The sequence below is a fragment of the Chryseobacterium luteum genome (assembly GCF_000737785.1).
Lineage (GTDB): Bacteria > Bacteroidota > Bacteroidia > Flavobacteriales > Weeksellaceae > Chryseobacterium > Chryseobacterium luteum.
In genome coordinates this window covers 519,045-576,715 of the sequence record NZ_JPRO01000001.1, presented here as the reverse complement: position 1 = coordinate 576,715, position 57,671 = coordinate 519,045, and the positions used below count along the sequence as shown (strand labels likewise).

The 57,671-nt window shown below is 37.9% G+C and carries 54 protein-coding genes and 2 tRNA genes (1 of these 56 only partly in view); 23 read left to right on the top strand and 33 right to left on the bottom strand.

Annotated elements, in window-relative coordinates; all coding sequences use genetic code 11:
- The 3 genes from IX38_RS02690 to IX38_RS02680 all read right to left on the bottom strand — a co-directional run.
- Positions 1 to 784: the 5' portion of an APC family permease gene (locus IX38_RS02690; protein ID WP_034701727.1), read on the bottom strand. The gene continues 518 nt to the left of window position 1, outside the view; the window shows 784 of its 1,302 coding nt (coding positions 1-784); the start codon lies at positions 782 to 784; its stop codon lies off the left edge, out of view.
- A gap of 179 nt (positions 785 to 963) precedes the next feature.
- Positions 964 to 3,801, bottom strand: coding sequence for an alpha-amylase family glycosyl hydrolase (locus IX38_RS02685; RefSeq protein ID WP_034701278.1), 2,838 nt, complete (start codon positions 3,799 to 3,801; stop codon positions 964 to 966).
- Between the two features lie 182 nt (positions 3,802 to 3,983).
- Positions 3,984 to 6,062 (bottom strand): T9SS type A sorting domain-containing protein, encoded by a 2,079-nt coding sequence (locus IX38_RS02680; RefSeq protein ID WP_034701277.1) that lies wholly within the window; start codon positions 6,060 to 6,062, stop codon positions 3,984 to 3,986.
- A 148-nt stretch (positions 6,063 to 6,210) separates the two neighbouring features.
- On the opposite strand from IX38_RS02680, the gene IX38_RS02675 reads away from it, so the two are divergent.
- Positions 6,211 to 7,080 carry a helix-turn-helix transcriptional regulator gene (locus IX38_RS02675; protein ID WP_034701276.1) on the top strand — a complete coding sequence of 290 codons (870 nt, stop codon included), beginning with the start codon at positions 6,211 to 6,213 and terminating at the stop codon, positions 7,078 to 7,080.
- A 95-nt stretch (positions 7,081 to 7,175) separates the two neighbouring features.
- On the opposite strand, the gene IX38_RS02670 is transcribed toward IX38_RS02675, so the two are convergent.
- Together IX38_RS02670 and IX38_RS02665 are read right to left on the bottom strand one after the other, a co-directional pair.
- The gene (locus IX38_RS02670) at positions 7,176 to 7,460 is read right to left on the bottom strand and encodes a hypothetical protein (protein ID WP_185097668.1); all 285 of its coding nucleotides are present in this window, start codon (positions 7,458 to 7,460) and stop codon (positions 7,176 to 7,178) included.
- 92 nt (positions 7,461 to 7,552) lie between these two features.
- On the bottom strand, positions 7,553 to 9,160 hold the full coding sequence (locus tag IX38_RS02665; protein WP_034701275.1) for a fumarate hydratase: 1,608 nt from the start codon (positions 9,158 to 9,160) through the stop codon (positions 7,553 to 7,555).
- Positions 9,161 to 9,295: 135 nt separating this feature from the next.
- On the opposite strand from IX38_RS02665, the gene fumC reads away from it, so the two are divergent.
- From fumC to IX38_RS02640, 5 genes are all read left to right on the top strand, one after another.
- A complete protein-coding gene (fumC, locus tag IX38_RS02660) occupies positions 9,296 to 10,696 on the top strand; it encodes a class II fumarate hydratase (protein ID WP_034701722.1) in 1,401 nt (466 codons plus the stop codon).
- 136 nt (positions 10,697 to 10,832) lie between these two features.
- Complete coding sequence (locus IX38_RS02655) at positions 10,833 to 11,039, top strand: bacteriocin-like protein (protein WP_034701274.1); 207 nt, start codon at positions 10,833 to 10,835, stop codon at positions 11,037 to 11,039.
- A gap of 179 nt (positions 11,040 to 11,218) precedes the next feature.
- Positions 11,219 to 11,410: a hypothetical protein gene (locus tag IX38_RS02650; protein ID WP_034701273.1), complete on the top strand. Its 192-nt coding sequence runs from the start codon at positions 11,219 to 11,221 to the stop codon at positions 11,408 to 11,410.
- A 146-nt stretch (positions 11,411 to 11,556) separates the two neighbouring features.
- Entirely contained in the window at positions 11,557 to 13,302 is a 1,746-nt protein-coding gene (locus tag IX38_RS21830; protein WP_051884411.1) for an ADP-ribosyltransferase domain-containing protein, read from the top strand.
- A gap of 2 nt (positions 13,303 to 13,304) precedes the next feature.
- Positions 13,305 to 13,556: a hypothetical protein gene (locus IX38_RS02640; protein ID WP_034701272.1), complete on the top strand. Its 252-nt coding sequence runs from the start codon at positions 13,305 to 13,307 to the stop codon at positions 13,554 to 13,556.
- Between the two features lie 30 nt (positions 13,557 to 13,586).
- On the opposite strand, the gene IX38_RS02635 is transcribed toward IX38_RS02640, so the two are convergent.
- The 9 genes from IX38_RS02635 to IX38_RS02595 form a co-directional block, all read right to left on the bottom strand.
- On the bottom strand, positions 13,587 to 14,522 hold the full coding sequence (locus IX38_RS02635) for a Dyp-type peroxidase (RefSeq protein ID WP_034701271.1): 936 nt from the start codon (positions 14,520 to 14,522) through the stop codon (positions 13,587 to 13,589).
- Positions 14,523 to 14,536: 14 nt separating this feature from the next.
- Positions 14,537 to 15,256: an ABC transporter ATP-binding protein gene (locus IX38_RS02630; RefSeq protein ID WP_034701270.1), complete on the bottom strand. Its 720-nt coding sequence runs from the start codon at positions 15,254 to 15,256 to the stop codon at positions 14,537 to 14,539.
- 3 nt (positions 15,257 to 15,259) lie between these two features.
- Positions 15,260 to 16,726, bottom strand: coding sequence for a DUF5687 family protein (locus tag IX38_RS02625; protein ID WP_034701269.1), 1,467 nt, complete (start codon positions 16,724 to 16,726; stop codon positions 15,260 to 15,262).
- A gap of 52 nt (positions 16,727 to 16,778) precedes the next feature.
- The gene (locus tag IX38_RS02620; protein ID WP_034701268.1) at positions 16,779 to 18,428 is read right to left on the bottom strand and encodes a DNA repair protein RecN; all 1,650 of its coding nucleotides are present in this window, start codon (positions 18,426 to 18,428) and stop codon (positions 16,779 to 16,781) included.
- A 78-nt stretch (positions 18,429 to 18,506) separates the two neighbouring features.
- Positions 18,507 to 19,409 carry a type IX secretion system protein PorD gene (gene porD, locus IX38_RS02615; protein ID WP_034701267.1) on the bottom strand — a complete coding sequence of 301 codons (903 nt, stop codon included), beginning with the start codon at positions 19,407 to 19,409 and terminating at the stop codon, positions 18,507 to 18,509.
- Positions 19,410 to 19,446: 37 nt separating this feature from the next.
- Positions 19,447 to 20,652, bottom strand: a complete 1,206-nt coding sequence (coaBC, locus tag IX38_RS02610) for a bifunctional phosphopantothenoylcysteine decarboxylase/phosphopantothenate--cysteine ligase CoaBC (RefSeq protein WP_034701266.1) — start codon at positions 20,650 to 20,652, stop codon at positions 19,447 to 19,449.
- A gap of 122 nt (positions 20,653 to 20,774) precedes the next feature.
- Positions 20,775 to 21,098, bottom strand: coding sequence for a DNA-directed RNA polymerase subunit omega (locus tag IX38_RS02605; RefSeq protein WP_027372958.1), 324 nt, complete (start codon positions 21,096 to 21,098; stop codon positions 20,775 to 20,777).
- Between the two features lie 42 nt (positions 21,099 to 21,140).
- Positions 21,141 to 22,136 (bottom strand): outer membrane protein assembly factor BamD, encoded by a 996-nt coding sequence (locus IX38_RS02600; RefSeq protein WP_034701265.1) that lies wholly within the window; start codon positions 22,134 to 22,136, stop codon positions 21,141 to 21,143.
- A 103-nt stretch (positions 22,137 to 22,239) separates the two neighbouring features.
- Positions 22,240 to 22,869 carry a TetR/AcrR family transcriptional regulator gene (locus IX38_RS02595; RefSeq protein ID WP_034701264.1) on the bottom strand — a complete coding sequence of 210 codons (630 nt, stop codon included), beginning with the start codon at positions 22,867 to 22,869 and terminating at the stop codon, positions 22,240 to 22,242.
- Positions 22,870 to 22,964: 95 nt separating this feature from the next.
- Here IX38_RS02595 and IX38_RS02590 point away from each other — a divergent pair, with 95 nt between their 5' ends.
- The 4 genes from IX38_RS02590 (at position 22,965) to IX38_RS02575 (ending at position 25,563) form a co-directional block, all read left to right on the top strand.
- Positions 22,965 to 23,591 carry a TatD family hydrolase gene (locus IX38_RS02590; protein WP_034701263.1) on the top strand — a complete coding sequence of 209 codons (627 nt, stop codon included), beginning with the start codon at positions 22,965 to 22,967 and terminating at the stop codon, positions 23,589 to 23,591.
- Positions 23,584 to 24,309 (top strand): tRNA threonylcarbamoyladenosine dehydratase, encoded by a 726-nt coding sequence (locus IX38_RS02585; RefSeq protein ID WP_034701262.1) that lies wholly within the window; start codon positions 23,584 to 23,586, stop codon positions 24,307 to 24,309. Before IX38_RS02590 ends, IX38_RS02585 begins: the two co-directional genes overlap by 8 nt.
- Positions 24,309 to 24,683 carry a ribonuclease P protein component gene (rnpA, locus tag IX38_RS02580; RefSeq protein ID WP_034701261.1) on the top strand — a complete coding sequence of 125 codons (375 nt, stop codon included), beginning with the start codon at positions 24,309 to 24,311 and terminating at the stop codon, positions 24,681 to 24,683. Before IX38_RS02585 ends, rnpA begins: the two co-directional genes overlap by 1 nt.
- Positions 24,684 to 24,954: 271 nt before the next feature.
- Positions 24,955 to 25,563: a DUF4126 domain-containing protein gene (locus tag IX38_RS02575; RefSeq protein WP_034701260.1), complete on the top strand. Its 609-nt coding sequence runs from the start codon at positions 24,955 to 24,957 to the stop codon at positions 25,561 to 25,563.
- A 55-nt stretch (positions 25,564 to 25,618) separates the two neighbouring features.
- Here IX38_RS02575 and IX38_RS02570 read toward each other — a convergent pair whose 3' ends face one another.
- The 16 genes from IX38_RS02570 to IX38_RS02495 all read right to left on the bottom strand — a co-directional run bounded on the left by IX38_RS02570 (position 25,619) and on the right by IX38_RS02495 (position 41,749).
- Positions 25,619 to 27,613 (bottom strand): midas domain-containing protein, encoded by a 1,995-nt coding sequence (locus IX38_RS02570; RefSeq protein ID WP_034701259.1) that lies wholly within the window; start codon positions 27,611 to 27,613, stop codon positions 25,619 to 25,621.
- 1 nt (position 27,614) lies between these two features.
- Positions 27,615 to 28,136, bottom strand: coding sequence for an LPS assembly lipoprotein LptE (lptE, locus tag IX38_RS02565; protein WP_034701716.1), 522 nt, complete (start codon positions 28,134 to 28,136; stop codon positions 27,615 to 27,617).
- 164 nt (positions 28,137 to 28,300) lie between these two features.
- On the bottom strand, positions 28,301 to 29,587 hold the full coding sequence (locus tag IX38_RS02560; protein ID WP_034701258.1) for a sigma-54 interaction domain-containing protein: 1,287 nt from the start codon (positions 29,585 to 29,587) through the stop codon (positions 28,301 to 28,303).
- Between the two features lie 30 nt (positions 29,588 to 29,617).
- Complete coding sequence (locus IX38_RS02555) at positions 29,618 to 30,415, bottom strand: tetratricopeptide repeat protein (RefSeq protein ID WP_034701257.1); 798 nt, start codon at positions 30,413 to 30,415, stop codon at positions 29,618 to 29,620.
- Complete coding sequence (locus IX38_RS02550; RefSeq protein WP_131368631.1) at positions 30,387 to 30,833, bottom strand: hypothetical protein; 447 nt, start codon at positions 30,831 to 30,833, stop codon at positions 30,387 to 30,389. Before IX38_RS02550 ends, IX38_RS02555 begins: the two co-directional genes overlap by 29 nt.
- Positions 30,834 to 30,909: 76 nt before the next feature.
- On the bottom strand, positions 30,910 to 32,346 hold the full coding sequence (gene miaB, locus IX38_RS02545) for a tRNA (N6-isopentenyl adenosine(37)-C2)-methylthiotransferase MiaB (RefSeq protein WP_034701712.1): 1,437 nt from the start codon (positions 32,344 to 32,346) through the stop codon (positions 30,910 to 30,912).
- A 118-nt stretch (positions 32,347 to 32,464) separates the two neighbouring features.
- A complete protein-coding gene (locus IX38_RS02540; protein WP_228377899.1) occupies positions 32,465 to 33,187 on the bottom strand; it encodes an energy transducer TonB in 723 nt (240 codons plus the stop codon).
- Positions 33,180 to 33,590 (bottom strand): energy transducer TonB, encoded by a 411-nt coding sequence (locus IX38_RS02535; protein ID WP_051884407.1) that lies wholly within the window; start codon positions 33,588 to 33,590, stop codon positions 33,180 to 33,182. Before IX38_RS02535 ends, IX38_RS02540 begins: the two co-directional genes overlap by 8 nt.
- Positions 33,591 to 33,599: 9 nt before the next feature.
- Positions 33,600 to 34,085, bottom strand: a complete 486-nt coding sequence (locus IX38_RS02530) for an energy transducer TonB (protein WP_034701254.1) — start codon at positions 34,083 to 34,085, stop codon at positions 33,600 to 33,602.
- A 127-nt stretch (positions 34,086 to 34,212) separates the two neighbouring features.
- Complete coding sequence (locus IX38_RS02525) at positions 34,213 to 35,946, bottom strand: thiamine pyrophosphate-dependent enzyme (RefSeq protein WP_034701253.1); 1,734 nt, start codon at positions 35,944 to 35,946, stop codon at positions 34,213 to 34,215.
- Positions 35,947 to 36,385: 439 nt separating this feature from the next.
- Entirely contained in the window at positions 36,386 to 37,585 is a 1,200-nt protein-coding gene (gene lysA, locus IX38_RS02520; protein WP_185097667.1) for a diaminopimelate decarboxylase, read from the bottom strand.
- Positions 37,586 to 37,870: 285 nt separating this feature from the next.
- Positions 37,871 to 38,218 (bottom strand): hypothetical protein, encoded by a 348-nt coding sequence (locus IX38_RS02515; RefSeq protein ID WP_131368630.1) that lies wholly within the window; start codon positions 38,216 to 38,218, stop codon positions 37,871 to 37,873.
- Positions 38,219 to 38,352: 134 nt separating this feature from the next.
- A complete protein-coding gene (locus IX38_RS02510; RefSeq protein WP_034701251.1) occupies positions 38,353 to 38,544 on the bottom strand; it encodes a hypothetical protein in 192 nt (63 codons plus the stop codon).
- A gap of 72 nt (positions 38,545 to 38,616) precedes the next feature.
- Positions 38,617 to 39,840 carry a 3'-5' exonuclease gene (locus IX38_RS02505; protein ID WP_034701250.1) on the bottom strand — a complete coding sequence of 408 codons (1,224 nt, stop codon included), beginning with the start codon at positions 39,838 to 39,840 and terminating at the stop codon, positions 38,617 to 38,619.
- A gap of 13 nt (positions 39,841 to 39,853) precedes the next feature.
- Positions 39,854 to 40,204, bottom strand: a complete 351-nt coding sequence (locus IX38_RS02500) for a hypothetical protein (protein ID WP_034701249.1) — start codon at positions 40,202 to 40,204, stop codon at positions 39,854 to 39,856.
- 18 nt (positions 40,205 to 40,222) lie between these two features.
- Complete coding sequence (locus IX38_RS02495; protein ID WP_034701248.1) at positions 40,223 to 41,749, bottom strand: helicase HerA-like domain-containing protein; 1,527 nt, start codon at positions 41,747 to 41,749, stop codon at positions 40,223 to 40,225.
- Positions 41,750 to 42,127: 378 nt separating this feature from the next.
- Here IX38_RS02495 and IX38_RS02490 point away from each other — a divergent pair, with 378 nt between their 5' ends.
- The 3 genes from IX38_RS02490 (at position 42,128) to IX38_RS02480 (ending at position 44,271) form a co-directional block, all read left to right on the top strand.
- Positions 42,128 to 43,537, top strand: coding sequence for an MBL fold metallo-hydrolase (locus tag IX38_RS02490; RefSeq protein WP_034701247.1), 1,410 nt, complete (start codon positions 42,128 to 42,130; stop codon positions 43,535 to 43,537).
- Between the two features lies 1 nt (position 43,538).
- Positions 43,539 to 43,910, top strand: coding sequence for a rhodanese-like domain-containing protein (locus tag IX38_RS02485; RefSeq protein WP_051884402.1), 372 nt, complete (start codon positions 43,539 to 43,541; stop codon positions 43,908 to 43,910).
- A 61-nt stretch (positions 43,911 to 43,971) separates the two neighbouring features.
- On the top strand, positions 43,972 to 44,271 hold the full coding sequence (locus IX38_RS02480) for a thioredoxin family protein (RefSeq protein ID WP_034701246.1): 300 nt from the start codon (positions 43,972 to 43,974) through the stop codon (positions 44,269 to 44,271).
- 66 nt (positions 44,272 to 44,337) lie between these two features.
- On the opposite strand, the gene IX38_RS02475 is transcribed toward IX38_RS02480, so the two are convergent.
- Positions 44,338 to 45,090 carry a nitrilase-related carbon-nitrogen hydrolase gene (locus tag IX38_RS02475; RefSeq protein WP_034701245.1) on the bottom strand — a complete coding sequence of 251 codons (753 nt, stop codon included), beginning with the start codon at positions 45,088 to 45,090 and terminating at the stop codon, positions 44,338 to 44,340.
- 104 nt (positions 45,091 to 45,194) lie between these two features.
- Here IX38_RS02475 and IX38_RS02470 point away from each other — a divergent pair, with 104 nt between their 5' ends.
- From IX38_RS02470 to IX38_RS02460, 3 genes are all read left to right on the top strand, one after another.
- Complete coding sequence (locus tag IX38_RS02470) at positions 45,195 to 45,635, top strand: DUF6646 family protein (RefSeq protein WP_034701244.1); 441 nt, start codon at positions 45,195 to 45,197, stop codon at positions 45,633 to 45,635.
- 103 nt (positions 45,636 to 45,738) lie between these two features.
- Positions 45,739 to 47,220, top strand: a complete 1,482-nt coding sequence (gene rseP, locus IX38_RS02465) for an RIP metalloprotease RseP (protein WP_034701243.1) — start codon at positions 45,739 to 45,741, stop codon at positions 47,218 to 47,220.
- An 80-nt stretch (positions 47,221 to 47,300) separates the two neighbouring features.
- A tRNA-Asn gene (locus IX38_RS02460) sits at positions 47,301 to 47,374 on the top strand.
- Positions 47,375 to 47,498: 124 nt separating this feature from the next.
- Here IX38_RS02460 and IX38_RS02455 read toward each other — a convergent pair.
- Both IX38_RS02455 and IX38_RS02450 read right to left on the bottom strand, forming a co-directional pair.
- Positions 47,499 to 48,443 carry an ISAon1 family transposase gene (locus tag IX38_RS02455; protein WP_051884401.1) on the bottom strand — a complete coding sequence of 315 codons (945 nt, stop codon included), beginning with the start codon at positions 48,441 to 48,443 and terminating at the stop codon, positions 47,499 to 47,501.
- Between the two features lie 28 nt (positions 48,444 to 48,471).
- Complete coding sequence (locus IX38_RS02450; RefSeq protein ID WP_034701241.1) at positions 48,472 to 48,825, bottom strand: ISAon1 family transposase N-terminal region protein; 354 nt, start codon at positions 48,823 to 48,825, stop codon at positions 48,472 to 48,474.
- 670 nt (positions 48,826 to 49,495) lie between these two features.
- Between IX38_RS02450 and IX38_RS21825 the strand changes: the two genes are divergently transcribed.
- The 7 genes from IX38_RS21825 (at position 49,496) to IX38_RS02410 (ending at position 57,377) form a co-directional block, all read left to right on the top strand.
- Positions 49,496 to 51,070, top strand: a complete 1,575-nt coding sequence (locus tag IX38_RS21825; RefSeq protein WP_051884399.1) for a murein L,D-transpeptidase catalytic domain-containing protein — start codon at positions 49,496 to 49,498, stop codon at positions 51,068 to 51,070.
- A 484-nt stretch (positions 51,071 to 51,554) separates the two neighbouring features.
- Positions 51,555 to 51,628 (top strand) — tRNA-Asn (locus IX38_RS02435).
- A gap of 540 nt (positions 51,629 to 52,168) precedes the next feature.
- Entirely contained in the window at positions 52,169 to 53,338 is a 1,170-nt protein-coding gene (locus IX38_RS02430; RefSeq protein WP_034701240.1) for a lanthionine synthetase LanC family protein, read from the top strand.
- Positions 53,339 to 53,342: 4 nt separating this feature from the next.
- Positions 53,343 to 55,493, top strand: a complete 2,151-nt coding sequence (locus IX38_RS02425) for a lantibiotic dehydratase family protein (RefSeq protein WP_034701239.1) — start codon at positions 53,343 to 53,345, stop codon at positions 55,491 to 55,493.
- A 4-nt stretch (positions 55,494 to 55,497) separates the two neighbouring features.
- Positions 55,498 to 56,376, top strand: a complete 879-nt coding sequence (locus IX38_RS02420; protein WP_034701238.1) for a thiopeptide-type bacteriocin biosynthesis protein — start codon at positions 55,498 to 55,500, stop codon at positions 56,374 to 56,376.
- A gap of 86 nt (positions 56,377 to 56,462) precedes the next feature.
- On the top strand, positions 56,463 to 56,708 hold the full coding sequence (locus tag IX38_RS02415; RefSeq protein ID WP_034701237.1) for a hypothetical protein: 246 nt from the start codon (positions 56,463 to 56,465) through the stop codon (positions 56,706 to 56,708).
- A gap of 75 nt (positions 56,709 to 56,783) precedes the next feature.
- Positions 56,784 to 57,377, top strand: a complete 594-nt coding sequence (locus tag IX38_RS02410) for a hypothetical protein (protein WP_034701236.1) — start codon at positions 56,784 to 56,786, stop codon at positions 57,375 to 57,377.
- Positions 57,378 to 57,671: the final 294 nt, after the last annotated feature.

The window sequence follows — 57,671 nt, the reverse complement described above, 5'->3', positions numbered from 1 at the left end:
TTACATCTTCTTTTCCGGCCAGCTGGCTTACAGGCGCATGTTTCAGCATGATAAAATTGACGAGCAGGTAACTCACCGTCACAAAAACAGTTCCCACAATTAAAGCTCTGGGAAAATTTTTCTGAACATCCTTTATTTCTCCCGCAATATAAGAGGCGGAATTCCAGCCGGTATAGGAGTAGGTAACAAAAACCAGGGAAGTTGCAAAAGCCGGAAGCATGATCTCATCTTGCCAGCTGTCAGTAAATTTCAGGCTGTTTCCCGCATCGGATGCTGAAAGGACAATTCCAAGGATCACAAGAACAATGATAAAAGCAATCTTGATAAAAGTGAAAAAATTATGGAATCTGCTTGATGTTTTAAGGCTGAATGATAAAGCTGCCGCTACAAGAAAAATGAATCCTATGGCAAAGCCGCTTCCGAAGATATAATTAAACGCTGAGAGGTATTTGGACATCGCAAGTGCGGCCAAAGCTACGGGTGCAGAAAATCCAATGATCAGAGAGATCCAGCTTACCAGATACCCAAACACAGGATGATAGGTTTCTTTAAGATAAATATAGTCTCCACCGTTTCCTTTAAAATAAGATCCCAGCTCAGCATAACAAAATGCCCCGGACAAAGCAAGAATTCCGCCGATAATCCATAAGAGGAAAATACTGTAGGTATTGGTAATATCAGACAGCTGAAAACCTAAAGTTGTAAATATCCCTGTCCCGATCATATTGGAGACAACGACAGCGGCAGCGGTTTTCCAGCCGATCTGGTGTGTAGCAGTACTCATTTGGCAGTTAAAAATTAAAATTAAATCTTCCGAAGAAGTCATTTCCCGGTGTTCACATATGAACAGGTTTATATAAATCTACTGGAATATTTTTAATTTTCAAAAAAACGGGTTTATATTTCACTTGGACTGACCAGCCAATAAAAAAGAGGGACAATGTGTTATCGTCCCTCTTTTTCCTATTGAATAATCATTTTCTGAATGGCAGTGCCTGTTTCAGACCACAGGTGAACCAAATAAGTTCCCGGTGGATAGTTTACCTTCAATTCATAAGTTCCGTTTTCAGTATTTAATTGAATTGAATCCACTTTTTTACCGCTCATATCAAAAATAACGATCTCCCCGTTTTTAGCTTTGTGGTATATTAATTTTGCCACACCGTTTTTCACAGGGTTATCTGCAATCTGCAGAGACAGTTTGTGAGCCGCATTCACATCAGATGTCGACAGCGCACCGGCATAATTTCCGAAAATCCTGAACTCTCCCGGCTGCAGGGTAACAGGAGCCGTTGTAGAAGCTATAGTCAAAACAGAGTTATCCATCAGGTTCTGCCACTGTCCTGTATAAGGGAAGTAAGGAACCACATTCTGAGCCGTAGTAGTATAGTTGGTCAGAACCACAATATTCTTCACTCCGGCTATTGAACTGTCGTATACATAAATCCTCGTGATCAATCCTTCAGGGTCATTGGTAAGGTTGTTGGATTCTACAGTATATGTTTTTGATTTGAAAACCGGATAGGTATTTCTGATATTGATAATTTTAGCCCAGGCATCATATACTGATTTTCTGTTGGCGTTGGTATCATAACCTAAAGCAAAGGCAACAGGTTTTTCATCTGTCCGGCATCCGTTGCTGATTGTACCGTCTGCACATCGGTTGATACTGAATTCATAGCCCAGCTCACCAAACTGCCAGATCATTTTCGGACCGGGAATGGTGAAGAATGTTGCTCCGAAGGTTTTCATTCTTTCCAGGGCCGTATTCAGATTGGTCACGTTGTATGCTCCGTTCACTGCACCATACGCAAGGTTTTTAAACATTAATCTTTCTTCGTCATGACTTTCACCGTACCCTACAGCATGCATATTGGTAAAACCGTGAAGGCTGTGATTCATCCTGTCATAGTTACTATTTTCCTTATAACCCATTGTATTCTGGTTGTAAGGTTCGGTCTGTTTGTTCCAAAGCATTACACCTTTTCCTTCAGCAATTCTATAGTTGGCCCACTGCTGTTCTTCAGCATCTGTTCCCAAATGTTCGAATATCATGTAGGAATTCGGATCGATTGCCCATTGCTTGTCCGCATAATTTTTCATAATATCCACCCTGTCCTGCTGGTAAGCATTGGTACAGGCTTCATCGTTTTCAGAACAGCTTTGAGTAAATCCTTTTGTCAGATCCCAACGGAATCCATCAATATGATATTCTGTCAGCCATTGCTGGAGACTTCTTTCAACGTAATATTGCGTTGAAGGACTTGTATGGTTGAAGTCATTAAATACATTGTATGAATGTTTAGGAACCTGATTGAAATAAGGGTTATTGGCAGCAATATCACCATACCCGTCTCCATCAGGATCAATATTCCAAAGTCTGGCCAATGGAGAACGTCCTGTTGCATGGTTAAATGCGACATCTAAAATAACAGCTATCCCGTTCTGGTGGCACAGGTCAACAAATTCTTTGAATTTTTCAGGAGTTCCGTAAGCTTTATCCAATGCATAATGGAAAGAAGTATTGTATCCCCATGAAAGATTGCCTTCAAACTCCATAATAGGAAGAAGCTCTACAGCATTGATATTCAGGTTCTTTAAATAAGATATCTTATTAATTAATGACTGCCAGTTTTTTTCCTGTGTAAAATCTCTCAGTAATAATTCATACACCACCAGATTTTCCTTAGCAGGTCTTTGAAAGTTGGTCACCTGCCAGCTGTAAGGCGTCTGCCCGGTTTTAAATATAGATACTTCAAAGTTCTGCCCTACAGGAAACGCAGGTAAATTCGGATAAGTGGAGTTTGAAATCCACTGATCATCATAGGAAGATAAAATTTGTGGAGAGAATGGATCGGCCACAATTTTCATGTCATTCGTTCTGTACTGGAATGTATACAATTGTTGTGGAGTCAGCCCACTCAGTTCAATCCAGTAAAGATCCGGATTGGCAGTATCTCTTTTCATTAAATAGGTGTCATTCACCGCCCAGCTATTAAAGCTTCCGATGACATGTACAAAATTTTTATGAGGGGCATACAGGGCAAGACCCACTTTGGTCTGATCCGTAGGATTATAATTGATCCCCTGTCTGATCCAACCCGGAATTGCTTCAGAAACTACATTTCTTGGAACCTGCAGCATGAATGTGGCATTCTTGGAATTTGAACTGGCATCCGTTGCAATCAGCTCCATATTGGCATCCTGGGTTACGGTATAGCTATAGCTGTATGACTGTGCAGGAGTTGAAGTAGAGTTGACAACGGTTCCGTTTGCTTTTAACTGAAAGATTGTGGCAACATTGGTTGTGGCTGTAATATTGACTGAATTTCCCACAGGAACTGTAGTCAGACTATTCGCAGCCGGATTGGTTAAGTTTAAATTTAAGATACCTACATTGACAAATATATCCGGTGAGGTCTGGTGAGCGCCCGTTTTATCTTTTAATAGAAAACCGAACCTTCCGATCCCCGTTCTCCCGTAAAAAGCAGTCGGGGTAAAAGTTACGGAATAGGTATCTGTTCCTGAATTATAATTCAGCTTATTCAGCTCATTGGAGCTATTCCAGCTTCCGTTGGTAGGACAGTCCTGGCTGTTCTGATAATTGGTATCGAAGGACCACGACCAGATATAGACCGCATTATTTGAAACGCCCCAAGCCGTTTCATCAATCTGATCTCCGGGAACAGTTAAAGTAACAGCATCTGTTTCATTGAATGGATTTGGAGAAACCGTATAGTTGATCTGTGCAAAAACAAAGGTCGCAACAAACAGATAGACAAGGGAATAAAATTTTTTCATTTCTTATTTTTTATCGAATATAGGATTTATTTTTCTTTTAAGTATTCATTTTTTGCTGAAGAGACATTACAAAAAAAGGCCCATGAAAAAAATTCATGAGCCTTTACAATAAAAGTAATTGTAATGAACTATGTTTTAAAATACAGCAAAAGCCTTACTTTATTAATCAAACGGATCAGGACCTAGTTTTTAATAATCTTTTTAGAAAAACTCTGCCCGTTCTTTAACTTTATTTCTACAACATAAACTCCATTCGGAAGTCCGTTCATATTGATTTGGCTGTTGCTGAACTGTACATTATTAAGCTTTTGTCCAACCATATTGATAATACTTACACTTTCAATTAGAGAATCTGTCTTGATATTGAGAATTCCATTCGTAGGATTGGGATAAATTCCCATGGTATCAGTATTTCGGATGATATCGGATGTTCCTAATGCGGGAGCTGTCTTTATACACCTTACAGCAGAACCCTGTCCTCTCATTGCTCCTGAAGAAGGATTGGCAATCGTAGAGCCTATATATAAAAATTTTCCTCCTGAGTTTGATGTGTCTGAGCTCCAGAAATACCCTCTCTGACCTGCAAATGTAAGATCTCCGTTTGAAGAGCTTCTATAGCCCGATGCAGGAAGCTTTAAGCGGCTGTTGTAAGCCGTTCCGGGATTAGCGATATTTTCTGAATTAACAATATCTGTCCACTCTGCCTGAGAAGGCATCTTCCATCCTGGTCCAACTGCCCTGCAAGGATCTGCCCCAATGGTATTGGATACATTGGCCGGGTTGGATGCCGTCCATTTATCCGTAGCAGCAAAAGTGCCCCACCATGAAGGAGATCCTATGATAAAAGCATTGATACCTGCCAATCCATCCGGTGAATTCGGTGCCGTTGGTGCTGCCGTAGCTGAATTTCTGAGCTGATGGCCGTCATCCCATCTTCCCCACTGAAAAAGATCTCCGTATGAAGCCTCATCCCCCGTTGCAGAGGCAACCTGAGAACTTCCAAGGTTCTGCTGCAGCCAGATATTTCCGTCGCCACCTCTTACCGTTGCATAGGTAACCTGCTGTCCCCGGTAGGTAAAAGTTACACAACCTGTATCTCCGGCATTACTTCCTGGATCTGTATTGCTGCAGCCCGGCGGAACTCCGTCCATTGGAATTCTTTTCACCCTGGTAACATCTTCTGAATAGGCAAGCACCAAGTAATTATTCGCTCCGTCAATTGCCAGATCATTGTATTTTGCTTCTCCGGCAGAAATAAAATCTCCCCCAAAAGTCACCCAATCCTGTATAGCCGTATCAAATTTATAAACCGTATTTCTTAATAAGTCATCATTTTCAAAACGGCTGGCCACCACGTAAGGCTGCCCGGACTCGGTAACCGCTATAGCCACATGCTGTACCTTCCCGTCGGAAAAATTAGCGGAACCAAGCTGCACCCACGCATTTCCTTCAAATTTCTTTACATTTAATTTCTTTCCGTTCGCCGAACTGGAAGCATAAGCCACGTAAAGAGTATTGCTCCCATCAATAGCTATATCTGATGTATACTGTTCTGACGAAGAAGCGGCATCCACGATACTTCCTCCAACCAAAGTCCAGGTATCTGTAGCGGCTGCCGAAACATCGTTCTGATATACCCTTACTCCGGCAGATACACTGCAGGTATATACTTTTTGATTAGATCCTATGACCATTTCTGCAAATGTAGCTCCGTTAGAAAATCCTGTATTTCCAACCTGTTCCCATGCTCCGTTTACATAACGCTGTACAGTTCCTGAATTCTGACTTCCAAATGTAAACAGAACATTGGATGGAGAAACCGCAGAAGCATGATAGTTGGCTGAAGATCCTGTAGCATTGGGAAGCTGCATCCACGAAGCTCCGTTGAACTGTTGTACTGCAATACCTGATCCCGGATAACCGATCTGATGGGTATAAAAAATATTCCCTGAATAGTCAAGAGACAAGGAACTAAAGGTTGCTGTCCCTTCCGTAATTCCGGCAGAACCTCCTACATAGGACCATGAAGTTCCATCGAATTTCTGTACAGAACCTTTGGTAACAGAAGTATCATAATAAGAAAGATAATAATTTCCTGCCTGATCTACTGCCAGATTATTATAACTGCTTCCTGCCGCTGAAACTCCCGGCACACCTCCTACATCTTCCCATTGCTGGGCATATAGATAACTTCCCCCCACGGTAAGCAACGCCAAACCTACCCTTATCTTACGGATTGCGAAATGTAAATTTTGAAACATATTTAATATTATTTTTAATTATTCTAAATTTAATTTAATTTTGCGCAAAATTACCTTACATCTTTAACCCCGGGTTATCATTTCCCAACTTTTTGTTATCCGCTGTAAGGGTTTATTTCAAATTGTATCATCTGTAAAATCATTTCATATGAAGAATCTATCCAAAAACGGATTACTGTTCAGCTCCGAACACATTAAAATCATGATGCAGACCGAGGAGCAGCCAGAAAAGTTTTCAAGATTACATATGATTGAGAGCAGGGCGAGTTTCAGCCTCCTTTTTCTGCTGAGTCCTAATATCAGGCTTGAATCCAATGACTGTGAAACAAAATTCCTGTTCAGAAAAAACCAGTATATCCTTCATTATTCTTCTAGTGAAAGCACAGCAGAGCTCTGGGCAGAAAATCAGGAAGCCATAAAATACCTCCAGATACAGATCAATTACCAGTACATTTTTAATCTTATCGACCCGGAATCCAGCAGGGAAAATGCGGAAATTTTAGAAAATATGATCCGGAACAATTATATTTTCCTTCATAAGAAAACGCCGCCTTACATGACTGTAGAAATGCAGATGATTGTAAAAGAACTGATCAGCTATTCAAAAAAAGGGATGGTGCAAAGATTATTTGTTGAGGCCAAGATCATTAAACTTCTCATTCTTATCTTTGAGCAGTTCAATGAAAAAAACAAGGCACAGCAAGAGCCGGGAATTTCTTTTGCAGTCAAAAAATTCATTGATGAAAATTATCATAAGAATATCCGGGCGGAAGATATAGGAAAGCTTACGGGTATTAACCAGAATAAGATCAGAAAGGAATTTAAGTCCCAGTATAATATGACGGTGATCAATTATATTTCGGAGCTGAGAATGCTTAAAGCCAGGAAAATGATCATCGACAGAGATATTATGATTAAGGAAATCGCTATTGACTGTGGCTATGAATATGTCCAGAATTTCACCCGGGCATTCAAGAAAAAATTCGGAGTTTCTCCCGAAAAACTGAGAAACGGATAATAAAAAAACCGCCTAATAAATTAAGCGGTTTATATATGTTGTTTTGCTTTGATATTACTTTTTCAGAATTAAGGTGAAAAAGCAATGACAATCAATTAATGATGATGTCCGTGATCATGGATGAAAGGTCCGTTCCCCTTAGGGTTGCTGAAGATTACTTCTACGCCTTCCTGCTCATTAAGCTCTTTTCTTCTGATATCTTCCGGGTCGAAAGGTTTTACTTTTCCGAAATATTCTTTCAGACCTTCAGTTAACCACATTGGGATTACCAAACCGAAGAACATGAAGATACACCAGAATCCCACTAAGAACATAACTATGAAGAATACGGTCCATAGGAACTGGTAAAACGGCCAAAATGCTGATAAAATCGTTATCATTTCTTAAAGATTTTAGGCAAAAATAGGACTTTTTTGTGTTGTACACAAAACATACAGGCCCTATTTTATAATTTATTTTGATTTTAAACTAATTAATGGGCAAGATCTGCAAAGAAATCATTGCCTTTATTGTCTGTAATGATGAATGCCGGGAAGTCTTTTACTTCAATTTTTCTTACGGCTTCCATCCCCAATTCAGGGAAATCTACGATATCTACAGATACAATATTGTCTTTGGCAAGGATGGCCGCCGGTCCTCCGATGGATCCAAGATAAAAGCCTCCGTATTGACCACATGCGGTTGTAACCTCTTTGCTTCTGTTTCCTTTGGCCAGCATGATCATACTTCCGCCGTGGCTCTGGAACTCATCAACGTATACGTCCATTCTTCCGGCAGTTGTAGGCCCGAAACTCCCTGAAGCCATTCCCTCCGGAGTTTTTGCAGGTCCGGCATAATAGATCGGGTGATTTTTGAAATATTCCGGCATAGGTTTTCCGCTGTCGAGGATCTCTTTGATCTTCGCGTGGGCAATATCCCTGGCTACGATCAGTGTTCCGTTCAATTTCAATCGGGTCCTGATCGGGTATTTTGATAACTCAGCCAATATTTCAGGCATTGGCTTATTCAAATTGATTTCAACGGCCTCTTCTAAGTGTGGAGGGGTATCCGGTAAAAATCTTTTGGGATCCTGTTCCAGCTGTTCAAGGAAGATCCCTTCTTTTGTAATTTTCCCTTTGATATTTCTGTCTGCAGAACATGAAACTCCCATTCCAACCGGACAAGAGGCAGCGTGACGCGGAAGTCTGATCACTCTTACATCGTGGGTAAGGTATTTTCCTCCGAACTGAGCACCAATTGCACTTTCCTGGCAGATTTTCTGAACTTTAGCCTCCCATTCAAGGTCTCTGAAAGCCTGTCCTGCTTCATTTCCTTCTGTCGGAAGGTGATCATAGTATTTTGCAGATGCCTTTTTCACAGCAGCCAGATTCGCTTCAGCAGAAGTTCCTCCGATGACAAGTGCCAGGTGATAAGGCGGGCATGCAGCTGTTCCAAGATCTGAAATTCTTTCTTTAACGAATTCTTCAAGGGACTTTTCATTCAGCAATGATTTGGTCTTTTGGTACAGGAATGTTTTATTGGCAGAACCCCCTCCTTTGGTTAAAAACAAAAATTCATAATAGTCTCCTTTTTTAGCATAAATATCAATCTGTGCCGGAAGATTTGATCCTGAATTTTTTTCTTCAAACATCGTTAAAGGAACCACTTGAGAATATCTGAGGTTTCTTTTCTGGTAGGTATTGTAAATTCCTTTACTAAGGTATTCTCCATCCTCAACTCCTGTATAAACATTTTCTCCTTTTTTACCCATTACAATTGCCGTCCCTGTGTCCTGACATGAAGGAAGCGCTCCTTCAACAGCAACTGCTGCATTCTGCAAAAGGTTATAAGCCACGAATCTGTCGTTATCAGTCGCTTCCGGATCGTCGATGATTTTTCTGAGACTTTCAAGGTGTGAGGAACGGAGCATGAAAGAAACATCAGCCATAGCCTCCTCAGCCAGGAGCTCAAGACCTTTTGGGTCAATCGTTAAAATTTCTCTTTCTCCCAGTTTTTCAACCTTTACGTAATCTGATGTAAGTTTTTTATACACCGTATCATCTTTCTGTATCGGATACGGATCCTGATATCTAAAATCCATTCAATTTTTGTTTGTGCAAAAATACGTCATCCTAAAAAAACATGAGTAAAATCAGTCATCCGTATTGATATTTATAATGATTATAAATTGCGGGATTCTGCGTTTATGATTAACTTTATAAAAATTTCAATCACAATGAATTACAGAATCGAAAAGGATACTATGGGAGAAGTTCAGGTGCCTGCAGATAAGTTTTGGGGTGCACAGACTGAACGTTCAAGAAATAATTTTAAGATCGGGCCTGAAGGTTCTATGCCTCACGAAATCATTGAAGCTTTTGCCTATTTAAAGAAAGCGGCGGCTTATACCAATGCTGACCTTGGAGTTCTTTCTGCAGAGAAAAGAGATATGATTGCCAGGGTATGTGACGAAATTCTTGAAGGAAAGCTGAATGACCAGTTTCCGCTGGTGATCTGGCAGACAGGTTCGGGAACTCAATCGAATATGAATATCAATGAGGTAGTTTCAAACAAAGCTCATGTCAATAATGGAGGAACTTTAGGCGAAAAATCCGGGGTTCACCCGAATGATGATGTAAACAAATCACAGTCTTCAAATGATACTTACCCTACCGCCATGCATATTGCCGCTTATAAAAAAGTGGTGGAAGCAACAATTCCGGCTGTTGAAAAGCTAAAGAATACCCTTGCAGCAAAAGCGGAAGCTTTTAAAGATATTGTGAAAATAGGGAGGACCCACCTTATGGATGCCACTCCCCTTACTCTGGGACAGGAATTTTCAGGCTATAAAGCTCAGCTTGAGTATGGATTAAAAGCTTTAAAAAATACACTGCCTCATCTTTCCGAACTTGCTTTAGGAGGCACTGCGGTGGGTACAGGGCTTAACACTCCGAATGGCTATGATGTAAAAGTAGCTGAATATATCTCGAAATTTACAGGTCATCCATTCATCACAGCTGAAAATAAATTTGAAGCTTTAGCAGCGCACGATGCGATCGTAGAATCTCACGGTGCTTTAAAACAGCTGGCTGTTTCTTTATTTAAAATTGCCCAGGATATCAGGTTACTGGCTTCCGGACCTCGTTCGGGAATCGGGGAAATCAATATTCCGGAAAATGAACCGGGGTCTTCTATTATGCCAGGGAAGGTAAATCCTACACAAAACGAGGCACTGACCATGGTTTGCGCTCAGGTCCTTGGAAATGACACCACAATTTCTTTTGCAGGAACACAGGGGAATTACGAGCTTAACGTTTTTAAACCAGTAATGGCCTACAATTTCCTCCAATCTGCCCAGCTGATAGCTGATGCATGTATTTCATTCAATGATCACTGTGCGGAAGGTATTGAACCGAACCATGAGAGAATTAAAGAACTGGTAGACAAATCATTAATGCTTGTAACCGCTTTAAATACTCATATTGGTTATGAAAATGCTGCAAAAATTGCAAAAACAGCCCATAAAAACGGAACCACTTTAAAAGAGGAAGCTGTTAATCTCGGTTTTTTAACCGCTGAACAGTTTGACGAATGGGTGAAGCCTGAAGATATGGTGGGAAGCCTGAAATCTATTTAATAAATACAAGTCAAATATTACAAAAGTCTCAGAAATTCTGAGGCTTTTATTTTAGATAAAAAACTGGTATTCAAAATTTAAAAATCTATTTCATAATTTCATATATTAGTGAGATAAATATTTAAAACTAATCTTTATGAAAAATTTAAAAAAATTCAGCAGAGAAAATCTGAAAGAAGTCTTTGGAGGCGCAGCTATTCCACGTTGCCCTGCTAACTGGTATCTTGTTCAGTATAATGGTTATTACGCATGCTGCAGTGTTCCTACAGACAATCCCTGTCAGGGAATGTGCATGGTGCATGTAGATATGTGTGCCACTCCGATAGAGGAAAATCCTATCTAAAATAATTGATGGAAAGGCCGGGAAGATGTTCCCGGCCTTTTTTATCCTGAAAACTCATCCAGCATATTTCTGAAAGGCATCATGTTATTCCTATGCAAAACGACAAGTTTTGTCGTACCTCACTAATACATTTGCTTTTAGAAACATTTCAGAAAGGTAAATAATTAAAACATGATTTTATGGAAAATATTTTAGACGACATTAGCGATTTTGACGAAGAAAGCAAGCGAATACTTCGAGGAAGTCGTATGATACAATTTGCAGAGCTAGAAAAAGGAAATTACGGAAGTGGTAAAGATCCTTTTGAAGTGATAAGAACCAATAAAACATTTGATGAAATCTCTAATGAGTATGCATTAAGTATGCATTAAGTACACCTTTTAGAAAAAATAGTGCTTTTTACAAACCTACAACTGAAGATTATGATGCTTTATCTCAAGATTTTTACACGGGAGGAATTAACTATGAACTTCTTTCAAAAGATTTAAAAGAAAAGTTAGGACTGATAAATAACTTCTTGTTTGAGCCAGAAAAATATTTATTGGAAGATAAAACTATTTATTCAGGTTCTTCCTCATTTAGCACTCCTGTATTCAGCAATGTTAAAAATAATAAACCCTTTTTGTATAAAAAGAACGATACAGAAGTTCAAGCTATTTTTGATTTAGGGAAATTAAATACTAGAAAAAATTTATTGAGTAACTCCTACAATTTTGGGGTTTATTTTGACAATTATAAAGTAACCTATAATCTAAATTTTATCTATAAGGATGGTGAGGATAAAAAATTCTCAGATACACAAACAAATGCAACTGAAAGCCCTTATGATTTTAAATTGAATGACGAATATATTGCAATAAAGTTATATACAGGGAATGCAGAGACCTTTATTGAATTTTTACGAATTATAAAAGGTAATTTACAAGCTGAACAAATGAAAAAAGATATTATCCGATATTATAAAAATTTCTTTGTAACAGCTGAAAATAATCCTGATATTATTGATGCTTTATATGAAAATATCCCTGATTTTGTTTTAGAAGGTCTTACAGATGAGATGCTTTGGAAAAATTTCATTTCGATTTCTGAACAAGCTATTAATGCATCTGGTACTAATGAAAACATATCGGTTATTAACTTGTTGAAAGGAATCAAAAATGGAGTTTGGTGGGGTAATCAAATTAATAATAATCCTGATGTGGTAAGAAAAGTTTTGAATAAAATTGAGGCTAAATATCTTGAAGATTTTATTATTGAATTATCTAAAGTTGGGCGCAAAGCTTGGAAAGATTCTGATTACCAAAATGCAATTAGTTATTCTCTTGAAATGAAAGATATCTTTAAAAATGGCGTTGTTGAAAACAGATTTGTTTACTGGAGTGGCTTTTTGGAAAAAGAAAAGAAATTTGAGGTTGGTTTTACCATTCATTCTTATGAAAATGGAAATCAAGCACCTTCAGAAAGCAGTTCTGAAACATTAGGTATCAATTATGCCTTTACTCCATTAAAAATACCAGATGATAAAGGAGATTATTTCATACCTACAATTGTTGCTAATTATTTTACTGAAAAACACATAGATGAAGACCGTTGGGCAATTTTGGAAAATATTACAGCAGGGTTATTGCCTGAATTTGAATTGGTTGCTTTTAAAAGCTTTTCTTCTTTAGCGGCAAAATTGAGATATTCCAAATATTTAAAGATCTTAGGAGAAAATCCCGCTTTTCAGAAAATATTAGTTGAACTTTCAAACACTAGATATATGGCAAAATATTTATCTTTGGAAGAGGAAGCGGCTGTAAGGCTTTACACATCAGGATATTATTCTGGTTTAAACAGGGCTATAAGAGGAGAAATCACAATGACGGAAGAGTATAAAGTGTATAAAGAGTTGCTCAATAATGCTTTGAAGAAATTGCCAAAAACCAGCTCATCAACTTTCTATAGATTAGAAAAAATGTCTCCTGAAATGGTGAGTAAAGAATATGCAATAGGTAAAACAATAGAGAAGAAAGGGTTTACATCTTCTACTTATGATTATATGTCAGCAGAAGAAATGATGTTTGATGATGCAGGTTTTAATATTTTAATAAAAATTACAGGAAAAAATGGGAAAAACATAGAAGCAACTTCAAAAATACCTGCTGAAAAAGAAATTCTATTTAAGAGTAATACAAAGTTTATTGTTGAAGAAATGAAACCTATGCCAAGTCCAATTAGCCCAAGTGAAAATATAATGTTTATTAAATTAATTGAAAAATAAAGATGGAAAATAAAGAAAAAAAACAGAGATTGGATTACCTATTATCAAGAAACGAGGTTTTAAGAGAAAAACTATTCTTTGACGCTCCAAAAGATTTAGATAAATTTAAAAAGGATAATGAAATTGAATACAAAGAATACTATTCTAATACTGAAGAAATCAGGGCATTAAAATTAGAGTTAATGACTCCCGAAGAAAAACTAGAATACTATCGTCAAAAAGAAATGGCTAAAGAAAAATATAAAAATTCTTAATAAGCAAAACCTTATAGTCTTTAGCCTTTTTTATCCTGAAAACTCATCCAGCATATTTCTTGTGGGAACAAAGAAAAGTGTTCCCGTAACCGCTGTACTGAAATCCAAAATCCTGTCGTAATTGCCCGCAGGATCTCCGATAAACATATTCCTCAGCATTTTCTTTGTCGTGCTGAATGTACTTGAATAAGCAATGAAATACGTCCCGAATTCATTGGAAGAAGGGCTTCCAAAAGGCATATTATCTCTTACAATCTTTAGCTCTTCGCCATTTTCACCTTCAATATTAGCTAAAGCAATATGAGAGTTGGAGGGTTTCACGGCATCTGACATTTCAATGTCATTTTCTTTTGATCTTCCTATAACTTTTTCCTGTTCTTCCGTGGAAAGACTTTTCCATGCATCCATATTGTGGAGGTATTTCTGGACAAACAGGTAACTTCCTCCTTTATACGGCAGGTCTTCGTCTCCTATTTTTGCAAAATAATCGCGGTCTTCCCCGTGCGGGTTCTCTGTTCCGTCTACAAAACCAAGAATAGAACGGGCATCCCAATACTTAAATCCATGGATTTCAAGAATACTTTCTGCAACAGGGCTTAACAGTTTTGAGATTTCTATGCCCATATCGAAAATAATGCTCTTATTGTCTGCTCTCAGATGAAAATGAAGGTCGCCCGGTGTGGAAACAGCGGTATACTTTACTCCTTTAATTTCTTCAAAACTGATCAATTCTTTAGGCAACGGAGTGGGAAGCTCCAATTTTTTCCAGCCTTCACTGCCGATTCCCATGACACAGCTCGCCCGGCTGTCCGGAAACCTGTTAAAAACTGAATTATTAAGATTGAGAACCAATGCACAAAGCTGTTGAAAAACGTCTTTCAGCTGTGGGCTGTCATTCAGTTTCCACACCATGAAAATCGTGTTGCTGTTAGGGTAATCCGTAACGTTCTGGGATTCTATGCTCATTGTTTTTAATCTAATTAAACTGCTGAAGGTGCAGAAACCTGATCTGCAAAATACTGTTCAAGATCTCTCAATGTTTCAGGATTCGTCATGGTATCTTTTACAAGCTGTCCTTTGTTCACCACAACGATTCTGTTGCATACTTCCGTGGTATGTGAAAGATCATGGCTCGAGATCAGGAAAGTAACCCCGTCCTGCTTTGAAAGTTCTTTAATCAGGTTTTTCAGTTTGATTTGGGTGGAAGGATCCAGGTTCGCAAAAGGTTCATCAAGGATGATAATTTCCGGATTTCCAATAAGAGCTCCTACAATTCCTACTTTCTTCTGGTTTCCTTTTGAAAGATCACGGACGTACTTTCCGGAATTGAGGATTTCCCCGTTAAAAAAGTCATGAAAAGGTTTTAGAAATTCATCTATGGAAGCTTTATTCTGTCCCCTCAGTTCACCGATAAAATAGAAATATTCTTCCGGTGTGAGATAGCCGATCAGGAAAGTATCATCTACAAAAGCAGAGACTTTATTTTTCCAGGCTTCAGACTCATTCACCTTAATGTTTTCGATGCTTACAAAGCCCGTGGTAGGCTGAATGAGATCAAGCATAAGACTGAAAAGTGTGGTTTTTCCTGCCCCGTTGTTTCCTACCAGCCCGAATGTTTCACCGTTAGGAATTTCAAGATGCTCAATATTAAGAACTGTGGCAGTTCCGTATGTTTTGGATAAGTTACTGATAGTAATCATAGTTTAGCCTTTGTTTTTAAACGCGTCCAGTGTACTGTACTTTTCGCTTTTATATTGTTTTACGATGATATCGAATATTTTTTCTCTGAACAGGAATCCTGCAAGTCCTAAAACCGCAATGCTTACAACTCCGGCCGTCATTCCAAAGAAGTATTTTGAGAGGGCAAAAACGCCCATCGGAAGCAGCATTTTAGGAATCAGAAGGAGAATAGCCTTCAGGTTAAAGCTGTTTTTCTGTCCTAGTCTTTTCTCTTTTGAATTAAGGTCAATCTGGGTCTTATTAAACGCTCCTGACCATAAGGTAAGCTGAGAATTAACTCCGATATTATAAAGCCCTGCTGCAAAAAACGTTATATAAACTTCCCAGCCGAAATAAGCATAGAACAATGCAATAACTACCGAAACTGCCGTCACGATATTGATCAGCCACCATTTTGCCTTGAGGTATTCTTTATACGGAACATTCAGCGTCATCATCAGCGGATAATAGGAACTGTCGAAAGCCGGAACCCGCTGCCCAAAGAGAAACTGGAAGCCTCCTGTTACAAACAGCCCCATAAACATCATCATGGCTGGTGTTTTATAGACCGTGGAAGTATACATCAGCATTCCGTAAAAAAGGAAGAAAAAACTCCCGATCAGAATACCTTTTGTTACTTTATTACGTCTAAGCATTTTAATATCATTGTTGATGAAGGTACCAATGACGCCATATTTGTTTAAGAAAGCAATATTTTCTGTTTTTCCCAACTGTTTTTTAGCTTCCAGGCCCTGATCCAGATAAAATTCTTTACGAACATAATTAAAACAGATTCTCCAAAGGATGAAAAACAGCATAACGGGAATTACAATAAGGTAAGGATTTTTGTAAAAACCATAGATAAACTTCTCGGAATAAGAAAGTACGGGTATGACATTATAATACCCAAGACCAGCCACCGCAGCAAATAAGCAGCCTATAACAATGACAATGGTTTCTTTATTATTAAACAGGATGTTGATAAAGTTATTAAGGTAAAATAAAAAAGAAATCCCGATCAGCCAAGTCAAAACATTGATAACGCTATACCCGTTGACCATTGCAATGACCGAAAATGTAATAAAGAATAAAGAATTCAGCCAGCTTAATGCCGAAAGAAAGGTTTTAACAAGCATGTAATTAACCAGTGTATTCTTCGGAATATTCTGGGTCAGGAACGGTTTGATGTTTTGAGTTGACATTTCCTGCCAGATATACTTTAAGATCAGGTCTACCGCCCAGGCGATCACTAAAAATTTTGAAACCAATTTTAAGGGATCCTGGTGCATTTCATTACGTACGTAGAAGAATATCGCAAAAGCACCTCCTGCAAGGCATGCCATAAAATAAATGATTCCTATAAAACGAAGGATCTTCATGGTAAGGTTCAGGCCTACAGAAGTACCACGGAAAAAGCTTTTAATTTCAAGCCTCAGGAACTTTAGAAACATATTTTAGTTTTTTATATTAGTCAATATAATGTAAAATATGTTACAGTTTTTTTTAACCTATTAATTCTTTCGCCTGTGCCAAAGCCGCCTCGGTAATTTTACTTCCGGAAAGAAGCTGGGCAATTTCGTTCAGTTTTTCTTCGTCGTTCAGAGGGATGATGGTGGATTGTGTTTTGCCGGAAATATCACGTTTCACCACTTTATAATTGTTGTTTCCTTTGGCCGCAACCTGTGCCAGGTGGGAAATAACGATAAGCTGCATATCCTTGGCCATTTCTCTCATCAGGTTTCCAATCTCTTCTGCTACTTTTCCGGAAACACCGGTATCAATTTCATCCAGGATCAGGGTTGGAAGCTCATCACTCTCGGCAATGATCTTTTTCACGGCAAGCATTACCCTGGACCTTTCACCGCCGGAAATAGCAGTCTGAATAGGCTTTAAAGGGAAACCTGAGTTGGCCTGGAAGAGTAGCCGGATGTTTTCTTTTCCGTATGCATTAAATTCAGATGTATCCTGAAGTTCAATATCCACCTTAGCTTTTTCGAGACCTAATTGCTTTAGAAGTGCTTCGGCTTTTTTAATGAAAACAGGAACGAATTTTTTTCTGTTTTTTGAGAGTTTTCCGGCAAGAACCTGAAGTGTTTTTTCTTTTACAGAGATATTTTCTTCGATCTCGGCAATGTGGTCTTCCAGTTCCGAAGCTCCTTTCTGTTCGCCCGACAGCTGGTCTCTGAGTTCTTTCAATTCGCTGATCCCGGAAACATTGTGCTTCAGAAACAGGTTGTTGATCTTATTATTAAGCTCAACAAGGACGGCAAGATTGGCCGGGTTGATTTCTATTCTTTCCGATTCGTTTTCAAGTTCAGAAATAATATCTTTCAGTTCAACGAAAGAAGTTTCCAGTCTTTCATCAAGTTCTGAAAAGCTGTTTGAAACTTCAGAAATCCGTGAAAGCTTGTTTTTGGCTTCGTTGAAGAAAGAAAGAATTCCGACTTCTTCCTGATGAAATCTTGAAAGGATCTGGACGAGGTTTTCAGAGATCATTTCAGCATTTTCCTGGACGGAAAGCTGGTTCTGCAGATCTTCATAATCTACATCATCTAATTTAATTTCCTCTAATTCGTTCAGTAAAAACTCTTTGTAATCGCTTTCTTTTCTGTTTTCAGAAAGCCGGGTCTGAAGTTTTTTAAGCTGTATTTTTAAACTCTGGAAATCCGAGAATTCGTTCTGATAGTCTTCAATTCCCTTTTTATTTTCAGAAAGTCCGTCAATAATTTTAAACTGATATTCTGATGTGAAAAGGTTTGAGGTTTCAAACTGTGAATGAATATCAATGAGTTTTGAGGATAATTCTTTAAGCACATCAAGGGTTACCGGTACATCATTGATGAATGCCCTGGATTTTCCGGAAGGAAGAATTTCCCTTCTTATGATGGTCTGATGCTCATAGTCGAGATCATTTTCGATAAAGAATTTTTTGAACTGGTTATTTAAGTCAAATTCAGTTTCTACAATGCTTTTTTCTTCTGATTTTGAAATAGATTTTAATTCTGCCCTTTCACCGAGAATCAGCCTTAAGGCCCCTAAAATAATGGATTTACCCGCTCCGGTCTCCCCGGTGATTACCTGCAAACCGTTATTCAGTGATACTTCAAGGGTATCAATCAAGGCAAAATTTTTAATATAAATTCTCGAAAGCATGGATAATAGCTGATTACTTTGGGTAATGCAAATATAGAATTTAGAATTAAGTATTCAATGACTTAAAGCAAAGGATCTTTATTTCCACTTATTCCATTTGTTTTCCGAATTTTTTGGAGAAAGGGTCATCATCAGTTGTTTAAGGTCATTCATAACGAGTCCTCCGTTATTCCCGGAATTGAAAACATTGAAGATCTCATCACTTTTATTATCGAGAAACAGATTGAAATAAAAGGATTGCTGGAAAGAGTTTTCATATGTTTTCAGTTGCATCAGGGCATCAAAAATCACTTTTTTGGCTGCCGTCTGATCCTGATTGAAGAGATTATCCAGGCCTGCCCTGTGATAGGTATACATGGTGGATCGCAATTGGCTCCAGTTCGGGTTGATGATTTCATTGATGAGTATGGTACGGCTCCGCGGCTCGTTGATGACATTCCACCCTTCATAGTTCCTGTTCTGGGAATTCTGGGCAATCTGCTGGGCTTTGGAGAACCACTGTGTTCCGCCCATAGACTGGAAGCTGTCTGCATCGTAACCCAGGATGACGTATACGTAAAAGCTTATCACATCAATCAGGTTTTTTCCGGAGAACTGTCTTTCATTGAATACCAGGTTTTCATTTTCCACATATTCAAAGGCAAACCTCTGGTCCTGAAGGTTGATGAGCGGAGATTCGTAGCTGGTATTGAATACGGGACGAACTGCCTGGATCACAATACTTCCTTTGAACCGGTTTCCGTCTCTTTCAGCAATAACGACCGCAAAATTACATTTGATCTTTTCGAAATTCTGAAGTTTTTTCCCTGTCCAGCTGGTGTTATTGATAAAGTCTCTCAGACTTTTTTCCAGGGATTTATAGGCCTGCTGGTTACTTCCTCCCAGCTGCTGGGAGTTGATCTGTACCGTTGCAAGCAGTTCCTGGGAAAAACTCAGGTTGTATATAAAAAGCAGCAGGAATAGGCTTATGATTTTTTTCATTATTTAGTTAAAAATTGAGAACGGAAATTTATTAAAATTATTTTAAAAGTTGAGCCTCAACAAAATCCAGAATATCAGCGGCTACTTCATCTTTAGATTTCAGGTCAAATTCTTTTTTTTCTGTTCTGGTAAATATTTTGATTTTATTGGTGTCATTTTTAAAGCCGGCTCCTTCGTCCCGGAGGGAGTTCAGAACAATCATATCAAGGTTTTTCTTTTCCAGCTTTCCTTTGGCATTTTCTTCTTCATTCTGGGTTTCCAGTGCAAAACCGACCAGAAACTGATGGGTTTTCTTTTCGCCCATTGTTTTAAGGATATCCGGATTTTTAACCAGTTCGATGGTTAAACTATCATCATTCTTTTTAATTTTCTCCTTCGCTACTTCTTTCGGCGCATAATCTGCTACTGCAGCGCTTGCAATACCGATATCCACACGGTCATAAAATTCAAAAACTTTATTCAGCATTTCTTTGGCAGAGGTTACTTTATGAAGCTGAATATTTTTATCATCGGTTTTCTGTGAGCTCGGTCCGGAGATCAGAATAACTTCCGCTCCTCTTTTTGAGGCTTCTTCTGCCAGTGAAAATCCCATTTTCCCGGAGGAATGATTACCTATAAACCTCACCGGATCAAGGGCCTCGTAGGTAGGTCCCGCTGTGATAAGCACTATTTTTCCCTCCAGGCTTTTGCTTTGATTTCCGGAAGTAAAGAAGTTATCAACAGTTCTGAAAATAGTTTCAGGCTCTGCCATCCTTCCCTGCCCGATCAGGCCGCTGGCCAGCTCACCGGTTTCTGCGGGAATGATGATATGTCCGTAATCTTCTGCCAATTCAATATTCTGTTTGGTGGAAGGATGCGCATACATATCAAGATCCATTGCCGGAGCGATGAATACGGGGCATTTTGCTGACATGTAGGTGGCAATTACCAGATTGTCACACATTCCGTGGATCATCTTGGCCAGTGTATTGGCGGTGCAAGGGGCAACGATCATTACATCTGCCCACAAGGCCATTTCTACATGACTGTTCCAGGTACCGTTATCGCCATAAAAATCTGAATACACAGGTTTTCTGGAAAGGGTAGAAAGGCTTAACTTCGTTACAAACTGTTCTGCATCAGGCGTCATAATTACCTGAACATCTGCTCCTTTTTTTACAAAATCCCGGATCAGGAAATGAATTTTATAGGCTGCAATTCCCCCGGAAACAGCGATAAGTATCTTTTTACCGGAAACACTCATTTAGTTTTAATTTTTGAGATACTAAATTACTTATTTTTTCGCACAAAGACGGGTATAAACAGACAAAGGTCATAAAAGAACCGAATTCCCTTATGACCTTTCTATATAAAAAACACAAATGATTATTTTCTGTCTTCTGTCTTTCTGAAATAGATATCTTCATTCAGCCATTCTTCGATAGCAATAGAAGTAGGCTTAGGAAGCTTTTCGTAATGTTTGGAGATTTCAATCTGCTCTCTGTTTTCGAAAACTTCTTCCAATGTAGAATTGTGCACAGCAAATTCGTCCAATTTATTGTGAAGCTCCGTACGGATCTCCGCATTGATCTGCTCTGCTCTCTTTCCCATGATAACAATAGCTTCATAGATTGAACCTACCTTATCTTCAATCTTGTCTTTATCGTAAGTAATAGTATTTACTTCTGCTTTTGTATCTTTTACACTCATTTTGAGAAAATTATTTTATTAATAAGATGGCAAATTTACGAATTATCTTTGGATCTTGAAAGTGGCAGCCGGCGGAGGGGTCTGAAGTGCCGCACTGTCCCTCTGGATCTGCATTGCTTTCTTCTCATTACTGATCTGATCTTTGATCTGCTCCTCAGTTTTATTCTTTTCTGCCATTCTATCAGCCTCTTTTTTCTGTCTTGCCGTTAACGTTGCAATTCTTGCTTCTGTCTGTTTTTTAACGACAACAAAGTTTTCTTTTTCTTTCGTAAGCTTCACCCTAAGATCTGCTGCCGTTTTAGAATATTCCGTATTCGGAAGTTCCTTTTCTACCAGTTTTGTATAAGCCAGAGCACTTTCTATACGCTCATCTTTAAGATCATAAACGGATTTTAAAGCCAGTTCATAGCGTGATTTCATGATAAAATCATAAATCTTCGGACGAAGTTTTGTACTTGGAAAATCTTCCAGTACGTTTTCAAAAGCTACGTTGGCCGCTTTGTATTCACCCATTTTGAAGTACTGTCTTGCGTTTTCGTATGCTTTGAACTCCAGTTTATACGTCAGTTCATCAATTAACTGACCGATATTTTTAGATCTCTCAGAGTTTGGATAATTGGTTAAGAAATCCTGAAGCTCATTGATCGCTGTTTCTGTGGTAGACTGATCCAGGTTATAATCCATAGAACCTTCATAGTAGCATAATGCAGACATATAAGCCGCCTCTTCTGCTCTTGGGTCTTTAGGGAAGTTTACGGCAAAGTTTTTAAACTGATGTCCTGCCAGCTTATAGTTCTTGTCATAATAATTGGCATAAGCAGTATTAAAACCTACATTAGGAAAGTCATCTGTTCCTGCTACGAGGTTAGTAAGCCTGTCATATAGTGCCAATGCGTTTTTCCACTTTTTTTTGGCAAAATTTTCATTAGCTGCCTTTAAGATAAAATTCTTGTCAGCACTCTTCATTGCTTTTTCCTGCTGGCTTACGCATGAGGAAATAACTGCCACTGCAAGAAGACCTAAAATATATTTTTTCATATAAAAAATTCAACAGTTTTCGGATTATACGGCCGATTTACTAATTTGCAAAAATATAACTTTTTTGTCAATAGATTTTTTTTTATGAATATTTAACGTAAATTTAGTCTGCAGCGTATCCCAAAATTGCAAAAACACTGAGTAAAAGATTCATTCTTACTTTTTTCTCTGCTTCTTTGGCATAAGCTTCTTCATTTTTACTCGGTACATACAGCTCATAGAAGTTTTTATTCCGGATGACGAATAATGTAGAGCCAATGATCATGGTAAGGATATCTTCAGGTTTCGGTGTAAAGGTAAATACTCCTGAAGCAACTCCTTTTTTGATGACATCGTCCAGTTTCCTGACAAACAGCTGATAAAAATCCAGCAATTCGTCTTTTAGGTTTTCTGTATGTCTGAGTTCCTGCGTCACAAAACCGTGGAAGTAATTGTATTTAAATAGCTGGGAAACAATATATTTTATGATTTCTCTCAGCTGCATTTCCGGTTTGCCGTCCTTGATGGTGTCTGCAAATTCAGAAAAATTCTCCCTGGTTTTCAGCACGCGGTACTGATAGAGGTAGGACATCATTTTTTCCTTGGAACCGAAGTAATAGGAAATCATCGCCACATTGATGTTTGCTTTCGAGCAGATATCCCTTACGGAGGTTCCTTCGTACCCCTTTCTGGCAATAAGCTCCTCTGCAATATCCAAGATATGGATCTGTTTTTCTGTAAATTTTTTTCTCATGAAGTGCACTTTGAGTAAAGTTAAGAAATTTTTAACAAATTTATAAACGTTCGTTTAATGATTTAAATTAATTTCTAATAATTGTACTTTTGTAAATGGATTTTTTTGATTTTCACCATCATAAGAAGAATCGTCCGTATGGGATTTACAATATAAATTTTGGATCGGATCCGCCGGATTCCCCTTACTCCATAGGCATACATCCTAAAGACATTCTTGTGGATTCTATAGAGGAGCAGTTCAGCTGGCTGGAATCAAATATTTCGGGAAACTGTCTGGCTATCGGCGAATGCGGACTGGATTCCATAGTTCCTGTGCGCCAGAGTATTCAGGAACAGGTTTTCCGGAGGCAGATCATTATTTCGAATGAGGTGAAAAAACCTCTGATCATCCACTGTGTAAGAAAATTTTACGAGGTGATTTCGTTTAAAAAGAAAGCGGAACAGGCGGTTATCATTCATGGTTTTAATAAAAAACAGCGTATCGCAGAAGACCTGCTGAAAAATAATTTTTATTTGAGTTTTGGAAAAGCTGTTTTGTATCATCTATCTTTGCAGGATATTGCAAGGAATACTCCTTTGGACAGACTGTTTTTAGAAACTGACAATGAGGATTTTAACATAGAGGAATTATATTCAAAAATTTCGGAGTTAAAGGGTATTTCTTTGGAAAAACTGAATGAACACATTTTAGAAAATTTAGACACGATAAAGAATGGATAAGTACTGGCTGGAGAGAACGGAACTCCTGATCAAAGAAGAGGGATTAGAAAAGCTTAATAAGGCAAATGTCCTGGTGATAGGTTTGGGAGGAGTAGGTTCTTTTGCCGCAGAATTTCTAGCCAGATCGGGGGTAGGAAACATGACGATTGTAGATGGTGATACAGTAGATATCACGAATATTAACAGGCAGCTTCCAGCCCTGCATTCTACGGTAGGAAAGCATAAAGTGGAAGTGGTTGCAGAAAGACTTCTGGACATCAACCCCGGACTTAATCTGACTAAGATCAATGAATTTCTTAATCCGGAAAGAATGGATGAAGTTCTTGAGTCGGATAAGTTTAATTATATTCTGGACTGCATCGACAGCGTTACCCCAAAACTATGTTTAATAAAAGCAGCCAAAAGAAAGAAAATAAAACTCATCAGTTCTATGGGAGCCGGTGGAAAGACGGATCCCAGTAAGGTAATGGTGAGAGACATCAGCAAAACGCAGAATTGTTTCCTGGCCAGACAAATCAGAAAAAGACTTAAAAAAGAAAAGATCAATAAGGGCTTCAGATGTGTTTTCTCCAATGAACTTCAGCAGGAGGAAAGCCTGAAACTGACTGATGGAGCCAATTACAAAAGGTCTTTCTACGGCACGGTAAGCTATATTCCTGCCATCTTCGGGTTGTACGCAGCAGCTGAAGTGATTAATTATTTAGTGAAACAAGATTAATGCAGAACTTCAAATACTCCAGAGAGGAAAAACTCAAAAAAAATACTGAGATTGCTTTACTTTTTGATAAAGGTAAGTGGAGGACCTGCGGAAATCTGAGAATCATCATTCTGAAGGACAAACCCAATCTGGAGGTAGAAAGTCTTAAGTTCGGCGTATCTGTTTCTAAAAGATATTTCAAAAAAGCCGTACACCGAAACCGGGTAAAAAGGCTTTTAAGGGAGTGTTACCGCCTTAATAAGGATCTGTTTAAAGAGGCTTTCGGAGAGAAAACACTGGCTATGATGTTCTGGGTTTCTTCTGAAATGCCTGCTAAGTTTCAGGAGGTGGAAGAGCAGTTTATCAAGCTTTGCCAGATGCAGAAGAAGTCTTGATAATGTAACAATCTAATAATCTGACAGTGTAACATGAATACTAATTAGATTTAGGGTTTATCTGATATTTAAAGCGTAAAAATCCGAATGATCTGAGAAATCTGTGGGAGACCTATTTTAAATATTTCTGATTATTTTTTAACCACGGATCACACAGATTTTCGCAGATGATTGGATAAAGGTTGCCATAAATTAGGCTGGAGTGTAAATTTTTACAAAATCTTGCATAGTTTTTGTAATTTTAGGGGAAACAATAAATCTGAAAATTAAAATGTTAGATCATGTTCCCTATTTTCCTTACATCATCAGTGCCTTTATCGGTATAGGACTGGCAGCGGCTACAGGTTTCCGGGTTTTTCTGCCGATGTTTGCGGTAAGCCTTGCTTCTTATTTTCACTGGATCCCGATGAATGAGCATTTTGAATGGCTTGCGGGGCTTCCAGCCCTTATTACTACCGGAATTGCCACTATTGCTGAGATTCTCACGTACTATATTCCTTTTGTAGATCATTTGCTGGATACGATCTCGGTTCCGCTGGCTACTGTAGCGGGCTCCGTTTTATTTGCCAGCCAGTTTGCAGATCTGGGAACTTTTCCGCAGTGGGCGCTTGCATTAATTGCAGGAGGCGGGACGGCAGCTACGATCAGTTCAGGTTTTGCGGGGATCAGGGCGGCTTCTACTGCGACAACGGGCGGCTTAGGGAATTCTGTAGTTGGAACCACTGAAACTGCAGGAGCAGGCGTGATGGCTATACTTGCGATGGCTGCGCCGGTTATTGCAGCTGTTTTTGCAATTATTCTGATTATTCTGGTGGTTATCTTGGGACGGAAAGCATGGCGGAAACTGCGTGGTAGGAAAAATGTGGCTAATGATATATAAAAATAAAGGCTGAACACACTTCTGTGATCAGCCTTTAATATTTTTGTTACCCTGTTTAGCTTTTACTTCTGAAATCTTTTATTTCCTGGATTTTGGATTGGAAATATTTCTTTTTTTCAGGGGTTTTATTGATCAGAATTTCAAATGCCTTGATGGCTTTGGTGTAGAGTTTCTGCTCGAAGTAAAGATTGGCAAGTGTTTCTGTCATCAAATGGGAGATATCATCATTCTTTTCCTTGACAACGTAGGTGCTTTCATCTCTTAACTGACTGATTCTCGGGTTATTTTCAATAAAGGCTTCAATAACTTTTTCCTGAACCGGAGTTTTTTCCTGCTCAACAGCTTCTTCTGCTGCCCTGTCTATTTTAAGCCAGCTCTGCCAGGTATTGATAAATCCGGAAACATTACTGTCAGCCGGTGTTTGCTCTGTGTTTTCAGTTTTAATTTCCTGAGCAGTCTCTTTTTTTGCTGCCAGGCTTGAAATATCTGTACCAAAGAAAGAAACATTCATAACAGGGGCTTCTTCTTTAGGCGTTTTTGTTTCGGCAGGTGGTTCTGAATTCTCAATTTCTTCATGTTTTTCTTCTTCAGTTTCAGGGATTTTTTCTTCAGCAACCTGAAGTTTATCTTCTAAGGCTGTTTCATGGGCTTTTTGGGGCTCGTCAGCAATTTGCGGAACTGTTTCATGCTGTTTCTCTTGTATAGCCGGGATTTCGTCCTCTTTAGGTGTTTCTGGCTTAGATGGAGCCGGGTTTTCCTTGCTGATCATAGAATCCGGCAGATTGGAGTCCAGGCTCATAGGTTTCCAGCCTGAAGCTTCCTGAACAGCCGTTTCCTGCTCTTTTGCTTTTTCTTCTATTTCTACAGGTTCTTCGTGCTGTATTGGCTGTTCTTTTACAGATTCTACCGTTTCAGCAGCTTCTTCAGCTGTTGGGTCTTCTTTTTCATTGGACCAGAAATGAAAGCTTTGGGTTTCTGCAAAACTGATTTCGTCATCGGCTGTTTCCGGTTCTTCATTTTCAACTTTCGGAGCTGGCTGTGCTTCTTTCATTTTTTTCTCCACTTCTTCAATCAGGCGTCTCATTTCTTCCTCATGCTTATTAACATTCGGTTTAGAAATTTCAGCAGCTACCGCTGTATCATCACTATTTCCCTGGATCTTAACATCCGGCAGGAATTCATCCATCCCGTGGAAACTGATCTCATCATCGGGTTCAGGTATCTCTTCCTCATTCACTGATTCATCAACTGACTCCGTTTCAACGGCTTCATTTTCTTCCGGCTCCTGAACTGCTTCTGTTTCGGGTGCCAATGTTTCCACTTCATGGAAGCTTACCTCGCTTTCTTTATTAATTTCCAGCTCTTCTGCGGGGCTGTCCATTTTATCTTCTTCAACAATCAATTCAGGGGTAAATTCTACTCCCGCTTCTGAATCTTCAACCCGTTCATTATTATCCGTAACTGGCTTTTCTACATTCTCTACGGTAAGATTTTCTGTAACAGGTTCTGTTTTGTGAGTTACTATCACTCCTGATTCCAGTGTAGATTCCAGATCTATTACTTCGGAATCGGTTTTATCAAGGAAATCTTCTTCTCCTTCAAAGAGAATCCTGTTTCTTTCCCCGTTGACATGAATATGCCTGATTTCCTTCGGAGGCTGTATCATATTGGCCGCCTCTTCATATTTATCCTTCTTTGTTTCTGCAGGCTTCTCTCTTTTTATCGGGAATGTCTTCTCTTTATAAGAATATTTTACCTGTTTTTCAGGTGTTTTAGAAGCCGGCCTGTCTTCTGCCTTTTCTGTTTTGGGTTCCCGCACAATCTTCCCGTTGATCAGCTGATAAAGTAGCTTTTTATCGGTTGTATAAGCCGCGGTTGTTGAAAGTTCTTTCTGATAGTTTTCTTTGTCATAAAGGTGTACCCCAAACAAATGAAGTGCCCTTATATTCTGAACATAAGGAAAGGCATGGATTTCTTCTTTCAAAAGACCTAGGTCTTCTGACTGTATATTTTTGGGGTTCTTTAATAATTCTAAAACTCTGGGATTCATCTTACCAATTGGCTACAATATCGTTAAATATCTTATTAATAATTCTGTCTGTCACAAGCTTCACCTGGGAAGTTTCTATCTGGCTCTGGCTCAGGTCACTGTTGTAAACCACTTCATCCGAATAGGTTCTGTCGAAGCTGGAATCCGGATGTATTTTGTTTTCATAATGTACTTTTACACTAATCGTAAGCTTGCTCTGTGCCTGCTGTAATACGCCTCCCGAAGGATTTGTCGTTGTATTGGAACTGATTGTTGTGGGTGAAAAATTGTAATCGGAAATTTCACCTTCAATCAAAATATCAGGATTTGACTTTGTTCCTTTTAATGTGGTTCTCTGCAGAAACCGATTCTGGATATCTGTAGAAAACTGCTGGGAAAGGCTGGGATTCACAAGTGCTGCATTATTCGGAAATTCATTGATCTGAACGGTCTTTTCATCCGTCAGTGATGACCCCGTAAAAGAATAACACTGGTGAAACAGTGAAAGAATTACCAACCCAACTATTATTTTTAATTTACTCATACCATTTTTGATTTTCAGGCTCCAATACATCTTTAGAGGCCGCTTATTTCATACAGATTCCCAAAGGTATGGAAAACAGCATTCTTATTCCGCATGCCGGTATTCCAAGCAGGGAAATGATTTTTACGAACGGGAAGTAATTCCAAATTCTTCATTCCTGTTTATTAATCTTCTAAGTTATACTGTTTTATTTTCCTGTATAAAGTTCTCTGTGAAATCCCAAGCTCGTCTGCGGCTCTGTTTCTGCGTCCTTTATGCTTCTCTAACGCCTTGATTATTAAATCTTTTTCGTTATTCTGAAGGGATAAGGATTCCGGCCTGTTTTCTTCTATTTCTATATCTTCTATATCTTCATAGCTGTCATTATCATTCGAGATAATAGTGGGTGCAGACTGTACCACGGGTGATTTGTCTTCGAAATACAGCAATGAATTCTGGCTGGCTGGCTGAGCCTGTTCCGCAGAATAGATTCTGTTGATCAGATTTTTCTCCTGGTTGCTAAGCTCGGCTGTGCCTCTGTTTTTGAGAAGTTCTGAGGTCAGGGATTTTAAGTCATTGATATCACTCCTCATGTCAAAGAGAATTTTATACATAATTTCTCTTTCGCTCCCGAAATCATTCTGCTTCTGGGCACTTTGGTTATTGACAACCATCGGGAGATGGGTTTCCATAGGAATGTATTCGGCAAGCTTCTCTACCGTTACCCGCCTGTTTCTCTCTACTACGGTCATCTGTTCCACCAAATTTCTCAGCTGGCGGATATTCCCCGGGAAACTATAATTTTCAATATAATGAACGGCGCTTGGCTCCAGCTCCAGTTCCGGCATTCTGTATTTCTCTGCAAAGTCTATAGAGAATTTTCTGAATAGCAAATGAACATCCCCTTTTCTTTCTCTTAAAGGCGGCATGTCGATCTGCACAGTATTCAGACGGTAAAACAGGTCTTCACGGAATCTCCCGTCGTGAATGGCCTTCATCATATTGACGTTGGTAGCCGCCACGATTCTCACATTGGTTTTCTGAACCTGGGAGGAACCTACTTTCATGAATTCACCACTTTCCAATACTCTCAAAAGACGGACCTGGGTCTGCAGGGGAAGCTCTCCTACCTCATCAAGGAAGATCGTTCCACCGTCTGCCACCTCAAAATATCCTTTTCTGGTCGCCGTAGCTCCGGTAAATGCTCCTTTTTCATGGCCGAAAAGCTCAGAATCAATGGTTCCTTCGGGAATTGCACCACAATTGACCACGATATAGGGCTGATGTTTTCTTTTGGATTCGGAATGGATGATTTTCGGGATAAATTCTTTTCCGACACCACTTTCCCCAATCACCAGAACGGAAATATCCGTAGGGGCAACCTGGATTGCCTTTTCTAAAGCGCGGTTCAGTGCCGGGAAATTCCCAATAATTCCAAAGCGGTTTTTTATGTTTTGTAAGTCGTTGCTCATAAGTAAATTTTTGATTATTGATTTAATAATCTACAGCTCCTCGATCTGTTTTCTGTAGATTTTGTTGAAGTGATGAGTGTAGACATCTTTCATGGTCTTTCCTTCATCATAAGTCATTAATGCTAACTTTTTTAAATCCAAATAATCTTTGTTTCTGATTTTAGAAACTTTACTTTTAAAATATATATTCTCGGCAAAGTTGTATTCTTTGCTCTGCTTTTCAAAATTTTCTAAGGCTTCGTCGTATCTGCCCAGCTCAAAATAAGTCACTCCCAGCTGGTAGTGGTCATACATGCCTTTGAAATAACCTTTGGATGCAAGGAGCTTTTCAATGATCCCTACGGCTTTTCCTTTTTGCCCTAAAGCACTGTAAGACATGGCCTTCACCACCTCTAAATGATAATCTCCGTTTAAAGATCTTCCAAGATCTTCAGGATAGTATTTTTCCAGTTCTTCCAAGTCCTGAACAGCACCTTTGTAATCCCGCAAAAACTGGAATTTGCACCAGCCTCTGTAGCCTAAGTGCATTTTAGGATCTACGGCAACGGCTTTATCTATGAGTATTTTCCAGGTTACAAAATCCCCGTTTTTAAGATATGGAACGGCTTTTTCCATATAGGAATTGGAGAAATCGGGACATAGGCCAATGGCTTTATCGAAAGCTTCCTGTGATTCCCGGCTGCCCTGCCAGTCTGAAGCCCAGTTGTATAACCCGCACGCTTTTTTGCAGTTCTCACCCTCTACTGCGTTACAGTTAACCTGTGCAATAGTATTGGTGTAAACGATAAGCAACAAAAAGCTAAGGTAATACCTCTGAAACTTTTCCATTTTCAATTTTATAGGTTAAATACTGATAATAGCCTGTTTTAAAACCTTTTATCTCTTTCGGCATCCAGCCGTCCAGCGATTTTGTAAACCGCAGCAACCTGTCTCCCAGTTCTTTATCCGGAGCTGTTTCTTTCAGATCGGCATTCATCTGCTGAACTCTGAACAGTCCTGTTTTTCCTTCACAATTTACTAAAAATCTTACGGTAATATAACCGTTCATTTTACTTTCGGAAGATATTTTTTCATTTTGCAGTTTTTCTATAATGGCCAGTTTCTCTCCTTGATAGGCAAATCCTTTTGTTCCATAATAATACTGGAGACTGATCAGTTTTTCAGGAGCACATTTTTTAAAAGCAGGATCATCCAGTTTTTCATCAAATTCAATATCTCCTACCGTTGCGGGATATTTACTTAACATTTTTTCGGTCTGACAAGACATCAGCACGAAAGAAAATAAGGCAAAGAAACAAACCGTTTTTATCAAGGCTTTAAAATTATTCGGCAGTTCTTCCTAAAAGTGTGCCCTGTGTATTACCATAGACAAAAACGTCCACAATGTCACCTATTTTCTGGCCTTCAAGCATATCAAAAACACAGACTGCATTTTGTGAATTTCTTCCTTTCCACTGGTTTTTATTCTTTCTGGAGATTCCTTCGATCAGCACTTCATGATGTCTTCCTACATAGGATTCCATTCTTTTTCTGGATAGTTCTCCCTGAAGTGCAATGACTTCAGCCAGGCGCTTTTGCTTCACGTCGGCAGGGATATTGTCTTCCATTTTTTTGTGGGCAGGTGTTCCCGGTCTTTCTGAATAGGCAAACATGTAACCGTAGTCATATTCTACCTCTTTCATCAGGCTTAGGGTATCCTGATGGTCTTCTTCTGTTTCATTACAGAAACCGATGATCATATCCTGTGAAAAAGAAATATCAGGAACGATTTCCTTTGCTTTTTTAATTAAATCCAGATATTCTTCACGGGTATGCTGCCTGTTCATTGCCAGAAGCATATTATTGCTTCCGCTCTGTACCGGAAGGTGAACGTATTTACAGATATTGTCATGTTTTGCAATCATTCTGAATACGTCAAGGCTCATATCCTGAGGATTTGAAGTAGAGAATCGGATTCTCATTTCAGGAACGGCTTTAGCAACCAGCTCAAGCAGCTGTGCAAAATTAACCGCTGTTGCTTTCTGCATTTCGGAAGCTTTTACAAAATCTTTTTTGGGGCCTCCTCCATACCATAGGTAAGAGTCTACATTTTGTCCTAAAAGGGTAATTTCTTTGTATCCGTTATTTAAAAGGTCCTGACATTCTTTAATGATAGAGTGCGGATCGCGGCTTCTTTCTCTTCCCCTGGTAAAAGGAACCACACAGAAGGTACACATATTGTCGCAGCCTCTGGTGATCGTTACGAAAGCCGTAACCCCATTTCCGCCTAAACGTACCGGGTTGATGTCTGCGTATGTTTCTTCTTTTGAAAGGATTACATTGATGGCATCTCTTCCGTCTTCAGTCTCTTTCAGAAGATTGGGAAGATCCCTGTAAGCATCCGGGCCTACTACTAGGTCTACCAGCTGCTCTTCTTCCAAGAATTTGGTTTTTAATCTTTCTGCCATGCATCCTAAAACACCTACCGTCATACCAGGTCTTTCTTTTTTCAGATTCTTGAACTGGGAAAGACGCATTCTTACGGTCTGTTCCGCTTTTTCACGGATGGAACATGTGTTTAAAAGGATAAGGTCTGCTTCTTCTACTTTCAGGGTGGTATTGTACCCCTGCTCATTAAGAATAGATGCAACAATCTCAGAATCAGAAAAGTTCATCTGACAGCCATAGCTTTCTAAAAAGAGTTTTTTAGAATTCTCAGGCCTTTCAGCGATGGCAAAAGCTTCTCCCTGTTTTGTTTCGTCTATATATTTTTCCTGCACAATAATCGTTTTAAAGTTCAATGCCCGGCATTTAAATTTCAAAGCATCGTGATGAATTTTAAATCCCAAACAGATTAGTCTGCAAAGATACAAAATATTGTGACAGAATGGCAGGAGATTATTTGGGAGGATGAAAAGTTAACGGAAGGGTATAAAAAGACTCTACCGGCTCTCCATATCTCTTTGCTGGTGTCCATTTTTTCTTTCTCATCCTTTTGATTCCGTCTATAATCCTTTGATCAAATTCTGTATTTCCAGAAGATTCCTGCAGCTTTACATTTTCCATCTTTCCTTCTTTGCTCACGGAGAAATTCACCACAAGCTTAAAAGGCTGCGTCCAGACAAAACCATTTAGATCAATTTGTTTAGCCACTTCTGCCCTGAAACTATTAATTCCTCCCGGCAGACCCAGGAGTCTTGCCAAGTCCTTTGCCGTATATCCGTCTTCATACCTGGAAAACATAAGATCAGGTACAATAAGGAAACTTGTTACTGCAGTTTTTTTAATTCCATTAATAACTGCGGGTTTCCACTTGTTCATATACTCAAGAACTTTTACTCCCAGTTCTAAAGCACATTTATTTTTAGATGCTGTTTCCGAATTATCTATGCCATATTTAACGGATGTATCTTCATATACCACTATTTTGAGGTTGTAAAATTCACTCTTATTTTCGCAGGGTTTTAACCCTTTATCAATAAGTATCTGATGAAAGTCCCTATAGAACTGAACTTCTCCGCCTTCATATGATTCCATTCCTTTTGGATAATCCGCGACAGTTCCCTGCCCCAACATCTTTATAAAAAAGACAGTTAAAAATAAAATCAATATTCTAATCATGATCATATATATTGGTACTGAAATTAACTTTGATTATCACTTTGGAATCAACGGGCGTGTTGTCTTTCATAGCAGGCTTCCATTTTCCTTTGATCTTCTTCATGGCATACTTCACATCATCCACAAACATTTCACTGTTTTTAATCTTCGGAAGAATGTCGAGACGGTTCATTTTTCCGTCCGGAGCTATATTGATTACAAAGATTACTTTCCCGTTGATGGCATAGCTTTGAGTATCTACATAAGCATAAAGCATATCCATGAACTGTTTTCTGAAGGCATCGTCACCGCCGGGAAATTCTGCTTTCCAGGTATAGGCTGTCATTTCTGTCTGTACAGTATTTTGAGAGAAACCTCTAATTCCGGTAAACAGTAAAGGCAGCAATAGAAGGTATTTTTTCATCTGATCAGTTTACAGATCTGTTGCTATTGAGGAGAAATTCATTTTAAGCTTGATCTGCGAGGTTACAGGCTGACCATTGCATGAAGCAGGAATCCAGTTTTTTTTAATACGCCTTACCACATATTTCATATCATCAAAAAAATAAGTGCTGTTGGCTACTTTGGGCGTTCCTTCAATATTAGTTACTTTTCCGGACTGATCGATGGTTAGTATGAATGTAAAATCGCCGTTCAGGACATAAAAATCCGAGTTCAGATAATCATACATAAATTTTTGCAGAGTTTCTTTATAAACCGTTACACCACCTTCAAAGGCAGCCGGTTTGAAATCATTACAGTTTTTTACCGCAACCTGTAAAAGAGGTTCTTTAATATCTATTTTTAAAAGATTTTTATTGATTTCTGTAATCGGGTTATCATCTCTGTCTTCAACATCCTGCTGTGCAAATGTAAAATTTGCCACAAGAAGTGCTATAAATAATGTAAAAACTTTCATAGGCTATTACGGGTTATTAAAATTGCTTAACAAAGTTAATTATTTAAATGCTTTATTGAAAAGAAAAACTTCAGGGACGGCCTGAAGTTTTCTATTTTATTTACGGTATTTAATTCCTGATAAATTATTACAGCAGTCCTTTTATATGCTTGTAATTGGATTTCACAGTTTCCAGAACTTCCTCCATCTTACCACCAAGCATCAGCTGGGCCATAGATTTCGTCATTCCCATGACCTGATCAAAGTCTATTTTCGGAGGCAGGGCAAGCGCATTCGGATTGGTAAATATATTAAGAAGATAAGGTCCATTATAGGCCAGGCATTCTTTAATGGCACTTTCCACCTCTTCAGGCTGGTGAACATTTTTCCCCGGATATCCCATTGCCTGCGCAACCATTGCAAAATCCGGATTGATCATATCGGTTTCGTTATCCGGCATACCGCCAACTTCCATTTCCAGCTTTACCATTCCAAGGGTTCTGTTATTGAAAACGATCAGTTTTACCGGAAGTTTATACTGAAAGATGGTCGCCATATCTCCCAAAAGCATTGAAATCCCGCCGTCCCCGCACATCGCAATCACTTCTCTGTCCGGATGAGCCAAAGATGCTCCTATAGCCATCGGCATAGCATTCGCCATAGATCCGTGATTAAAGGAACCCAGCATTTTTCTTTCACCGGTTGCTGTAATAAATCTTGCTCCCCAAACGCAGCACATCCCTGTGTCTACCGTAAAAATAGCATCTTTCTTAGCCAGCTTATCCAGGGTATGGGCAACATATTCAGGCTGAATGGCATTTTCTTTTCCAAAGTCCTTCACGTAGGCAAGCTGGTTTTCTTTTACTTTTTCATAAAATGCAAGCTGCTCATTCAGGAAATGACTGTCTGTCTTTTCTTCCAGCAAGGGTAGTAAAGCTTTGATTGTTTCTTTCACATCTCCTGCCAGACCTAACTCCAGTTTGGCTCTTCTTCCCAATCTTTCCGGGCTTTCGTCGATCTGAACGATTTTATTTTTTACAGGCATGAATTTTTGGTAGGGGAAATCTGTTCCGAGAAGAATCACAAGATCTGCTTCGTGCATGGCATGATAAGCGGACGGGAATCCGAGCAGCCCTGTAAGACCTACTTCGTTGGGATTATTCGGCTGAATGGCCATTTTTCCACGGAAAGAATAGCCTACCGGGGCTTTTAAAAACTTTGACAGTTCTATTACCTCAGCATTGGCTTCTCCTGCTCCGATTCCGCAGTATAGTGTTACTTTTTTACTTTCGTTAATTAAGGCCGCAAGGCTTTTCAATTCATCATCGGAAGGTCTTAATACTGGATTGGTCCTGAATATCTGGGTAGAAGTAGACCCTTCTTCGGCTTCCATTTCTGATACGTCTCCCGGAAGACCGATTACGGCTACTCCTTTTTTGGAAATAGCATGCTGAATAGCGGTCTGCAGTGTTCTCTGTACCTGTTCAGGTCTTGTAATCATCTGGTTATAATGGCTGCAGTCATCAAACAGTTTTATGGTATTGGTTTCCTGGAAGTAATCCATTCCCATTTCATCGCTGGGAATTGTGGAGGCAATGACAAGCATTGGAACGTGAGATTTGTGCGCCTCATAGACTCCATTAATCAGATGAACGTGTCCCGGACCGCAGCTTCCCGCGCATACTGCAAACCCGTCAAGCTCAGCTTCTGCCGCAGCCGCATATGCTCCCACTTCTTCATGCCTTACGTGAATCCACTCGATGCTGCTTTTTTTAACGGCAATATTAAGGTGGTTAAGGCTGTCACCTGTTACTGCATAAATTCTTTTCACATTGGCATTTTCGAGCATTTCAACAATCTGCTCTGCTATGTTTTTGGCCATAATTACTATTTTTTTGGTATTGATATCGGTTATAGAATGGAGGAACGGATACGGAATGATAAATATTGGTCTTTAAAAAATCCTTACCACACTCAAATTTAGATAATAAATTATAATTGTATGTCTGTACGGCATTAAAATTTCAACTTATTTGGAATAACTGTAAAAGAAAAATTCTCACCATTAAGTGTTTTTAACCTGGATTTGGAATAAGAAAATTCGTGAAATCAATTTTATCTTATTGGAAAGGAAAACAAGGACATTTTATTCAGTAAAGAAATATAAAATACTTCCCTTGTATTGCTTATTTGTAAGTGAAACGGCTTTATTCAGCCTAAAAATCAGATGAATGAAATGTTATTGCGTTTATTAGTCCTTATCCCGGAAACAAAAAACTCCACAGATTTTACTGCGGAGTTCTTATAATTTATACTTGATTTTAAATTACTTCTATCTGATTTCTTAACAAGTCTTCAAATTCATCTCTTTTACGGATCAGGTGAGCTTTTCCGTCTAAGAACAGGACTTCAGCTGGTTTTAATCTTGAGTTGAAATTTGAACTCATTTCAAAACCGTAGGCCCCTGCATTGTGGAACGCTAAAACATCGCCCTCTCGTACTTCATTCAGTTTTCTGTCCCAGGCAAATGTATCGGTTTCACAGATGTTTCCTACAACGGTATAGATCCTTTCGGCACCTTTAGGATTAGACAGGTTTTCGATCATATGATAAGAATCGTAGAACATAGGACGGATCAAGTGGTTGAACCCTGAGTTTACTCCAACGAAGACGGTAGCTGTCGTCTGCTTGATCACATTTGCTTTCACTAAAAGATAGCCGCTTTTCCCTACCAGGAATTTTCCCGGTTCAAACCATAGTTCGAATTTTTTTCCTGTGGATTTTGAGAATTCCGAAATAACTTTTTCCACTTTTTTACCCAGAGTTTTTACATCTGTTTCTTCTTCGCTGTCCTGGTACGGAATTTTGAAACCGCTTCCCATATCCAGATATTTCAGATTAGGGAAATGCTCGGAAAGTTCCAGCATAATCTCTAAAGCCTGAAGGAAAACATCCGGGTCTTTGATCTCGCTTCCTGTATGCATATGAAGGCCTTCCACGTTAAGATTGGTGCTTTTCATCACCCTTTCGATATGACGAACCTGATGGATGGAGATTCCAAACTTGCTGTCGATATGTCCCGTTGAAATTTTATAGTTTCCCCCTGCAAAAATATGCGGGTTGATCCTTACAAGAATAGGATATGTATTTCCGTATTTATTCCCGAACTGCTCAAGAATAGAAATGTTATCAATGTTAATATGAACTCCGCAGGTCATTGCTTCTTCTATTTCAGCCAGGTCAACACAATTTGGAGTAAACAATATTTTTTCTTTCGGAAATCCTGCTTTTAATCCAAGTTTCACTTCATTAATAGATACACAATCCAAAGAAGCACCCAGGTTCTTGACATACTTAAGGATATTGATGTTTGTCAATGCCTTCGCTGCATAGAAGAACTTGGTGTGTTTTAAAAAAGAAGATGTAAGTTTTTCGTATTGAATTTTAATCGATTCTGCATCGTAAACATACACCGGTGTACCAAACTCATTGGCAATCTTTAGTAATTCTTTTGAATTCATAATTTTAATTTAACATAAAAAAAGGCAGATTCTTCGAAAAGAGTCTGCCACATTACTTATTTTTATGCAAGGCAACTCTTTTACGTATTCCAAACCTTTGAAAACTTTACAGCTCCCTTTTTTCCGGTTTGTTTTTGTTTAAAATTTTGCATTGCTTCTTTATTATTTTTTGCAAAAGTACTATTTATTTTTTTTACTTCAGGAAAATTAACGGCACCGTCTCTAAATCAATACATAAGCGCACCCTATAAAACCTGTCATTTTCTTTTAAATTCGTAAATGTTATTAATCTTCTTTTGTTATTTTAAGGTCAGTAAAATGCCCCAGTGTTCCCGGTCCAATCCAAAGTCCTATTCCTCCCCGGAGGTTTCCGCCCTGTTTTAAGTCATTAACGATAAGTGTTGGCTGGGAAGCTCCGTTCACATAAAGTTTTGCCGTCTCACCCTTTACCTCTACTTTTACCTTTATCCATTCACCCGGCGCCATATCAGCATAAGCCTCATACTTTTCCGGAGTTTCTTTTCTTAATTTTTCCCATGGATATCCAGGCCAGGAAATATACTGGTCAGAATGGTTCCTGCGAACCTGATCATTGGCACGTCCGTTGGTAGGGCGCAAATAAAAGACTTCCATTTTAGAAATATCTTCCGCCACCCGGAAAGCAATACCTATAAATCCACGAGCCGTTTCACTGGCGGTAGAATTGGGCTGTCCGGAAATCGTTGCTTCAATGATGCCATTATGAAAATCTGTATTTTTCAGTACGGCTAATGTCTTTCATTGGTCACTTCCCTCTGAATTTCTAAAACCAAAGCATTTTTATTCTTATACTTTGCTTCTTTGACAGTTACCTGAGACGGAGCAACATCCGCCGCTTTTAATGCTATCTTCTGCGCTTTTGATAAAAAACAGGTGAAGACACTCAATACAAGAGCACTTACTAATTTTTGACTGATCATAATTGGGATTTTTGACTATCTGAAAATCAATCCAAATATAATAAAAATCAAAATTTCACTGATCAGAAATTTTTATTTCGGTAACGGTAAGGTTTCGAAGTCACCCCGCAACAATGCTAATTGGAGATCATTATGAAGATCCGTAGAAGATAACGGGAGATCAATTTTCAGTTTCGCAATCTTGCTCATCGTTTGAATCTGCGTAAACAGATCATAGAACCCGTAAGACATGATTTTCCCGTTTTCAATGATCAGAAACATTTTTTCACCCAGTTTTCTTCCCTGCCCAAGCCAAAGTTCATTTCTTTTTCTGAAATCAATTTTTTTCATGAAAACATTAATGTCATTAAACTCTTCCTGTAGGCTGATGAACTGAACCGCTTTTGTTCCCTGGGTAAACGACCTGAATTTCAGAATCGGTTTCTCTGTTTTATTCAGTTGGTTCTTTTCAACAATGTATTTATTATTTCTAAAATAAAGTCCGAACGGAAACGCATCCCTTTTTTTGATATTTTTAGAATTAAGGATCAGCTTTGCAATGATATCTGTTCCTGTAAGCTCATAATTGATCTGTTCAACATCTTTCTGGATCTGTTCCCATTTTTTGGATTTGGAATTGAAAACTTTTTTAGAGAATTTATTGATATCCTGAACGTAATCCGACAAAATGATTTTCCCGGCTTCATTCTGAAAATAGACAAAGCCTTTTTCATTGGGAAGGTCCTGGGTGAGGACTTTGATCTTATTTATATAGCTTTTAGCGTTGGTCTCGTCATGCTGTTTCTGGATGATCTCATTTTCAGTGTCTTTTGAGATCAGAAGTTTGAACAGTTCCAATGTTGCTCTTGCGTCACCTTCAGCCCTGTGATGGTTCGTCAATGGGATTCCCAAGGACTTTACCAGCTTGCCCAATGAATAACTTACTTCATCCGGAATCATTTTTTTCGCCAGCGGAATGGTGTCTAAAGTATTGGTCTGAAAGTCATACCCAAGCCTTTTGAAAGACTGACGCAGCATTCTGTAATCAAAGTCAATATTATGACCTACCAAAGTGGTATTTTGGGTAATTTCAATAACTCTTTTTGCTATTTCATGGAACTTTGGAGCGGTTTTTACCATTTTTGGAGTGATGCTCGTCAACTTCTGCACAAAAGGGGTAATATCACTTTCGGGGTTAACGAGAGATATAAACTGGTCCGTGATTTTTTGCCCATCATACCTGTAGATGGCTATATCTATAATGCATTCATGTCTATAACCTGCACCATTACTTTCTATATCTATAATCGAATACATTACAAAATTACTGTTATATAATTGATTTTTTTAAATTAATGCCAACAAACCCCGTCATTACCATTCCGAAGAACAAGGTTACCAAACTTATTACATAACCCATGCCATAGGCCCAAAGTGCCTGTACCTGATCCTGCTGAACATCTTTGACATTTGAAACAAAAACGGCCAACATAATATACAGACCAACCATTGAAACAAGTCCGCCAAACAACTGATACAACCATTTTTTGTCGATCAGAAAGGGCAATCCCGCTAAAATAATAAAAATTACATCAAAAAAGCTAAATTTTGAATGTAAACTGTCCATAATTAAATTCAAAACAGCTAAACCTATAAAATAAAACGAAGCTATTTTTTTCATCAAAATTATTTTTAAAAACTATCTCCTTCTTCCGCCAAGTCCGAACATTCCAAGGAGAGCCTTTGCTCCTTCCCGCATTAAAGTGCTGGTAAAAGTCCTGCCTGCCTTACTTTGAAGTACCTGTTCAAACATTCCCGGCTCTTCTTTCACCGGTTTTGTCTTCTGGGTTGGTGCAGGGTTTTGAGCCGCCTGCTCCATTCTGTCTGTCAGTATCTCATAAGCCGATTCTTTGTCAAGAGGCTGTTCATATTTTGCGACTAAAGAAGATCTTCCTGTCAGTTCCGAGATTTCAGCATCGTTAAGAACATCCATTCTTGATTCCGGAGAGATCAGATAGGTGTGAACGAGAGGTGTAGGAATTCCTTTTTCGTCCAAAACAGTTATAAATGCTTCCCCGATCCCAAGATTCTGAATCAGATTGGATGCATCATAAAACTCTGTTGTAGGATAGTTTTCAACAGCTTTGGTAATTTCTTTTTTATCCTTTGCAGTAAAACCTCTCAACGCATGCTGTATTTTCAAGCCAAGCTGCGACAGCACATTTTCCGGGACATCACCAGGAATCTGTGTGATAAAATAAATTCCGACACCTTTGGAACGGATCAGCTTGACCATCGTTTCTATCTGTGAAAGCAGGGCTTTTGAAGATTCATCAAAGATCAGGTGGGCTTCGTCTATGAAAAGGACCAGTTTAGGTTTTCCGCTGTCTCCTTCTTCAGGAAAGGTCATATAAATTTCGGCAAAAAGCGAAAGCATAAATGTGGAAAACAACTGCGGTTTATTCTGAATCTCCGCTACTCTTAAAATATTTACAACCCCTTTTCCATCTCTGGTTTCGAGAAGGTCATGAACATCAAAGCTCAGTTCACCAAAGAAATCGGCTGCTCCCTGCTGTTCCAGCGCAACGATAGATCTGAGGATAGCTCCTAAAGAAGCAGGAGCAATGGATCCGTAGCTGGCAGCCAGTTCAGCTTTTCCCTGTGCATTATCGGTTACATACTGTAGTACTTTTTTTAAATCGTTTAAGTCAATTAACGGAAGTCCTTTATCATCACAGTATTTGAATACAATTGACATAATACTCTGCTGGGTATCATTAAGTTCAAGGATCTTACTTAGCAGAACGGGACCAAACTCTGTAACGGTAGCTCTTAATTTTACTCCTTTTCCGCCGGAAATGCTCATCAGCTCTACCGGAAATGCCTGCGGGTTGTAAGGAAGCTGCGTTTTTGCGTATCGCTCTTCGATCACCGGATTCATCTGGCCAGCCTCCGCTATTCCGGAAAAGTCGCCTTTAATGTCCAAAACAAGAGAAGGAATCCCGGCGTGTGAAAGCTGCTCTGCAAAAACCTGAAGCGTTTTTGTTTTACCGGTTCCTGTTGCCCCCGCAATAAGGCCGTGGCGGTTGATTGTTTTCAGAGGAATGGTAACATTGACTTCCGGTACCACTTCCCCGTTCAGCATTCCTTTTCCCAATATAATATGTTCTCCTTTCGGGGTATATTTTGTATTTAGTTCTTCAATAAATTGTGTTTTATCTGCCATCTGATTTTTTTAAACTTATAAATATAAAATTTTTTATAAAATATCTCATCACTAAAGTAATAATAGAAAATAACATGAGGGGTATATCCGAGAAATTACTTTTTAAATCCATCACCTGAAATTCTAGTCTGTCAAAAGATAAGGGAATTAAAAAACATCCCTGAAAACAGCACTACATAATTATTTTCATATCTTAAACATGATAAAAAACAGTCTTATCAACAGCCTGTCTCAACTTCCTGCTTCTCATTTGAAAACAAAGGGTTTTACGGCTTGCTGCTCTTTAATAATTGAAAGAAACTATCGTGTGAATTTAACATTTCATTCACATTTCATCTAATACTTCGTATCTTTATCTAAAATTTAAAAAAGATCCCAATGAAAATTGAACAAATATATACGGGCTGTCTGGCTCAGGGTGCCTATTATATTGTATCAGAGAATGAAGCTGCCATTATTGATCCGCTGAGAGAGGTAAAACCTTATCTGGATCGCCTTGAAAAAGATAATGTTACCTTAAAATATATTTTCGAGACCCATTTCCACGCTGATTTTGTTTCGGGACATTTGGATCTAAGTAAAAAAACAGGAGCTCCTATTGTTTATGGACCTACTGCCCAGCCTGCATTTGAGGCTATCATTGCTGAAGATAACCAGATCTTTGAGATCGGGAACATAACAATAAAAGTACTGCATACTCCGGGACATACCATGGAGAGCACCACTTATCTTCTAATCGACGAAAATGGCACTGAAACGGCTATTTTTACCGGCGACACATTATTTTTAGGAGATGTTGGAAGACCTGATCTTGCCCAAAAAGTGACCAATCTTACTCAGGAAGATCTTGCAGGGATCCTTTATGAAAGCCTTCACAACAAGATTTTACCGTTGGATGACAGCATAACCGTCTATCCAGCTCATGGTGCCGGCTCTGCATGCGGAAAGAATATGCAGAAGGAAACAGTGGATATATTGGGAAACCAGAAGAAAACCAATTATGCACTTAATCAGCCGGACAAAGAATCTTTCATCAGAGAAGTTCTTGACGGCCTTACCGCTCCTCCGAAATACTTCGGCATGAACGTAGCAATGAATAAAGACGGATATGAAAGCCTGGATGTAGTGATGAATAAAGGTCTAAATCCGGTTACTGCAGAAGACTTCGAAGCATTGGCAGAAGAAACCGGAGCTTTAATTCTGGATACCAGAAGTGCTGCGGAATTCCATAAAGGATTTATTCCCAACTCTATCAACATAGGCCTTAGGGGAGATTTTGCTCCCTGGGCAGGAAATATGATCGTAGATGTAAAACACCCTATTTTGCTTGTAAGTGATGAGGGTACTGAAGAAGAAGTCATCACAAGACTGAGCAGAGTGGGCTTTGATAATGTTGTGGGATATCTGGACGGCAGTTTCAGCACCTGGAAAAATGCAGGTAAAGAAACTGATGAGATCAAAAGGATTTCCCCTGCTGAATTTGCAGAAGAATTCACAGAAAATGCCAAAGTAATTGACGTAAGAAAATTAAGCGAATATTCTGCTGAACATGTTGACAATGCGTTCAACAAACCACTGGATGCCATCAGCGATTGGGTAAAAACCATTGATGATTCTGAACATTTCTTTCTTCACTGCGCCGGAGGGTACAGAAGCATGATCGCAGCAAGCGTACTTAACTCTCACGGAATCAGAAATTTCACTGAAATAGAAGGAGGATTCAACGGCATCAAAAAGACAGAAAAATTACCTACCACAGATTTTGTATGCCAATCAAAAACGCTGTAAGATGAAAGGAAAGCTTTTTGCATTTATGGCTACGATTTTAACATTATCAGCCTGTAAAACAGCAGATATAAGCCAGGTACCGAGGGCAGACATCAGGGAAATAGTCAACAGTTCAGATGTCACATTGGTCGATGTAAGGATACCTGAACAATATGAAGCGGGAACAGCAAGAGGGGCTGTCAATATTCCATTAGCTGAAATCCAGAACAATATTAATTCTCTGAAAGGTAAAAAAGTGGTTGTTTTTTGCAATATGGGAATTCAGGCTGATCAGGCTATGGAAATCTTAAAGAAAAACGGCGTGGAAGCTTATGATGGAACCACCTGGAAAAATGTGAAAGCAATTCAGGACGAGAAAAAGTTTACAAAATAAAAATACTGTACCATTAAGATTTATTCTTGAATCTTAATGATTTAAATAAAAAACCAAAACTATGTCACAAAAATTTCAGGAAATCATTAATTCGGAAAGGCCTGTACTTATTGACTTTTTTGCCACTTGGTGCCAGCCATGCAAAGTACAGTCATCTGTGTTGAATACCGTAAAGGAAAACATAGGTGAAGGAGCAAGAATCATTAAAGTAGATGTAGACCAATATCCTGCTCTGGCAGCACAGTACGGTGTACGTGGAGTTCCTACTCTGGCAGTCTTTAAAAACGGAGAACTCTTATGGAAAGAAAGCGGTGTACATGATGTGAATACACTCACGGAACTGCTTAAACAATATTCTTAAACTGTGATTTTTCACAGTTTTTTTTAAACCATTAAGAGCTGTTGAGAAAACCTTAATGGTCTAAAATTATAATTGAATTGAGAACCGGTCTCTGTCATTCAGGAACTGGAAGTGTTGTCTGAAATCCTTTAATTCGTCCATACTCAATTCTGCGGAAACTATATTTCCATTCTTTTGGGAAATTTCCTTCCCGTCTGCAAAAAAGCAGTGTGAGCTTTCCTGATAAAAAAGATGATTCCCATCTGTTCCAATTCTATTGAGCCCAAACACAAAAGACAGGTTTTCGATGGCCCGTGCTTTTAGCAGATGCTCCCAGGCTCCCACTCTCTTTTCAGGCCAGTTGGCAACATACAAAATGGCGTCATAATCATCATTATTTCTTGCAAAAACAGGAAAACGAAGGTCATAACACACCTGAAGTAAGATTCTAAACCCCTTATAGTTCACAATCACCCTTTTATGTCCCGGAGAATACACTTGATCTTCTCCTGAAAAAGAAAAGAGATGTCTTTTATCATAGAAAACAGCTTCGGAACCAGGCTGCACAAAATACATTCTGTTATAAAAACGTCCGCCCTGCTCTACCGGGGCACTTCCACAAAAGGCTGCATTTTTTTCTTTTGACATTTTTTTCAGAAACTCCAGGGATTCTTCATGTCTGTCCGAAACTTCAGCCGCATCCATGCAGAAACCGGTAGAGAACATTTCCGGCAGAAGGAAAATGTCTGCTTCCAGATCTTTAAGCTGTTCTTCGATCAATTGAAAATTTTTGCCTTTATTTTTCCAGACAATATCTAAATTAAGTCCTGCAATTCTCATAAACTTTGTTAAATAACTTCAATAAAAATACGATTTTCCAATGATTTCGGTTCTATTTTTGATGAGGATATTTTCATTATTATCATTTAATAAAAGTAAAGTTTATGAAGAAATTGTTTTTTGTGCTGATGATCGCTTTTTTCGGAACAACAGCCAATGCGCAGGCGTACACAGGTAAAGGCGACCAAAAGATCCAGCTGGGACTGAGTGCGTGGGGATACGGAACCGGGGTTACGGGGACTTATGATTACGGGCTGAATAAGCTGATATCCGTAGGAGCCGGACTTAATGCTTATTTTAGTGATTATAAAGATCATGATAAAGACAACCGTGTTTTCGTCTTCGGAAGACTGAATTTCCATCTTCAGGAAGCCCTTGATCTGTCCTCCAAATGGGACATCTATCCGGGGGTAGATGTTGGCGTGCTGGGTAAGGATTTCGGAATTGGAGCACACATCGGAGCACGTTACTTTTTCACGGAGAAAGTGGGCGTTTTTGCAGAAGTCGGCAACAACGGCAGTATAGGTGTTTCTTTCAATTTGTAAGATTAACCCAATATATGACAAAGCTTCTCATTTAGAGGGGCTTTTTTATTTGGCATAGTTTTGATAATTGTTACCTTTGCAAATTAAAATCTAAAATTAATTAATGGAATTAGCAATCAAGATTTTCCAGTTCATACTAAGTATTTCTATTTTAGTGGTTCTTCATGAGCTTGGACACTTTTTACCGGCAAAATGGTTTAAGACCAGGGCTGAGAAATTCTTCCTGTTTTTCGATCCATGGTTTTCTATCTTTTCAATGAAGAAGATCAACGGAAAATGGCAGTATAAATTTCTCTCCAAAAACCTTCCCGACACAGAAACTATCGTAGTAGACGGAAAAGAGAAAGAAGTTCCTATCGATATATCACAACTTTCTGACAGCGACTGGAGAAAACATCCTGAACAGACGAAATACGGCATCGGATGGCTTCCTTTCGGCGGCTATGTGAAAATTGCAGGAATGATCGATGAAAGCATGGATAAAGAGCAGATGAAAAAACCTGCACAGCCATGGGAATTCAGATCCAAACCGGCATGGCAGAGACTGATCATCATGCTGGGCGGAGTTACTGTTAACTTTTTCCTGGCCTGGATCATTTTCGGATGCCTTTCTTATTTTAACGGAGAGACTTCTTTTGATACAACCAAAGTGGAAACTCCTATGCATTATACCAATGTTGCCAAAGCAATGGGTTTTGAAGATGGTGACAAGATCTTAAAAGTAGACGGAAAGGTTCAGAACAATCTGGATAAACTGTCTTTAGATATCTTATTAAGTGACCAGGTAACAGTTTTAAGAAAAGGAAAAGAGGTTACTTTTAACACGAATGATGACGGGAAAGCACTGGCCTTCAAAGATGAAAACCCCAGAGCATTCCTTACGCCAAGATATGCCCCTGTAATTGATACGATTGTGAATCCTAAAACAGCTGAAGCTGGTTTAAAAATAGGTGATAAGGTTATTTCAGTGAACGGCCAGAAGATCAATTATTATGATGAATTGCAAAATGTCGTTATAAAAAATGCGGGCAAAGCTATTAATATGGAGGTATTAAGAGCTGGAGCACTACAACCGTTAAGTCTTGAAGTTTCTAAGGAAGGAACGTTAGGAATTGCTTCTTACAAGCAGCTTGAAAAGTTTGCTAACACACAGCATTTTACTTTTGTACAATCTGTCGGAAGAGGGTTTACAAGAAGTATTGAGAGCCTGACCTATCAGGTTAAACAGTTTAAACTGGTATTCAACAAGAAAGTTCAGGGCTACAAGAAGGTGGGAGGTCCACTGGCAATCATCAAGAATATGCCGGTAGAGAGATCGAAAGACGGGGCCGTATCTGTTAACTGGAGCTTATTCTGGAGCTTTACAGCAATGTTCTCTGTCTGGTTGGCATTCCTGAACCTTATTCCTATCCCGGGACTTGACGGAGGGCACGTTTTATTTACTTTATGGGAAGTGATTACGGGGAAACCTGTTCCTCAGAAAGTATTGGAAAATGCACAGATGATCGGGGTTATCTTCCTGTTAGGATTGATGTTACTGATCTTTGGAAGTGATATCTTTAAGGCACTTACAGGCAGCTTATAATTTTTTTGAATTTTTTCTAAAAAATATTTGTACGGTATAAATATTCGTCCTATATTTGCACCACTTAAAACAAAGGACATTCCTCCTTAGCTCAGTTGGTTAGAGCATCTGACTGTTAATCAGAGGGTCGCTGGTTCGAGCCCAGCAGGAGGAGCAAAAAAAGTCGCCAAATTGGCGACTTTTTTTCGTTTGTGGTCTTTTCATAAACAAAGCTATCCGCTCATAAACGTTCGAAGTACAGAATAAGATTATGGGGGATCAAGTGCAAAAGTTGGGGACTAGGCAAAAAGCTGAGCTAATCTGAAGAGAAAAAATGATTTATCTCTTACCCCTCTGAGTTGTAATCTGAAATTTTTTATTTTCGCATTGAACGATTCAGCTGAAGCATTTGTACTTCTTTGGTCAAAGTAGTTGAGAATGTCATTATAATGATTCATAATAGTTTTCTTAAGGACCGAGAATGTTTTAAACCCCGATTCTTCCACTTCCTTGAACCAATGTGCCAATTTGAGCATTGCCACGGGTTTTTGAATGTTTTGATTGTAGATTTTCCTCAGACCATCCGATAAATTGTAGGCTTTTTCTAAATCAGGATACTCCGGGAACAAGATTTCTGCTCTTTGTTTTTGCGATGGAGTCCACTTTTCCCGGCTTTTGTAGAGTAAATACCGGCTTCTTGCTAAGAGTTGTTTTCGGGTGTCGCCGTTTTCGAAAACTTCAATTTCAGGATTTTTTTTATATTCTTTTGCCTCTGCAAGCATTGTGTTTTCTACATCAATGGCTTTCCAACGATGTTGTACTCTGATTTCCTGCAATGCTTCTGTGGCGAGTTTTTGAACGTGGAATCTATCCACAACCTGTACTGCATTGGGGAAACATCTTTTGGCAATCAACTTCATAGAACCAGCCATGTCGAGCGTCACTTCTTTTACTTTCAACCTGGATTTTCTATTGATTTTTAAAAGGTTTCCTATCACCGTATCGCTCCTGGTTCCTTTAATGATGGAAACTATACTCCCTTTTCTCCCTTTTGCTTTTTTGGAAGTGAGCACACTGTACAATTCGCCATCAGAAAGGGCAACTTCATCCAAAGAAAGCTGGGTTGAGAGGTTTTCAGGGTAGAGAATCCAATCTTCAGCGTGCGGTTTTTGCCTCCAATCTCTAAAATTACTGATGTTTTGTTTGTACTGTCTTTGGAATTTTTTACCATCCACGCCGTACATCTCACCAATTATTTTGCAGGGAAGCGCTCTAGTATCGGCTGATTTTTTTTAAGAACTCCGCAAAATCACTTGTCATGCGGGTTCCTTTGGCAATGAGATTCCAATCTCTCTGGACGATGTGTCCTGATTTTGTATCCGTCCATCTTCTGCGTTTGATGTGAAGCTTCACGGTTTTCCCCCGGAGAGGAAAGTCATCTGCCATGATTTCCGGAAGAAAACCTTTTGACTGCAGTATGAGTAAAGAAAACTCTTTCGGAGCTGTATTTTTCTCCTCAAAATAAATATGTAGAATTTTGTTCTCTTCTTCAAATTTTACAATTTCAAAATGTTCAATCAGAAGTTCCGGCAAAAATAATTTAAGGAGTTCGGCATCATTTAACATTCAACAAAATTATCACTTTTTATTTTTCTCCCCAACTTTTGAGATTGATCCATTATGGGTTTTTTTGACAATTCTCGAACCGCTATATTTCTTAATACTCACAATAGAGGTTTCCATTTAGTATTCCACTAGATTTCATCAGAATCATCTTATTCAAAAAATTACACAAATGGGTAATTGGTTAACCATTATTAATTGTTCAATTTTGACAATAAATCAAATTTAACCAAACTATTCAAAGAAATTCTTCCAGAGTGATAATATTTTTTGAAAAGAAATTTTATCACTTTATAAAAACCAGTAATGAATTTGTTTAAACTTCTTTGTTGGAAAATCGCAAAGGTGCAAAACTTTAAACTGTATGGATGTTTTCAGGCGCAAGAAAATCAAGATTTTCGGCAAAAACTCTATAATAAAAGTTAGAAATTTTATCGCAGATAAAATGTTTGTGCCTTAAAACGGCTTTTATAATCTAATTTACGCCTTTGCGACTGGCCAACTATATAAGATAAACAGATTTAATATAAAAATATCTCACAAGTAACTTTCATATAAAATTCTCCATCAATCAAAAGGCTGATTCTAATATTGCATAAGGATAATAAATTTAATGCGTGAATTAGAATGTTAGCAGCAATCCCATTATAACCATAAACTAAAAATTAATATTATGACAACTAAAATTTCTACTATTCCAAAAAACAACGACAGAGGAAGACATGTAGAGTCTTTACAAAAAAAATTACTTGATTTAGGGTTTAATCCTAACGGATTAGACGGTATTTTTGGTAATGGCACAAAAACAGCCCTTAAAAATTTCCAACGCTCGATTGGCTTACCTGACACAGGGATAATTGACAATACAACTCTCTCAGAACTTGACTTAGAAGTAAAAACAGAAATCGACAGTAAACCCGAAATTGCAATATCAGATATTGTAGATAAAAAGGATATTACAAATACTGAATGGAGCAATAGAGGTAAGGCTGTCTGGGGGTACTATCATGGAATGGCACTCATGTACGCCGCCTTATATGTAAGGCTCAAGAATGGAGATCCAATTGTAAAAGAAATGGCGAAAACACTTAGCCCAGATATAGATAGAGACGCATTAAAAAGATTTGATGAAGTATTTGCCAGTAGCGGAATGAGCAATCTTAGTGAAAAAGACCGGCTAAGACACTTATTTGGACTTATGTTTGGACTTGGCGTAATGGAAAGTAACGGAAAACATTGTGCGGGTAGAGATACAACCATGAACTTCGATCATGGTGATGATACAGAAGCAGGATTATTCCAGACAAGCTATAATGTAAGAAGCGTTGCAAGAGATAAGCTATCACAGGTATTTGAGAAATACAGGACATCAAAACGAAATGGATTTTTACAATACTTCAAAAAGGGATTTGAATATTATTACACTAAGAATTATGGCACAGGAGACGCACAAGAGTTTCAAAGGTTATCAAAAGAGTGTCCGGCATTTTCGATAGAATTTACTGCCATAGCATTAAGAAATGTATCTAATCATTGGGCTCCCGTAAAACATAATGAAGACACCAGACGAGGATTACAGATAAATATTGAATGTAATGACCTTTTAAAACAAGTAGAGTTATATGTAGATGAATATGGATTTGAGACTAATGAGATAGATTTAACTGAATACATGGTAGAAATAACTCCTACTATTGATATAACTGAACCAAGGCAGAGAGATGACTTAAAAGAAATTGCATTAAGAAATGCAATTGAAATTGGACAAAAAGAACAACTTGAAAAAATATTTGACCGCTACCCTGAAAGCAAAGCGAACTATTGGGCAGTAATAGATTTCAACAAACCAAGCTCAGAGAAAAGATTATTTATTTTTGATTTAAAAAACAAAAATTATAAATCATATTTGGTAGCTCATGGTAAAAATTCAGGGGAATTACTTGCAATAGATTTTTCCAACAAAATTGGTTCCAACAAATCAAGTTTGGGTATATTCAAAACAGCAGAAACATATCATGGGAAACACGGACTTTCATTAAGACTGGATGGGAAAGAATCTACCAATTCAAATACAAGAGAAAGAGACATTGTAATTCACCAGGCAGACTATGTGGTTTCTAATTACATGGGGACAGGCAGAGCCGGACGTTCAGAAGGTTGTTTTGCAATAAACCCTGCTCAAATCAGCGAAGTCATTGAGAACCTAAAAAACGGCTCATACATTATTGTCTGGGCAAAGAACAAATAAACAGCGGGTACTAGATAATAATCTAATAAAGCCTTATAAATCAAAATATTATGAAAATACTCTTGATAACAGAAATATAGGGTTTTTAACGCCTTTACATTCTTGGCGAACCGGGAATCCGTACACTTACATAAGCATCTTAATTATTCATAAATTGAGAACTCAGGAAAGCCGTTGATTATTTCCAGCCATTCCTGAGTTCTGACGAGTTATCCAATGCTGAAATTGATTGATAAGAAAAAATCAGATTCAGCAAACCTATTACAAAAAAACAGAGCATTACTGGTCAACAAAGTTTTTATAGTGGACTTGAACGCTACATTCTTCATTTATCCGAAGAATATTGGAGTTATCTAAAAAATTTCTGAAATATTTCTTACTGAAATTCAGCATTTTTAGTCAAAAATCACCGTTAATTAAGGATAAAATTTGCCTGATATTAATATTCCTTTTATATTTGCAGCACCTTAAACAGAGGAAAAATTCCTCCTTAGCTCAGTTGGTTAGAGCATCTGACTGTTAATCAGAGGGTCGCTGGTTCGAGCCCAGCAGGAGGAGCAAAAAGACTTACAGAAATGTAGGTCTTTTTTTATGTCCTGAATCCAGATACCGGATTACCAGATCTTGAAACGGGATCAATACCAAAACGGATCAGAGTTTCAATACCATCCTTATAGTTGTCCATTAAATTATCTTCAGTTTTTTCTTTTAGTCTTGATCTAGCTCATTGATATTTCATTTTTTCTGTTTTTAAATGTTGTTAAGAAACCCTTTACCAATTGTATTGATATGTCAAAATTTTCGAACAGCCGAACTTAGATTTCAAATTTTTAAAATTTAACCGTTTTAAGTTAGTACGAAAATAAAAGCCAATACAAGCTCAATATACATTCCTGTCAAAGTTGGAATAAACATCTATCAATGTACATCTTATGATCAGGTTATTAAATTATCAAAAATTAGAGTTATTAAAGAAATAAGCTTTATTACTCCATAAAAAATCAATTATTTTTTATTAATTCACAATCAAATTGTTTAATTTATTAGAAATAATCTATTTTTTTTATTATAATTGCATCTTTATAGATAACTCACTACATGATGGTAATTGATGAAATTCTAAAGTATATTGCAGAAAGCATTATTCAAACCCACAATAAGAATAATAATGGTTTACTATCGGGACTTACCGGGGAAACCATTTTTTTACTGGAATATTCTAAAATAAATCCGGATTATGAAAAATATGTTGAAGACTTTATAGATGAAATAAATGATTCTATAGAAAAAGGAATTATATACCACAGCCATTGCGCAGGGATGCCCGGAATAGTTTCAGGACTTGATTATATCTACCGAGGATATTACGAAGAAGATTACGATGCCGCATTTGATTTTTTAAGTGATGATATTGAAGAATACATTTCTTCACAGCTTGATGAATGTCTGACCACAAAAAATATTGATTTTCTGCATGGCGCTATAGGAATAGGGTTTTATTACATAAAACGCTTCGAAAACGGAAACTTAAGTGCTAAAGATAAGATAACAAGCATACTTAATTACCTGGAAGAAAATGCTATTGTAGAAGACTCTATCGTTAAATGGTATATGAATCACAACAGTACAGGTTTTAATATTTCTATATCCCATGGAATTTCAAGCATTGTTATATTCCTTTCTAAAATTATTTCTTTACAAACAACCTTCGGCAACGATGTTCCGTTTTTATTAGAAGGTGCTGTTAATTATATTTTATCCCAGGAAATTGATAAAAATAAATATGGTTCTTATTTTCCATATGCTTCCATTGAAGAAAAAGAAGAGTTTAGCAGACTGGCATGGTGCTACGGAGACCTGGGAATTGGACTGGCCCTGTTAAACGCCTCAGAAGCACTTAAAAAAGAGGAATGGCACAAAAAAGCCTTAGAAATCTTTGACTTCTCAACAACACGAAAAGATCCGGCAGAAAACATAGTACTTGACGCACCGATCTGCCATGGCAGTTCAGGTATTGCACTGATATTTTTCATTGTTTATCAGCAGACTAAACAGAAAAAGTATTTAGATGCTGCACAGTACTGGGAGACTAAAACCTTAGAATTAATGCAAAAACAAGATCCCATGATCAATTGCTTTTATGATGCTAAAAAAGGTGAATTTACCAGCAACTTAAGCCTTTTAGAAGGACTGGCCGGTGTTGGTCTTGTGTTTTTAAAAATGAACTCCGATAATAATGCTGTCTGGCATGAATTCCTATTAGTTTAAAATTATGAAAAAAAAGTATAAACCTTTTGATAAGTTCATTGTCAGATTTCCATCATTGCCGTTCAATTCCTATAATTGGGATTTTGATGATTTTTATAAAAAGCCTTTCTTTAAAGAAGCCATTTATATCGCTTCTCCGGATTTGTATGATGAAATGATCAAGTATGAAAATGATCAGCTAAAAACCGCAGAAGAAAGAAAAAGGGTTAAATTATCCTTACTGAAATATTGGTACAGAATGCGAACGAGAACAACTCCTTTTGGGCTATTTGCCGGAATATCAATAGGAGAGGTTAACAATACTTCCACAGCATTTAAAATAATGGATGAATACAATAAAAATATACGGCTTGACATGCAATATTTTTATGCGTTATTAGTCCATATTGAAAATATAAAAGAAATTAAAAACAGTATTAAGTATTTTCCAAATGACAGCATTTACGTTTCAGGAAGTAAATACAGATATATAGAAAGGAAGTATACCACAAAACGTTTTGAACACGATGTTGTACAGGTAGATAAATCCTCTGTTTTGACGGATTTGCTGAAGCTTTCAAAAAAAGGAGAAACTATTGAGAATCTTATCAGTTATTTACTCTCATTTGAAGTTGATTACGAAGATGCATCTGCTTATATTGATGAGCTGATTGATGCCCAGCTTCTTATTAGTGAGCTAAACCCACCGGTAACTTCTCCTGATCTACTGCAACGAACAATAGATATACTGTCTGGCTACAATATTCAGGACCCTATTTTAAATCGTTTAAAAAACATTAAATCCAACCTGCTTCAAATCAGAAATAATAACGATTTAGATTTGTATGATGGCACGATCAATGAAATTAATGAAATAGGTATTCCTTTCGAAAAAAACTATGTTTTCCAAACAGACCTTACAAAAAATTTCTCTGAATTAAATTTAGACAGAAAAGTTTTAAACGATATTTTAGGATCCATCCTTTTCCTCTATAAAGTAAATCCATTTACAAAAGAGAATAAAAACATAGAGGACTTTAAAAAATATTTTCAGGAAAGATATGAAGACCAGGAGGTCAGTCTTCTGACGGTTATTGATCCTGATTTAGGAATAGGCTATCCGGTCAATTCTAACTCAGATAAATACCGGAACTCTTTAATTGACGGGTTTTATTTACCCCGTCAGGCCCAATCAAATAAAAACCAGGCCCAATCGACTCTTCTGCAGAAAATTTTAAATCATCAAAAACCAGAAGCTGAAGAAATCATTTTAACTGATGAGGATTTTCCTGAAGCTCAAGCGAACAATCAGATTTCGCCTGTTTTTATGGCAAATTTTGAAATTTTAAAAATGCAGAACGAATCTTTATTGCACCTTATCAGCTTTGGCGACAATTCAGGAGCTAAAATGTTGGCAAGATTTTCTCATACAGAGAAAAGAATTGAAAATTTCGTCAAAGAGATTGCCGATAAAGAACAGGAACTATCTGATGTAATAATTGCCGAAATTAATCATTTGCCCACTCCGAGAATGGGAAATGTGTCTCAAAGTTCTAATTTTAGAAAATTTGAGATTACCTGCTTATCTAATTCAGACCTAAATGAAAAACAGACTATTCCATTATCTGATTTATTCATTTCTGTAAAAAACAACAAAATAGTTCTGCGATCTAAAAAATTGCAGTCCGAGATCAGGCCTATATTAACCAACGCCTATAATTTCAGCTTATCTTCTTTACCTGTTTACAGTCTTTTGTGCGACTTACAGTTTCAGGATAATTATGTTTACGGAGCGTCCCTGAATACAGATCCAAATATAGAATACATTCCGAGAATAAAGTATAAAAATGTTATTCTGCAATATGCAACCTGGAATTGTCAAGGATCTGATTTAAAAGAAATAGGATCTGAAAAGGATCAGGACAAAAAAATTGATGCTTTTTTACAATGGCAGAAATTAAAAAGAATACCACAGTATTTTATACTTTCTGAGTCTGATAGGGAACTGTTAATAAATTCATTGGTCAATGATGATGTTTTACTGTTCCTAAATGAAATAAAGGCTAAAAAACAGTTTACTCTACATGAATTTTTATTTGATGAAGGTGAGAATATCCTGACAGATAAAAATATGAATAATTATAGAAATCAAATTATAACCGCTTTTCACAGTTAAAATAATGATTAAAAAGAGAATTTTCCCTCCCGGTTCAGAATGGGTATATTTTAAAATATATCTAGGTTATAAATCAGCAGACACTATTTTAACAGATAAGATATATCCGCTCATCAAAAAATTAGAGAAGGAAGAAAAAATAGATCGTTTTTTCTTCTTACGATATGGAGACCCTCATTTTCATCTCAGGGTGAGGGTAAGGGTAAAAAATATTGAAGACACCGGAGAAATCATTGCTGCATTCCATTCTAAGCTATACAGATTATGTGAACTAAATATTATATGGAAAATACAGCTAGATACCTATTTCAGAGAATTAGAAAGATATCACCCCGCATTAATTGAAACTACTGAACATTTATTTTCTATTGAAAGTAAAAATTGCGTCAAAATATTAAAAAAAATAAACAGTACGCACAACGAAGATTTCAAATGGATGATTGCCTTCAACTTGATAGATTTATACTTCGATCTTTTTGAATTGGATATAAATAGAAAATTGAATTTGATAACAGATATAAGTAATTCTTTTAAAAGTGAATTCAACTTTCATGATCAGAATTCCAAACAATTTAATACCCTTTACAGAGAAAAAAGGGCTTTGATTACAGATGTTATAAAAACAGAACATAATGAGGCTGGATTCAAAGATCTCTATACTAATTTAAAAACAATAAAAAAGGAGTTAAAGCCGATTTGCCAAGAGCTTCTATCCCAATGCAAAGCAAACAAAATACACATACAATACTATTTGGCCAGCTACATCCATATGACCCTCAACCGTCTACTACCTTCTAAGAACAGAATTCACGAATTGATAATATATGATTTTTTAAGAAGACACTATGAAAGTGAAATAGCCAAAGTAAAAAACAAAGCCTAAAAAAAAAATTAATATTAATTTGACAATAAATTTTGACATTTAGATTATTATACATATATTCGTTACACAAAAATTATTAACTTACTATGAAAAACAAGAAAACAATCAAAAAATTGAAATTATCAAAAGAAGTTATTTCTTCTTTCGACAAGAAAAGCATTTCCGGAGGAAAAGGATTACAAAATGGAATTGATGTAGGACTTTGGTCATTTGACGGATGCGGTACTATAGACGGTAACTGTACAGCAGGATGCACAGACGGATGCGGTACCAAAGAAACTTTCCAAAGCGTTTGGAATTGCACAAAAGCTTCTTGTTCAAGAAATTGTTAATTTCAAATGGTAATTTATTTACCATTTTTAAAGCTTAAATAAAGAGATGGTTACCCAACCATCTCTTTTCATATCATGAACCCAATCAAAAAAAATAAATTCGACAACCAGTATATCTATTTTTTCATTCTGTCTCTCAGGTGGTATCTGATATTTTATATGCTGAGTTATGGCTACTCTAAATTAACTTTAAGCCAGTTTTATGTGAGCCCTGAAAACCTGACAAAGCCTATCACAGAAACAAATCCTTTTTATGCCGCCTGGTACGTATTCGGATCAAGCAGGTTTTATAATATATCCGCAGGCCTTATAGAATGTATTGGTGCAATTTTACTGATATTTAATAAAACTGTTTTATTAGGTGCTTTTGTAGTTTTTGCCACTCTTCTCAATATTTTAATTATAGACATATCTTTCACAACTGAGATGCTCGGCAGTGCATTAGTCGTAAGAATTATAGGTATGATTTTATCCTGCCTTACCATTTTATACTATTATAAAGCAAAACTTTTAACCATCTGGAATATCTTAATCCATAACACAGGTACAAAATTTAAATACAGTTGGTACATCCTCATAGCCTTACCGTTCATCGGATTTCTAATGGATTTCATTATCGGACTGGCATTATTTCCTCTTAAATATCTCATTAACTACTTTCTAAAGTAACTTTTATAACAACCGAAAACAAGAACATTCATTCAACAAAGAAATACGAAACATTTCCTGTCTATTACTTATCTATAATTTAAACAGTTTTGTTTAAATTAAAAATCAACTGAATGATTTTATAATCTTTGCTGATCATTTCGTTTATTTTAATTCTTATCCATAATTCGGATTAATTTAACTCATTCACTTTCCGAAAATCCTCGGCATCTCCGACTTTCAAACTTCAATCACCACTGGACCCGATTGCAGCATTTCAATACGGACAAAATAAAGGAACATATCCGTATAAAA

Excerpts from the sequence above, each read along its gene's own strand:
- IX38_RS02685 (WP_034701278.1), bottom strand. The coding sequence starts at position 3,801 with ATGAAAAAATTTTATTCCCTTGTCTATCTGTTTGTTGCGACCTTTGTT.
- IX38_RS02680 (WP_034701277.1), bottom strand. The coding sequence starts at position 6,062 with ATGTTTCAAAATTTACATTTCGCAATCCGTAAGATAAGGGTAGGTTTG.
- IX38_RS02675 (WP_034701276.1), top strand. The coding sequence starts at position 6,211 with ATGAAGAATCTATCCAAAAACGGATTACTGTTCAGCTCCGAACACATT.
- IX38_RS02670 (WP_185097668.1), bottom strand. The coding sequence starts at position 7,460 with ATGATAACGATTTTATCAGCATTTTGGCCGTTTTACCAGTTCCTATGG.
- IX38_RS02665 (WP_034701275.1), bottom strand. The coding sequence starts at position 9,160 with ATGGATTTTAGATATCAGGATCCGTATCCGATACAGAAAGATGATACG.
- fumC (WP_034701722.1), top strand. The coding sequence starts at position 9,296 with ATGAATTACAGAATCGAAAAGGATACTATGGGAGAAGTTCAGGTGCCT.
- IX38_RS02655 (WP_034701274.1), top strand. The coding sequence starts at position 10,833 with ATGAAAAATTTAAAAAAATTCAGCAGAGAAAATCTGAAAGAAGTCTTT.
- IX38_RS02650 (WP_034701273.1), top strand. The coding sequence starts at position 11,219 with ATGGAAAATATTTTAGACGACATTAGCGATTTTGACGAAGAAAGCAAG.
- IX38_RS02640 (WP_034701272.1), top strand. The coding sequence starts at position 13,305 with ATGGAAAATAAAGAAAAAAAACAGAGATTGGATTACCTATTATCAAGA.
- IX38_RS02635 (WP_034701271.1), bottom strand. The coding sequence starts at position 14,522 with ATGAGCATAGAATCCCAGAACGTTACGGATTACCCTAACAGCAACACG.
- IX38_RS02630 (WP_034701270.1), bottom strand. The coding sequence starts at position 15,256 with ATGATTACTATCAGTAACTTATCCAAAACATACGGAACTGCCACAGTT.
- IX38_RS02625 (WP_034701269.1), bottom strand. The coding sequence starts at position 16,726 with ATGTTTCTAAAGTTCCTGAGGCTTGAAATTAAAAGCTTTTTCCGTGGT.
- IX38_RS02620 (WP_034701268.1), bottom strand. The coding sequence starts at position 18,428 with ATGCTTTCGAGAATTTATATTAAAAATTTTGCCTTGATTGATACCCTT.
- porD (WP_034701267.1), bottom strand. The coding sequence starts at position 19,409 with ATGAAAAAAATCATAAGCCTATTCCTGCTGCTTTTTATATACAACCTG.
- coaBC (WP_034701266.1), bottom strand. The coding sequence starts at position 20,652 with ATGAGTGTTTCCGGTAAAAAGATACTTATCGCTGTTTCCGGGGGAATT.
- IX38_RS02605 (WP_027372958.1), bottom strand. The coding sequence starts at position 21,098 with ATGAGTGTAAAAGATACAAAAGCAGAAGTAAATACTATTACTTACGAT.
- IX38_RS02600 (WP_034701265.1), bottom strand. The coding sequence starts at position 22,136 with ATGAAAAAATATATTTTAGGTCTTCTTGCAGTGGCAGTTATTTCCTCA.
- IX38_RS02595 (WP_034701264.1), bottom strand. The coding sequence starts at position 22,869 with ATGAGAAAAAAATTTACAGAAAAACAGATCCATATCTTGGATATTGCA.
- IX38_RS02590 (WP_034701263.1), top strand. The coding sequence starts at position 22,965 with ATGGATTTTTTTGATTTTCACCATCATAAGAAGAATCGTCCGTATGGG.
- IX38_RS02585 (WP_034701262.1), top strand. The coding sequence starts at position 23,584 with ATGGATAAGTACTGGCTGGAGAGAACGGAACTCCTGATCAAAGAAGAG.
- rnpA (WP_034701261.1), top strand. The coding sequence starts at position 24,309 with ATGCAGAACTTCAAATACTCCAGAGAGGAAAAACTCAAAAAAAATACT.
- IX38_RS02575 (WP_034701260.1), top strand. The coding sequence starts at position 24,955 with ATGTTAGATCATGTTCCCTATTTTCCTTACATCATCAGTGCCTTTATC.
- IX38_RS02570 (WP_034701259.1), bottom strand. The coding sequence starts at position 27,613 with ATGAATCCCAGAGTTTTAGAATTATTAAAGAACCCCAAAAATATACAG.
- lptE (WP_034701716.1), bottom strand. The coding sequence starts at position 28,136 with ATGAGTAAATTAAAAATAATAGTTGGGTTGGTAATTCTTTCACTGTTT.
- IX38_RS02560 (WP_034701258.1), bottom strand. The coding sequence starts at position 29,587 with ATGAGCAACGACTTACAAAACATAAAAAACCGCTTTGGAATTATTGGG.
- IX38_RS02555 (WP_034701257.1), bottom strand. The coding sequence starts at position 30,415 with ATGGAAAAGTTTCAGAGGTATTACCTTAGCTTTTTGTTGCTTATCGTT.
- IX38_RS02550 (WP_131368631.1), bottom strand. The coding sequence starts at position 30,833 with ATGTTAAGTAAATATCCCGCAACGGTAGGAGATATTGAATTTGATGAA.
- IX38_RS02540 (WP_228377899.1), bottom strand. The coding sequence starts at position 33,187 with ATGATTAGAATATTGATTTTATTTTTAACTGTCTTTTTTATAAAGATG.
- IX38_RS02535 (WP_051884407.1), bottom strand. The coding sequence starts at position 33,590 with ATGAAAAAATACCTTCTATTGCTGCCTTTACTGTTTACCGGAATTAGA.
- IX38_RS02530 (WP_034701254.1), bottom strand. The coding sequence starts at position 34,085 with ATGAAAGTTTTTACATTATTTATAGCACTTCTTGTGGCAAATTTTACA.
- IX38_RS02525 (WP_034701253.1), bottom strand. The coding sequence starts at position 35,946 with ATGGCCAAAAACATAGCAGAGCAGATTGTTGAAATGCTCGAAAATGCC.
- lysA (WP_185097667.1), bottom strand. The coding sequence starts at position 37,585 with ATGAATTCAAAAGAATTACTAAAGATTGCCAATGAGTTTGGTACACCG.
- IX38_RS02515 (WP_131368630.1), bottom strand. The coding sequence starts at position 38,218 with ATGGAAGTCTTTTATTTGCGCCCTACCAACGGACGTGCCAATGATCAG.
- IX38_RS02510 (WP_034701251.1), bottom strand. The coding sequence starts at position 38,544 with ATGATCAGTCAAAAATTAGTAAGTGCTCTTGTATTGAGTGTCTTCACC.
- IX38_RS02505 (WP_034701250.1), bottom strand. The coding sequence starts at position 39,840 with ATGTATTCGATTATAGATATAGAAAGTAATGGTGCAGGTTATAGACAT.
- IX38_RS02500 (WP_034701249.1), bottom strand. The coding sequence starts at position 40,204 with ATGAAAAAAATAGCTTCGTTTTATTTTATAGGTTTAGCTGTTTTGAAT.
- IX38_RS02495 (WP_034701248.1), bottom strand. The coding sequence starts at position 41,749 with ATGGCAGATAAAACACAATTTATTGAAGAACTAAATACAAAATATACC.
- IX38_RS02490 (WP_034701247.1), top strand. The coding sequence starts at position 42,128 with ATGAAAATTGAACAAATATATACGGGCTGTCTGGCTCAGGGTGCCTAT.
- IX38_RS02485 (WP_051884402.1), top strand. The coding sequence starts at position 43,539 with ATGAAAGGAAAGCTTTTTGCATTTATGGCTACGATTTTAACATTATCA.
- IX38_RS02480 (WP_034701246.1), top strand. The coding sequence starts at position 43,972 with ATGTCACAAAAATTTCAGGAAATCATTAATTCGGAAAGGCCTGTACTT.
- IX38_RS02475 (WP_034701245.1), bottom strand. The coding sequence starts at position 45,090 with ATGAGAATTGCAGGACTTAATTTAGATATTGTCTGGAAAAATAAAGGC.
- IX38_RS02470 (WP_034701244.1), top strand. The coding sequence starts at position 45,195 with ATGAAGAAATTGTTTTTTGTGCTGATGATCGCTTTTTTCGGAACAACA.
- rseP (WP_034701243.1), top strand. The coding sequence starts at position 45,739 with ATGGAATTAGCAATCAAGATTTTCCAGTTCATACTAAGTATTTCTATT.
- IX38_RS02455 (WP_051884401.1), bottom strand. The coding sequence starts at position 48,443 with ATGTACGGCGTGGATGGTAAAAAATTCCAAAGACAGTACAAACAAAAC.
- IX38_RS02450 (WP_034701241.1), bottom strand. The coding sequence starts at position 48,825 with ATGTTAAATGATGCCGAACTCCTTAAATTATTTTTGCCGGAACTTCTG.
- IX38_RS21825 (WP_051884399.1), top strand. The coding sequence starts at position 49,496 with ATGACAACTAAAATTTCTACTATTCCAAAAAACAACGACAGAGGAAGA.
- IX38_RS02430 (WP_034701240.1), top strand. The coding sequence starts at position 52,169 with ATGATGGTAATTGATGAAATTCTAAAGTATATTGCAGAAAGCATTATT.
- IX38_RS02425 (WP_034701239.1), top strand. The coding sequence starts at position 53,343 with ATGAAAAAAAAGTATAAACCTTTTGATAAGTTCATTGTCAGATTTCCA.
- IX38_RS02420 (WP_034701238.1), top strand. The coding sequence starts at position 55,498 with ATGATTAAAAAGAGAATTTTCCCTCCCGGTTCAGAATGGGTATATTTT.
- IX38_RS02415 (WP_034701237.1), top strand. The coding sequence starts at position 56,463 with ATGAAAAACAAGAAAACAATCAAAAAATTGAAATTATCAAAAGAAGTT.
- IX38_RS02410 (WP_034701236.1), top strand. The coding sequence starts at position 56,784 with ATGAACCCAATCAAAAAAAATAAATTCGACAACCAGTATATCTATTTT.